The 56,901-nt window shown below is 65.1% G+C and carries 50 protein-coding genes (2 of these 50 cut by a window edge); 17 read left to right on the top strand and 33 right to left on the bottom strand.

All coding sequences use genetic code 11. The features are described 5' to 3' along the window. Positions 1–787, top strand: partial view of a metallophosphoesterase family protein gene (locus ACVIGB_RS51115; RefSeq protein WP_456723517.1) — the 3' portion only. 50 nt of this gene lie to the left of the window's left edge; only the last 787 of its 837 coding nucleotides appear in the window; its start codon lies off the left edge, out of view; its stop codon occupies positions 785–787. Positions 788–793: 6 nt separating this feature from the next. On the opposite strand, the gene ACVIGB_RS51110 is transcribed toward ACVIGB_RS51115, so the two are convergent. The 5 genes from ACVIGB_RS51110 to ACVIGB_RS51090 form a co-directional block, all read right to left on the bottom strand. Next, entirely contained in the window at positions 794–1,051 is a 258-nt protein-coding gene (locus ACVIGB_RS51110) for a hypothetical protein (protein WP_456725240.1), read from the bottom strand. 220 nt (positions 1,052–1,271) lie between these two features. After that, positions 1,272–2,306 (bottom strand): NADP-dependent oxidoreductase, encoded by a 1,035-nt coding sequence (locus tag ACVIGB_RS51105; RefSeq protein WP_456723518.1) that lies wholly within the window; start codon positions 2,304–2,306, stop codon positions 1,272–1,274. Between the two features lie 195 nt (positions 2,307–2,501). Further along, positions 2,502–2,927, bottom strand: a complete 426-nt coding sequence (locus ACVIGB_RS51100) for a GFA family protein (RefSeq protein ID WP_456723519.1) — start codon at positions 2,925–2,927, stop codon at positions 2,502–2,504. Between the two features lie 72 nt (positions 2,928–2,999). Then, complete coding sequence (gene guaB, locus ACVIGB_RS51095; protein WP_092125565.1) at positions 3,000–4,490, bottom strand: IMP dehydrogenase; 1,491 nt, start codon at positions 4,488–4,490, stop codon at positions 3,000–3,002. Between the two features lie 202 nt (positions 4,491–4,692). Further along, positions 4,693–4,938 carry a hypothetical protein gene (locus ACVIGB_RS51090; RefSeq protein ID WP_456725241.1) on the bottom strand — a complete coding sequence of 82 codons (246 nt, stop codon included), beginning with the start codon at positions 4,936–4,938 and terminating at the stop codon, positions 4,693–4,695. A 141-nt stretch (positions 4,939–5,079) separates the two neighbouring features. Between ACVIGB_RS51090 and ACVIGB_RS51085 the strand changes: the two genes are divergently transcribed. After that, entirely contained in the window at positions 5,080–6,567 is a 1,488-nt protein-coding gene (locus ACVIGB_RS51085) for a DHA2 family efflux MFS transporter permease subunit (RefSeq protein WP_171947538.1), read from the top strand. Positions 6,568–7,091: 524 nt separating this feature from the next. Here ACVIGB_RS51085 and ACVIGB_RS51080 read toward each other — a convergent pair. After that, complete coding sequence (locus ACVIGB_RS51080) at positions 7,092–7,784, bottom strand: RlmE family RNA methyltransferase (RefSeq protein ID WP_092113184.1); 693 nt, start codon at positions 7,782–7,784, stop codon at positions 7,092–7,094. Positions 7,785–7,960: 176 nt separating this feature from the next. Next, positions 7,961–9,004: a Ppx/GppA phosphatase family protein gene (locus ACVIGB_RS51075; protein WP_092113181.1), complete on the bottom strand. Its 1,044-nt coding sequence runs from the start codon at positions 9,002–9,004 to the stop codon at positions 7,961–7,963. A 223-nt stretch (positions 9,005–9,227) separates the two neighbouring features. Between ACVIGB_RS51075 and ACVIGB_RS51070 the strand changes: the two genes are divergently transcribed. Next, the gene (locus ACVIGB_RS51070; protein ID WP_456723520.1) at positions 9,228–11,600 is read left to right on the top strand and encodes a xanthine dehydrogenase family protein molybdopterin-binding subunit; all 2,373 of its coding nucleotides are present in this window, start codon (positions 9,228–9,230) and stop codon (positions 11,598–11,600) included. Positions 11,601–11,862: 262 nt separating this feature from the next. Here the strand turns inward: ACVIGB_RS51070 and ACVIGB_RS51065 are convergent, their stop codons facing one another. Continuing rightward, the gene (locus ACVIGB_RS51065) at positions 11,863–12,666 is read right to left on the bottom strand and encodes a hypothetical protein (protein WP_456723521.1); all 804 of its coding nucleotides are present in this window, start codon (positions 12,664–12,666) and stop codon (positions 11,863–11,865) included. A gap of 136 nt (positions 12,667–12,802) precedes the next feature. Here ACVIGB_RS51065 and ACVIGB_RS51060 point away from each other — a divergent pair, with 136 nt between their 5' ends. The 3 genes from ACVIGB_RS51060 (at position 12,803) to ACVIGB_RS51050 (ending at position 16,304) form a co-directional block, all read left to right on the top strand. Next, positions 12,803–13,300 carry a YaiI/YqxD family protein gene (locus ACVIGB_RS51060; protein WP_456723522.1) on the top strand — a complete coding sequence of 166 codons (498 nt, stop codon included), beginning with the start codon at positions 12,803–12,805 and terminating at the stop codon, positions 13,298–13,300. Positions 13,301–13,304: 4 nt separating this feature from the next. Continuing rightward, the gene (locus tag ACVIGB_RS51055) at positions 13,305–15,119 is read left to right on the top strand and encodes an ABC-F family ATP-binding cassette domain-containing protein (RefSeq protein ID WP_456723523.1); all 1,815 of its coding nucleotides are present in this window, start codon (positions 13,305–13,307) and stop codon (positions 15,117–15,119) included. 105 nt (positions 15,120–15,224) lie between these two features. Next, on the top strand, positions 15,225–16,304 hold the full coding sequence (locus ACVIGB_RS51050) for a D-TA family PLP-dependent enzyme (RefSeq protein ID WP_456723524.1): 1,080 nt from the start codon (positions 15,225–15,227) through the stop codon (positions 16,302–16,304). 98 nt (positions 16,305–16,402) lie between these two features. On the opposite strand, the gene ACVIGB_RS51045 is transcribed toward ACVIGB_RS51050, so the two are convergent. Then, a complete protein-coding gene (locus tag ACVIGB_RS51045) occupies positions 16,403–17,305 on the bottom strand; it encodes a LysR family transcriptional regulator (RefSeq protein ID WP_456723525.1) in 903 nt (300 codons plus the stop codon). Positions 17,306–17,397: 92 nt separating this feature from the next. Between ACVIGB_RS51045 and ACVIGB_RS51040 the strand changes: the two genes are divergently transcribed. Further along, the gene (locus ACVIGB_RS51040; protein ID WP_456723526.1) at positions 17,398–18,615 is read left to right on the top strand and encodes an MFS transporter; all 1,218 of its coding nucleotides are present in this window, start codon (positions 17,398–17,400) and stop codon (positions 18,613–18,615) included. A 6-nt stretch (positions 18,616–18,621) separates the two neighbouring features. Here the strand turns inward: ACVIGB_RS51040 and ACVIGB_RS51035 are convergent, their stop codons facing one another. The 9 genes from ACVIGB_RS51035 to ACVIGB_RS50995 form a co-directional block, all read right to left on the bottom strand. Then, positions 18,622–19,845: an NAD(P)/FAD-dependent oxidoreductase gene (locus ACVIGB_RS51035; protein ID WP_456723527.1), complete on the bottom strand. Its 1,224-nt coding sequence runs from the start codon at positions 19,843–19,845 to the stop codon at positions 18,622–18,624. A 2-nt stretch (positions 19,846–19,847) separates the two neighbouring features. Beyond that, entirely contained in the window at positions 19,848–20,765 is a 918-nt protein-coding gene (locus ACVIGB_RS51030) for an SDR family NAD(P)-dependent oxidoreductase (RefSeq protein ID WP_176531899.1), read from the bottom strand. A gap of 275 nt (positions 20,766–21,040) precedes the next feature. Then, positions 21,041–21,187: a hypothetical protein gene (locus ACVIGB_RS51025; RefSeq protein WP_171947537.1), complete on the bottom strand. Its 147-nt coding sequence runs from the start codon at positions 21,185–21,187 to the stop codon at positions 21,041–21,043. 175 nt (positions 21,188–21,362) lie between these two features. Beyond that, positions 21,363–21,842, bottom strand: a complete 480-nt coding sequence (locus ACVIGB_RS51020) for a MaoC family dehydratase (RefSeq protein WP_163162560.1) — start codon at positions 21,840–21,842, stop codon at positions 21,363–21,365. Between the two features lie 13 nt (positions 21,843–21,855). After that, a complete protein-coding gene (locus tag ACVIGB_RS51015) occupies positions 21,856–23,580 on the bottom strand; it encodes an AMP-binding protein (RefSeq protein WP_456723528.1) in 1,725 nt (574 codons plus the stop codon). Between the two features lie 127 nt (positions 23,581–23,707). Further along, positions 23,708–24,595 (bottom strand): 3-hydroxyisobutyrate dehydrogenase, encoded by an 888-nt coding sequence (mmsB, locus tag ACVIGB_RS51010; RefSeq protein ID WP_092113148.1) that lies wholly within the window; start codon positions 24,593–24,595, stop codon positions 23,708–23,710. A gap of 25 nt (positions 24,596–24,620) precedes the next feature. Next, positions 24,621–25,703: an enoyl-CoA hydratase/isomerase family protein gene (locus tag ACVIGB_RS51005; RefSeq protein WP_456723529.1), complete on the bottom strand. Its 1,083-nt coding sequence runs from the start codon at positions 25,701–25,703 to the stop codon at positions 24,621–24,623. Then, on the bottom strand, positions 25,700–26,845 hold the full coding sequence (locus ACVIGB_RS51000) for an isobutyryl-CoA dehydrogenase (protein ID WP_456723530.1): 1,146 nt from the start codon (positions 26,843–26,845) through the stop codon (positions 25,700–25,702). Before ACVIGB_RS51000 ends, ACVIGB_RS51005 begins: the two co-directional genes overlap by 4 nt. A 121-nt stretch (positions 26,846–26,966) precedes the next feature. Then, positions 26,967–28,463 (bottom strand): CoA-acylating methylmalonate-semialdehyde dehydrogenase, encoded by a 1,497-nt coding sequence (locus tag ACVIGB_RS50995; RefSeq protein ID WP_456723531.1) that lies wholly within the window; start codon positions 28,461–28,463, stop codon positions 26,967–26,969. Between the two features lie 120 nt (positions 28,464–28,583). Between ACVIGB_RS50995 and ACVIGB_RS50990 the strand changes: the two genes are divergently transcribed. Further along, positions 28,584–29,501, top strand: coding sequence for a LysR family transcriptional regulator (locus ACVIGB_RS50990; RefSeq protein WP_456723532.1), 918 nt, complete (start codon positions 28,584–28,586; stop codon positions 29,499–29,501). Between the two features lie 100 nt (positions 29,502–29,601). Next, on the top strand, positions 29,602–30,114 hold the full coding sequence (locus ACVIGB_RS50985) for a chromosome partitioning protein ParB (RefSeq protein WP_456723533.1): 513 nt from the start codon (positions 29,602–29,604) through the stop codon (positions 30,112–30,114). A 153-nt stretch (positions 30,115–30,267) separates the two neighbouring features. Here the strand turns inward: ACVIGB_RS50985 and ACVIGB_RS50980 are convergent, their stop codons facing one another. Together ACVIGB_RS50980 and ACVIGB_RS50975 are read right to left on the bottom strand one after the other, a co-directional pair. Further along, complete coding sequence (locus ACVIGB_RS50980) at positions 30,268–30,876, bottom strand: TetR/AcrR family transcriptional regulator (RefSeq protein ID WP_456723534.1); 609 nt, start codon at positions 30,874–30,876, stop codon at positions 30,268–30,270. Positions 30,877–30,936: 60 nt separating this feature from the next. Beyond that, on the bottom strand, positions 30,937–31,476 hold the full coding sequence (locus ACVIGB_RS50975; protein WP_456723535.1) for a PaaI family thioesterase: 540 nt from the start codon (positions 31,474–31,476) through the stop codon (positions 30,937–30,939). A gap of 133 nt (positions 31,477–31,609) precedes the next feature. On the opposite strand from ACVIGB_RS50975, the gene ACVIGB_RS50970 reads away from it, so the two are divergent. Both ACVIGB_RS50970 and ACVIGB_RS50965 read left to right on the top strand, forming a co-directional pair. Next, the gene (locus ACVIGB_RS50970) at positions 31,610–32,380 is read left to right on the top strand and encodes an enoyl-CoA hydratase (protein WP_456723536.1); all 771 of its coding nucleotides are present in this window, start codon (positions 31,610–31,612) and stop codon (positions 32,378–32,380) included. Between the two features lie 269 nt (positions 32,381–32,649). Continuing rightward, a complete protein-coding gene (locus ACVIGB_RS50965) occupies positions 32,650–34,929 on the top strand; it encodes an FdhF/YdeP family oxidoreductase (protein ID WP_456723537.1) in 2,280 nt (759 codons plus the stop codon). A gap of 504 nt (positions 34,930–35,433) precedes the next feature. Here ACVIGB_RS50965 and ACVIGB_RS50960 read toward each other — a convergent pair. Continuing rightward, positions 35,434–36,696 (bottom strand): MFS transporter, encoded by a 1,263-nt coding sequence (locus ACVIGB_RS50960; RefSeq protein ID WP_456723538.1) that lies wholly within the window; start codon positions 36,694–36,696, stop codon positions 35,434–35,436. Positions 36,697–36,989: 293 nt separating this feature from the next. Here ACVIGB_RS50960 and ACVIGB_RS50955 point away from each other — a divergent pair, with 293 nt between their 5' ends. The 3 genes from ACVIGB_RS50955 to ACVIGB_RS50945 all read left to right on the top strand — a co-directional run bounded on the left by ACVIGB_RS50955 (position 36,990) and on the right by ACVIGB_RS50945 (position 40,742). Next, complete coding sequence (locus ACVIGB_RS50955; RefSeq protein WP_456723539.1) at positions 36,990–37,157, top strand: hypothetical protein; 168 nt, start codon at positions 36,990–36,992, stop codon at positions 37,155–37,157. 963 nt (positions 37,158–38,120) lie between these two features. Continuing rightward, positions 38,121–39,317 (top strand): acetyl-CoA C-acyltransferase, encoded by a 1,197-nt coding sequence (locus ACVIGB_RS50950; protein ID WP_456723540.1) that lies wholly within the window; start codon positions 38,121–38,123, stop codon positions 39,315–39,317. A gap of 120 nt (positions 39,318–39,437) precedes the next feature. Then, positions 39,438–40,742 carry an MFS transporter gene (locus ACVIGB_RS50945; protein ID WP_456723541.1) on the top strand — a complete coding sequence of 435 codons (1,305 nt, stop codon included), beginning with the start codon at positions 39,438–39,440 and terminating at the stop codon, positions 40,740–40,742. A gap of 17 nt (positions 40,743–40,759) precedes the next feature. Here the strand turns inward: ACVIGB_RS50945 and ACVIGB_RS50940 are convergent, their stop codons facing one another. Beyond that, positions 40,760–41,545, bottom strand: coding sequence for an acetoacetate decarboxylase (locus ACVIGB_RS50940; RefSeq protein WP_456723542.1), 786 nt, complete (start codon positions 41,543–41,545; stop codon positions 40,760–40,762). A gap of 240 nt (positions 41,546–41,785) precedes the next feature. Here ACVIGB_RS50940 and ACVIGB_RS50935 point away from each other — a divergent pair, with 240 nt between their 5' ends. Beyond that, complete coding sequence (locus tag ACVIGB_RS50935; protein WP_456749365.1) at positions 41,786–42,949, top strand: patatin-like phospholipase family protein; 1,164 nt, start codon at positions 41,786–41,788, stop codon at positions 42,947–42,949. Positions 42,950–43,078: 129 nt separating this feature from the next. Here the strand turns inward: ACVIGB_RS50935 and ACVIGB_RS50930 are convergent, their stop codons facing one another. Both ACVIGB_RS50930 and ACVIGB_RS50925 read right to left on the bottom strand, forming a co-directional pair. Beyond that, positions 43,079–44,638 (bottom strand): acyl-CoA carboxylase subunit beta, encoded by a 1,560-nt coding sequence (locus ACVIGB_RS50930; RefSeq protein WP_456723543.1) that lies wholly within the window; start codon positions 44,636–44,638, stop codon positions 43,079–43,081. After that, a complete protein-coding gene (locus ACVIGB_RS50925; RefSeq protein ID WP_456656293.1) occupies positions 44,568–45,542 on the bottom strand; it encodes an IclR family transcriptional regulator in 975 nt (324 codons plus the stop codon). Before ACVIGB_RS50925 ends, ACVIGB_RS50930 begins: the two co-directional genes overlap by 71 nt. A gap of 130 nt (positions 45,543–45,672) precedes the next feature. On the opposite strand from ACVIGB_RS50925, the gene ACVIGB_RS50920 reads away from it, so the two are divergent. Both ACVIGB_RS50920 and glsA read left to right on the top strand, forming a co-directional pair. Then, positions 45,673–45,894, top strand: a complete 222-nt coding sequence (locus tag ACVIGB_RS50920; RefSeq protein ID WP_456723544.1) for an acetyl-CoA carboxylase biotin carboxyl carrier protein subunit — start codon at positions 45,673–45,675, stop codon at positions 45,892–45,894. A gap of 282 nt (positions 45,895–46,176) precedes the next feature. After that, positions 46,177–48,036, top strand: coding sequence for a glutaminase A (gene glsA / locus ACVIGB_RS50915; RefSeq protein WP_456723545.1), 1,860 nt, complete (start codon positions 46,177–46,179; stop codon positions 48,034–48,036). Positions 48,037–48,196: 160 nt separating this feature from the next. On the opposite strand, the gene ACVIGB_RS50910 is transcribed toward glsA, so the two are convergent. From ACVIGB_RS50910 to eda, 9 genes are all read right to left on the bottom strand, one after another. Next, positions 48,197–48,724, bottom strand: a complete 528-nt coding sequence (locus ACVIGB_RS50910; protein ID WP_456723546.1) for a carboxymuconolactone decarboxylase family protein — start codon at positions 48,722–48,724, stop codon at positions 48,197–48,199. A gap of 475 nt (positions 48,725–49,199) precedes the next feature. Then, complete coding sequence (locus ACVIGB_RS50905; protein WP_456723547.1) at positions 49,200–49,559, bottom strand: Zn-ribbon domain-containing OB-fold protein; 360 nt, start codon at positions 49,557–49,559, stop codon at positions 49,200–49,202. After that, positions 49,556–50,692 carry a thiolase family protein gene (locus tag ACVIGB_RS50900; protein WP_456723548.1) on the bottom strand — a complete coding sequence of 379 codons (1,137 nt, stop codon included), beginning with the start codon at positions 50,690–50,692 and terminating at the stop codon, positions 49,556–49,558. Before ACVIGB_RS50900 ends, ACVIGB_RS50905 begins: the two co-directional genes overlap by 4 nt. A gap of 142 nt (positions 50,693–50,834) precedes the next feature. Next, a complete protein-coding gene (locus ACVIGB_RS50895) occupies positions 50,835–52,001 on the bottom strand; it encodes an acyl-CoA dehydrogenase family protein (RefSeq protein WP_092113076.1) in 1,167 nt (388 codons plus the stop codon). Positions 52,002–52,012: 11 nt separating this feature from the next. After that, a complete protein-coding gene (locus ACVIGB_RS50890; RefSeq protein ID WP_456723549.1) occupies positions 52,013–53,212 on the bottom strand; it encodes a CaiB/BaiF CoA transferase family protein in 1,200 nt (399 codons plus the stop codon). Between the two features lie 263 nt (positions 53,213–53,475). After that, positions 53,476–53,676, bottom strand: coding sequence for a hypothetical protein (locus ACVIGB_RS50885; RefSeq protein ID WP_092113071.1), 201 nt, complete (start codon positions 53,674–53,676; stop codon positions 53,476–53,478). Positions 53,677–53,731: 55 nt separating this feature from the next. Further along, positions 53,732–55,276, bottom strand: a complete 1,545-nt coding sequence (locus tag ACVIGB_RS50880; protein ID WP_456723550.1) for a class I adenylate-forming enzyme family protein — start codon at positions 55,274–55,276, stop codon at positions 53,732–53,734. A gap of 1 nt (position 55,277) precedes the next feature. Then, positions 55,278–56,450: an acetyl-CoA acetyltransferase gene (locus ACVIGB_RS50875; RefSeq protein ID WP_456723551.1), complete on the bottom strand. Its 1,173-nt coding sequence runs from the start codon at positions 56,448–56,450 to the stop codon at positions 55,278–55,280. A gap of 136 nt (positions 56,451–56,586) precedes the next feature. Further along, positions 56,587–56,901: the 3' portion of a bifunctional 4-hydroxy-2-oxoglutarate aldolase/2-dehydro-3-deoxy-phosphogluconate aldolase gene (eda, locus tag ACVIGB_RS50870; protein WP_456723552.1), read on the bottom strand. It continues 336 nt past the right edge of the window; the window shows 315 of its 651 coding nt (coding positions 337–651); the start codon falls outside the window, past its right edge; its stop codon occupies positions 56,587–56,589.

Below are 56,901 nucleotides of genomic sequence, written 5' to 3'. Positions count from 1 at the left end.
CTTCAAGCCGCTCGTCGACAACTTTCATCGCGTCAGCGAGCACATCGACGCGACGCGTCCCGATCTCGTGCTCAACTCCGGCGACGTCGCGTTCGATGGGCCGACCAGCCGCGACGATCTGGTGTTCGCCAAGGAACTGCACAGCGCGCTGCCGGTCAATTGCCTCTATCTGCCGGGCAATCACGACATCGGCGACAATCCGACCGCGGTCGGCCCGGTCCCGACGCAACTGCCGACCGAAGAGACGCGCCGCGCCTTCACCTCGGTGCTCGGCGAGGATCGCTGGCATTTCGACGCCGCCGGCTGGTGCTTCATCGGCCTCAATTCGCTGATTATGAACACCGGCCTCGACAGCGAGGCCGCGCAGTTCGATTGGCTCGCCTCGGTGCTCGACAAGGCCGTCGGCAGACCGGTCGCGCTGTTCCTGCACAAGCCGCTCTACCTCGACGTGCCCTACGATGCCGAGCGCGTCGAGACCGCGATCCGCTTCGTGCCGCAGCCGGCGCGCCGCCGTCTGATCGAGATGTTCGGCAAGGTCGATTGGCGCCTGGTCGGCAGCGGCCACGTGCACCAGCGCCGCGATTACACGTTCGAGCATGTCAGACAGATCTGGGCGCCCTCGGCCGGCTTCATCATCTCAGATGCGAGGCAGGAAGTGATCGGCATCAAGGAAACCGGTCTCGTCGAGTACCGCTTCCAGCCGGACAGCTTTGAAGTGCGCCACATCAGGGCCAAGGGTCAGGTCGATGTCGACCTCGACATGCTGCTCGGCAAGCAGCCGGCGTGAGCCGTCTCAGCTCCGCGCCGCGTCGTGCAGATCTTGCTTGATGACCGTGAGCAGCGCCTGCAGCGAGTCCTTGTTCGGCTGTGCCGCCGCCGGCGTGGCCCGCATGCGCGGCACCTGCGGCATGAAGCGGACCGGCTCGGCGGCCGGCTCGTCCTCGACAAATTTTCCATGCAAGACGTCGTCGCGGCGGCCCATGACGAACATCGTCGCCCAATAGCCGAGGGCGAGGAGAATGACCCCGGAAACAATAGCTTCAAAAACCATGGCTACACCTGAAATATAGCCATATTGAATCAACTGCTCCGGGTCCCCGTCAAGCAAATGGGGGCCGAAAAGCCCCCAAAAGCCCGCCATTGTGGCGTTTTTGATACTCTGTTGCGGGGAACGGGAGCTGGAATGCCTCGTTTTGACGCGTTTTCTTCACGTGAACCGGTGCCCATCCCGGATCAAGTCCGGGACAGGCTTCGCTCGAAAACGCTATCGCTCAGGCCTTATCCGGCCCGATCCGGACCAGCTGCTTGCCGAAATTGGCGCCCTTGAGCAGGCCCATGAAGGCCTCCGGCGCGCTGTCCAGGCCCTCGGTCACGAACTCCTTGTACTTGACCTTGCCCTCGCGCACCCATTGCGACATGTCGCGCAGGAAGTCGCCATGCATGGCAGCGAAGTCGCTGACGATGAAGCCGCGGAAGGTCAGCCGCTTGGTCAGGATGTTGCGCATCATCGCGCCGGCCCATTTCGGGGCGTGCGCCTCGGTGTCGTTGTAATGCGCGATCAGGCCGCACACCGGAATCCGCGCGAACGCATTGAGCAGCGGAAACACCGCGTCGAACACCGCGCCGCCGACATTCTCGAAATAGACGTCGATGCCCTTCGGGCAGGCATCCTTGAGCTTCGCCGCAAGATTGGGATCGCGGTGATCGAGGCACTCGTCGAAGCCGAGCTCGTTCTTGACGTAGGCGCATTTGTCCTTGCCGCCGGCGATGCCGATCGCCCGCGCGCCCTTGATCTTCGCGATCTGCCCGACCGCCGAGCCGACGGCGCCGGACGCAGCCGCAACCACCACCGTCTCGCCCGCCTGCGGCTTGCCGATCTCGAGCAGTCCCGTATAGGCGGTCATGCCGGGCATACCGAGCACACCGACCGCGGTCGAGATCGGCGCGATCTTCGGATCGATCTTGGCGAGCCCCTTGCCGTCGGACAGCACATGCGTCTGCCAGCCCGCGCGCGACAGCACGATATCGCCCTTGGCAAAGGCGGGATTGTTGGACGCGATCACCTCGCTCACCGTGCCGCCTTCCATCACGCCGCCGACCGGCACCGGTGCGGCATACGACGGACCGTCGGCCATGCGGCCGCGCATATAGGGATCGAGCGACAGCCAGATGGTGCGGAGCAGCACTTCGCCCGCGCCTGGCGTCGGCGGCGTGTAGTCCTCAAGCCTGAAATTGGCCGGCGTGGGCTCGCCGTGCGGACGCGAGGCCAGAACGATGCGCTTTCCTTGGGCGTTTCCTTGGGACATTTGGATTTCCTCTTGAGGTGATTGGTTCGTGGCGCACACGTAGTCACGCAATCCAGCTCCCCGCAAGGGAGATGGATTTGCTGTTTCGCGCGCGCCTGTTTGAAATGTTGTTTGAAATGACGAGCGTCATGCCGGGAGCATGCCGCGCAGCGGACCCGTCATTGGGCGGCAGTCCGCCTGGTTTCCGCGCGATTGCTAGTCAGCCGGGATGAAACGGAGGGTGCCTGCGCGACGCGTTGGCTTACCGGTGTCGTTGGTATGATTGACGCCGTCCATGACAGGCACCTCAGGGAAATCGAATGGGCTTACGCCGTCGAGGCACGCCACGTTGACGGCATACAGGCTCTGGTTCGATCGTCGCTGATGATGCGTGTAGATTCCGCAGCGAGAACAGAAGAAGTGCTGTGCCGATCCGGTGTGGAAGCGGTAGCTTGTCAGCGCCTCCTCGCCCTGCAGGAACTTGATCCCACCCATCTCCGCCATGACGACGGCGGCACCGCGCATCCGGCAGTAAGAGCAGGTGCAGCGGCGGATCGAACTGAAACCGTCGCTGAGCGTCGCCTCGAAGCGCACCGCGCCGCAATGGCACTGGCCGGCCCGAACGTTCGTGTCGCTCACCATGTCACCTGGGTCCCCTGTCAAGAGATTCGGGGATCGGTCCCGTGGACCGACCCGGAATGACGAACGAGGTGCTTACACCCCGCCCGGATAGTTCGGGGCTTCGCGCGTGATGGTCACGTCGTGGACGTGGCTCTCGCGCAGGCCGGCGCCGGTGATGCGGACGAACTCGGCCTTGTCGTGGAAGTCCTTGATGTCCTTCGCGCCGACATAACCCATCGCCGCGCGCAGGCCGCCGGCGAGCTGGTGCATCACATTGCCGACCGGGCCCTTGTAGGGCACCTGGCCCTCGATGCCCTCTGGCACGAGCTTCAGCGTGTCCTTGATGTCCTGCTGGAAGTAGCGGTCGGCCGAGCCGCGCGCCATCGCGCCGACCGAGCCCATGCCGCGATAGGCCTTGTAGGAGCGGCCCTGCCACAGGAACACTTCACCCGGCGTCTCGTCGGTGCCGGCGAGCAGCGAGCCGACCATCGCGATGTCGGCGCCGGCGGCAAGCGCCTTGGCGAGGTCGCCGGAATATTTGATGCCGCCGTCGGCGATCACGGGCACGTCGGCCTTCTTCGCCGCCGCCACCGCATCCATGATCGCGGTGAGCTGCGGCACGCCGACGCCGGCGACGATACGCGTGGTGCAGATCGAGCCCGGGCCGATACCGACCTTGATGCAGTCGGCGCCCGCATCGATCAGCGCCTGCGCGCCGCCCTCGGTCGCGACGTTGCCGGCCACGACCTGCACGGCGTTGGAGAGCCGCTTGATCCGGTTGACGGCATTGAGCACATGCCGCGAGTGACCATGCGCGGTGTCGACCACGACGACGTCGACGCCGGCATCGATCAGCCGCTCGGTGCGCTCATAGCCGGTCTCGCCGACCGTGGTGGCGGCGGCGACACGCAGCCGGCCCTGCGCGTCCTTGCAGGCCAGCGGATGGGCGACCGCCTTTTCCATGTCCTTCACGGTGATCAGGCCGACGCAGCGATATTGGTCGTCGACGACGACCAGCTTTTCGATGCGATGCTGGTGCAGCATCCGCTTCGCCTCGTCCTGGCTGACGCCCTCGCGCACCGTGACGAGGTTCTCGTGCGTCATCAGCTCCGAAACCTTTTGCCGCGGGTCGGTTGCGAAGCGCACGTCGCGGTTGGTCAGAATGCCGACCAGCTTGCCCGGCACATTCTTGCCCGCACCGGTCACGACCGGGATGCCGGAGATGCCGTGATCCTTCATCAGCGTCAGCGCGTCCGACAGCGTAGCGTCGGGACCGATGGTGAGCGGATTGACCACCATGCCGGATTCGAATTTCTTGACCTGCCGCACCTGGGCAGCCTGGCCTTCGGGGTCGAAATTGCGGTGGATGACGCCGAGGCCGCCGGCCTGCGCCATCGCAATCGCCATCCGCGCCTCGGTGACGGTGTCCATCGCGGACGCCATGATCGGGATGTTGAGCTGGATCGCGCGGGTGACCCGCGAGCGAATATCGACTTCCGAGGGAAGAACGTCGGACAGACCGGGCTTCAGAAGCACATCGTCGAACGTGTAGGCTTCGCGGATAGCCTGAAATCCCGTGGCCATTGCCAACTCCTTATCTGCGGCCTCAGCCGCGAGGGTCTTACGGATGAGCGCTACCTGCGGCGACGCTCGCTGCGTCACCGTCGAATCGGCGCCCATCGGTGGGGTTGACGCTGGTCGATAGCATGGCGGCATGACGAATCAAAGTGTTTGCCAGCCATGCACAGGCTTTTTACGGGCCGGTTCAGCGGGCCCGGTAGCCGGCTTAGCGATATCCCTGCGGCGGCCCGTGCCGGCGGATCGCCTCGACCACCTCGCGGTGGCGCCGGTCCTCGCGCTTCATGTGGACCGCGATCACCGCATGAGCCGACGGCACCAGCAGCAAGATGTGGAAAAACAGCCCGAAAATCGCGCAAAACACGATCAGGACCAGATTGAAGATGGCCGAAAACGGCTGTCCGTTCAGGAGCAGCCCGATCGGCGGCAGCAGAGCGGCAAGGACGTAGATCACGGCGCACACCTCGAGCGCTGGCGGATGCATAGCAGCGTCACGCTGGATTTAGGGCGTTTGCCCGGTTCCGCAATAGCGTGGTCCGGGGCAGGATGATATGGCCCGCTCGCCCGCCTTTTTCAGCAAAGCTGTCCTATTTTGATGAACAAGCAACGCCTGATCCCGCTCATCGTCGCCACCGCGCTTTTCATGGAAAACATGGATTCCACGGTGATCGCGACCTCGCTGCCGGCGATCGCCGCCGATATCGGCACCAGCCCCCTGACGCTGAAGCTCGCGATCACGTCCTATCTACTGTCGCTCGCGGTGTTCATCCCGGCCAGCGGCTGGACCGCGGACCGCTTCGGCGCCCGCATCGTGTTTGCCGGCGCCGTCGCCGTGTTCATGCTGGGCTCGATCGGCTGCGCGCTGTCCTCCTCGGTGACCGATTTCGTGTTCGCCCGCATCCTGCAGGGCCTCGGCGGCGCGATGATGACCCCGGTGGGGCGGCTGGTGCTGCTGCGCTCGGTCGACAAGAGCGCGCTGGTCAACGCGATGGCCTGGGTGACGGTGCCGGCGCTAATCGGCCCGGTGATCGGGCCGCCGCTCGGTGGCTTCATCACCACCTATTTCTCCTGGCACTGGATCTTCCTGATCAACATCCCGATCGGGCTGCTCGGCATCTTCCTGGCGCTGAAATATATCGACCCGATCAAGAGCGAGGACCCCGAACGTTTCGATCTGGTGGGACTGGTGCTGGCCGGCATCGGCCTCGCCGGCATCGCCTTCGGGCTTTCGGTTGCAGGCCTCAATCTTTTGCCGTGGCCGATCGTCGCCGCGCTGGTCGGGGTCGGCACCGTGTCGATGACGCTGTACATCATCCACGCGCGGCGCACCGGTTCGCCGGTGCTCGATTTCGGCTTGCTGCGGCTGCCGACCATGCGGGCGTCGATCGTCGGCGGCTTCATGTTCCGGCTCGGCATCGGCGCGCTGCCGTTCCTGCTGCCGTTGCTGATGCAGGTCGGCTTCGGCCTGTCGCCGTTCCAATCCGGTCTCGTCACCTTTGCCTCCGCTGTCGGTGCCATGGGCATGAAGACCCTGGCGGCGCGCATCATCAAGGCCTTCGGATTCCGCAACATGATGACCGTCAACGCGGTGGTCAGTTCGGCCTTCCTCGCCGCCTGCGCCTTGTTCACGATCTCGACGCCGCTGATGCTGATCTTCACCATCCTGGTGGTCGGCGGTTTCTTCCGCTCGCTGCAATTCACCGCGATCAACACCGTGGCCTATGCCGAGGTCGAGGCGCCGCAGATGAGCCGCGCCACCACCCTCGTCAGCGTCAACCAGCAGCTCGCGGTGTCCGCGGGCGTCGCGGTCGGCGCGTTCTCGGTCGAAACCACGCTGGCGCTGCATCACCAGACCGAACTGTCAGCCGACGTATTTGGACCGGCGTTCATCGTGGTGTCGCTGATCTCGGCAGCGTCCGCCTGGTTCTTCTGGCAAATGCCGGTTGACGCCGGCAATGAAATCGCCGGCCGCAAGGCGATCGACATCTCGAGCCGCAAGGGCGCCGAAAAGCGCGCTGCCGCTGATGCCGTCAAGGCAGCGACCGAGGACACCCAGAACGCGCGCGATCAACGGCTCGGCTAGTTGATCGAACGAGCCGTTTCCGAAGCACGGACACTGCAAGCCGCCGTCCGGTCACGGCTAGGCCCTTAGGGGTGGCCAGTCATCCCGGCTGGCTGTCGCCGATCCGGACGTTCAATAAGTTCGTATGTGGGAACGTGGGTCGCTTCCAGCCACGATTCCAGCGCAGCTCCGCAGACCGTGCAGATCGCGTCACCCGTATGCGGCACCAAGAACTTCTCTTCAGTGCGTCTGTACTCAGCGCCGCAATTGCATTGAACAATGGTCGCCATATGAGAGATATGCGCCTGCGATATCAGATTTTCCAGCCCTGCCAGAAACGGCCCCAGTGCGCGAAACCCGACGCTGCACCAAGGCCGCCAACCCGGTGGGGTTTTCTCCCGGTGGGCTTGGGGGGGCATTGGCCGGGAGCAATAGAGTCGACTCCGGCCAGGCGCCAAGGTTCCAACCGGTCGCACTGAAATGTCGTGCCGCGCGCGAGATCAGCAGCTGGGGTGAGTCCGGTCTCCCTCCGTCAATGACAATCTCTACGATGACGGCTGCTGCTGTCCACGAAACCCCGTCGCCAGCACATAACGCTCGGAGGAATCTTGCCGGCTGGCGGACGGCTTGACGTGACGCACGCTGGCGAAATCGCGCTTCAACTGCCCCACCAGCTCGGCGTCGGCGCCGCTCTGGAACACTTTTGCCAGGAACGTCCCGCCGGGATTGAGCACCTCGCCGGCAAAATGCGCGGCGGTCTCGACCAAGCCGATGATGCGCAGCTGATCGGTCTTGCGATGGCCCGTGGTGTTGGCCGCCATGTCCGACATCACGAAATCGGCGCCGCCGCCCATCATCGCGATCAGTTTTTCAGGCGCGTCATGGTCGAGGAAGTCGAGCTGCGCGAACGTCACTCCGGGAATCTCGCCCATCTCGAGCAGATCGATCGCGACCACCTTGCCCTTGCCGTCGGCGGCACCGGTGCGCTTGGCCGCGATCTGGCTCCAGCCGCCGGGTGCTGCGCCGAGGTCGACGACGGTCATGCCCGGCTTGAGCAGGCGATATTTGTCGTCGATCTCGAGCAGCTTGAAGGCCGCGCGCGAGCGGTAGCCCAACGCCTTGGCCTTGGCGACGTAGGGATCGTTGAGCTGCCGCTCGAGCCAGAGTTTTGACGACAGTTTTCGCTTGCCGCCGCTCTTGACCGTGACGTGCAGCCGCCCGGTGGTGTCTTTCGCCATGATGGTTCTTGCGTCTCGGTGTGTGCTTCTCCCTCGCCCCGCGCTTGCGGGGAGAGGGTCGGGGTGAGGGGCTGCTTCCGCATACCGAATGTGTGGAAGCGGCCCCTCACCCGGATCTTACGCTTCGCGTAAGATCCGACCTCTCCCCGCAAGAGCGGGGCGAGGTGACTCAGGGTCTAGCACGCCCGCAGCGCGCCGTCCTCGCGCATCATCTCGACCAGCATGCCCTCGCGCAGGCCGCGATCGGCGACGCGGAGCCGCGGCATCGGGAACGCGTTGCGGATCGCGTCGAGGATCGCGCAGCCGGCCAGCACGAGGTCGGCCCGCTCGACGCTGATGCAGTTGTTGTTGACGCGCGCTTCGTAGCTCATGCCGAGCAGCTTCTGGATCGTCGCGGTGACGTCGCCATCGTTCATCCAGATGCCGTCGATGCGGCGGCGATCGTAGCGCGACAGATTGAGGAACACGCCGGCGAGCGTGGTCACGGTGCCCGAGGTGCCGAGCATGTGCATGTCGCGCAGGTCCTTGCCGTGCTCGGCCGCGAACGGCGCGACGTGGCGGGCAACCTCATCGATCATCCGCGCATACATGTCCCTGGTGACGTTCTTGCCGCCGAAATGTTCGGCCAGCGTGACGACGCCGAGCGGGATCGACATCCACGCCTTGATGCGCGGCGGCGCATCGGGCACGCCGGGATCGCGCTCGATCCGCACCAGCTCGGTCGAGCCGCCGCCGATGTCGAACAGGATGGCGCCCCGCCCCTTCGGGTCGAGCAGCGGCGAGCAGCCGATCACGGCGAGCGTTGCCTCGGTCTCGCGATCGATCACCTCGAGCTCGATGCCGGTCTCGGCTGCGACGCGTGCGCGAAAGCTTTCGGCATTGCCGGCGGCGCGGCAGGCCTCGGTGGCGATCAGCCGCAGGCGGCGGGCCTTGCGATAGCGGATCTTGTCGCTGCAAATGGCGAGCGCAGCGATCGCCCGCTCGATCGCGGCCTCGCTGATCGAGCCTGTCGCGGCGATGCCCTCGCCGAGCCGGATGATCCGCGAGAAGGAATCGACCACGCGGAACCCGTCGCCGGTGGGACAGGCGATCAACAGCCGGCAATTGTTGGTGCCGAGGTCGAGCGCGGCGTAGACGCCGCTTTCCGCGGCCGCCGCAATCAGCCCTGACGGGGCTTCGCCGGCCGGAGGGCCGTCACAAAGCCGCACATAGTCATTCATCAAAACACTGTCTTTCCGCAGGACCCCAAGGGCAATCCAGGGGGATTCTTGGGGCCCGCCGAATAATTGTCCGTTCACGGAAACTTTAGCAGCGTCAAAGCCCTACGCAAACTCCGTTCACATTGGGTCCATGCCCAATCGGGCGTTGTCGTTAAGGGAGGCGTGCGTTATCCCGTCTGCGCCCCCAAACTCCAGCAAATCCGGGCATTTCAGGTCATTTTCGATGCAAGATCATACGCCGCCCGCCTCCCTCGAAAACGCTATCGCACTGCAAAAATACGGTGTCGGACAGCCTGTTCGACGAAAGGAGGACGACACCCTGGTGCGCGGCAAGGGCAAATACACCGACGATTTCTCCCTTCCCGGCCAGGCCACCTGCTGGATGGTCCGCTCCTCCCATGCCCACGGGATCATCAAGGGGATCGACACGGCGGCCGCCAAGGCGATGCCGGGCGTGGTCGGCGTCTGGACCGGCGCCGACCTGGCGGCCGCGGGCTACAATCCCTTCACCTGCGGCCTGCCGCTGAAGAACCGCGACGGCTCGCCGCTCAAGCAGACCAACCGCCCGGCGCTCGTGACCGACAAGGTGCGCTTCGTCGGCGATCCCGTGGCTTTCGTGGTGGCGGAGACCGCGGCGCAGGCCCGCGATGCGGCTGAGGCCGTCGAGCTCGACATCGAGCCGCTGCCGGCGGTGACGGACGCGGCCGAAGCGACCAAGCCGGGCGCGCCGCAGCTCTATGACAACATCCCTGACAACGTCGCGCTCGATTATCACTATGGCGACACCGCCAACATCGAGGCGGCGTTCGCCGGCGCCGCCCATGTGACCAGGCTCGACATCGTCAACACCCGCGTCGCCGTGGTCTCGATGGAGCCGCGCGTCGCGCTGGCGCATTACGACAAGAAGACCGAGCGTTTCACGCTGCAGGTGCCGACCCAGGGCGTCTCCGGCAACAAGGCGATCCTGGCGCGCCTGCTCAACGTGCCCACCGACAAGGTCCGCATCCTCACCGGCAATGTCGGCGGCTCGTTCGGGATGAAGAACCTCAACTATCCCGAATACACCTGCATCGCGCATGCGGCGCGCGAGCTCGGCCGTCCCGTGAAGTGGCTCGACGAGCGCTCGACCAGCTTCCTGTCCGACAGCCAGGGCCGCGCGCAGCTGATCCATGCCGAGCTCGCGCTCGATGCCGACGGCAAGTTCCTCGCGGTGCGGCTCTCCGGCTACGGCAATCTCGGTGCCTACATCACCGGCGTCGCGCCGGGCCCGCTGTCGCTCAACACCGGCAAGAACCTCGCCAGTGTCTATCGCACGCCGCTGCTCGGCGTCGACATCAAGACGGTCGTGACCAACACCACGCTGATGGGCGCCTATCGCGGCGCCGGCCGGCCCGAGGCCAATTACTACATGGAGCGGCTGATCGACGCCGCCGCCGACGAGATGGGCATCAACCGCTTCACGCTGCGCAAGCGCAACTTCATCAAGCCGTCGCAGCTGCCGTTCCCGGCCGCCTCCGGCGTGACCTACGACAGCGGCGATTTCGCCGGCGTGTTCCAGAAGGCGCTGGAGATCTCCGACTACGAGAACTTCGCCAAGCGCAAGAAGGAGAGCAGGAAGAGCGGCAAGCTGCGCGGCATCGCCGTCGGCTCCTATCTCGAGGTCACCGCGCCGCCGAGCGGCGAGCTCGGCAAGATCACCTTCGAGCCCGACGGCTCGGTGAAGCTCACCACCGGCACGCTGGACTACGGCCAGGGCCACGCCACGCCGTTCGCGCAGGTGTTGTCCGACCAGCTCGGCGTGCCCTTCGAGAAGATCACGCTCGAACAGGGCGACAGCGATCTGGTGCGCTTCGGCAACGGCACCGGCGGCTCACGCTCGATCACAGCGACCGGACAGGCGATCGTCGAGGCGTCCGCGCTGGTGGTCGAAAAGGGCAAGAAGGCCGCCGCGCACATGCTGGAGGCCTCCGAGGCCGACATCGAATTCGGCCAGGGCCGCTTCACCATCGCCGGCACCGACCGCTCGATCGGCATCATGGAGCTCGCCGAGCGGATGCGCGACAGCAAGATGCCGGAGGGCACGCCGGAGACGCTCGACGTCGATCACGCCACCAAGGAGACGGCGTCGACCTTCCCGAACGGCTGTCACGTCGCCGAGGTCGAGATCGATCCCGACACCGGCGTGACGCGGATCGTGCGCTACTCGGCGGTGAACGATTTCGGCACCGTGGTCAATCCGATGATCGTCGCCGGCCAGCTGCATGGCGGCGTCGCGCAGGGCATCGGCCAGGCGCTGATGGAGGAAGTGAGCTACGACGGCTCGGGCCAGCCGATCACCGGCTCGTTCATGGATTACGCGCTGCCGCGCGCCGGCGACGTGCCGTCGATGCTGGTCGGCGATCATCCCTCGCCGGCGAAATCCAATCCGCTCGGCACCAAGGGCTGCGGCGAAGCCGGCTGCGCCGGCAGCCTCGTCTGCATCGTCAATGCCGTGGTGGATGCACTGTCGGAGTACGGCATCAAGCACATCAACATGCCGCTGACGCCCGAACGCGTCTGGCGCGCGATCCAGGACGCCAAGGCGAAGGCGGCGTAAGGCGCCGCTTCAGCATCACTCACCGCTGTCATCGCCCGCGCAAGCGGGTGATCCTGTATTCCAGAGACGTCTGCGATAGAACCGACAGGCTGCGGCGTACTGAATACCCCGCATGCGCGGGGTATGACAGTTGTGGGCGATGCGAGAGCTCAACCCACCTCACATTCGTCATGCCCGGGCTTGACCCGGGCATCCATCGACTTGAAACGACTCTTGCAAAGACGATGGATTGCCGGGTCAAGCCCGGCAATGACAGATCGCACTACGCCGCAGCCTGCTCGCGCGGCTGGGTGATGGCGATGTGGTGGCAATGCGCGAGCGGCGTGCCGTTGCCGAGCACCAGCGCGTCGAGCTCGACGAAGCGGTGGCCCTTCTTGTCGTAATTGCCGGTCACCTTGGCGCGCGCGGTCAGCTCCTCGCCGATCCTGCCGGCCGACAACAGCTGCATGCGGGTGCCGACATGGATCCACGGCCCGAGGATCGCATTGTCGACCAGCACCTTGTTCATCACCCGCGGCAGCAGGCCGGGATGGCCGAGACCTTCGCGCAAATAAATCGGGTCGGTCTCCCTGATATCGGCGAGATATTCCTTGGCGGCGTCGCCGGCCCAGTCGCGCGGGATGGTGCCGAGCCACTTGCCCTCTTGGTAGGACGACGCGCTGACCGGCTTGCGCTCGGCGACGGCCGCAACCTGCTTGTAATCGTCGAGCACAAACTTCGGCGCAGAGGCCGGCAGCGACGCGGTGCCGGTGGCGCAGAGCTCGCCGCGGCTGGTGAGCTCGATCATGAGCCCGTTGCCGGTCCCCCGGCCGGTCAATTCCGCGATCTCGCCGTCATAGACCGGCTTCACGAAGCGGGCCTCGATCAGGCCGCGTTCCAGGAAATCGCGGCCCCACTTCTCGACCGGCAGGTGCATCATGTAGGCCATCACATCGACGCCGGGCACCAGACCGCCGGAAAAGCCGAACTTCCGCGCCACCGTGTCGTCGTGGATCTTGTTCTCCGACAGCTTTGAGGTGTTGTAAGCCGAGACGCGGTAGGTCTGCGATCCGGTCTGCGAGTTCATGGGGTTTTCCCTTATTTCCGTTGTTTTTCTGGTGACAATGGTAGTCGAACAAAGAGGCATGGCAAGCCTCTCGTTTTGCTCGCAATCTTCCGCACCATGGAGTACACGCAGGCCGCGCCCGCCAACCACCAGATCGATGACTGAAACCCCTGCCCAAACCCGCATCTATGTCGACGCCGACGCCTGCCCGGTGAAGGACGAAATCTACCGCGTCGCGATCCGGCTCGGCGTGCCCGTCAGCGTGGTCGCGGGCAATTTCATCCGCGTGCCGCAGGATCCCCTGATTGAGCGCATCGCCGCCGGTTCCGGCATGGATGCGGCCGACGACTGGATCGCGGAACGCGCGCATGAGGGCGACGTCGTGATCACCGCGGACATTCCGCTGGCGAGCCGCTGCGTCAAGGCCGGCGCCGACGTGATCGCGCCGAACGGCAAGCCGTTCACCGAACAATCGATCGGCATGACGCTCGCGGTGCGCAATTTGATGACCGATCTGCGCTCATCGGGCGAGATCACCGGCGGGCCGAAATCCTACTCGCCGCGCGACCGCTCGAATTTCCTGTCGATGCTCGACCAGACCATCCGCCGCATCCAGCGCCGCCGCGCCGAGCAGGCGCCGGCAAACGGGAATTAGCGCGATGGCCCCACCGCTCATCCAGCTCAAGGACATCAGCCTGACCTTCGGCGGCACGCCGCTGCTCTCCGGCGTCGAGCTGTCGGTCTCCGCGGGCGAGCGCGTCTGCCTGATCGGCCGCAACGGCTCCGGCAAATCGACGCTGCTGCGGATCGCGGCCGGCCTGGTCGAGCCTGATGCGGGCAGCCGCTTCGTGCAGCCCGGCGCCACCATCCGCTATCTGCCGCAGGAGCCGGACTTCGGCGACCACAAGACGACGCTGGCCTATGTCGAAGCGGGCCTCGGCCCCGGCGACGACCACTACCAGGCGCGTTATCTGCTCGAACAGCTCGGCCTCACCGGCGAGGAAGATCCCGCGCACGTCTCCGGCGGCGAGGCGCGCCGCGCGGCGCTGGCACGGGTGCTGGCGCCTTCGCCCGACATCCTGCTGCTGGACGAGCCGACCAACCATCTCGATTTGCCGACCATCGAATGGCTCGAAGGCGAATTGGAGAGCCGGCGCTGCGCGCTGGTCCTGATCAGCCACGACCGCCGCTTCCTCACCAACCTGTCGCGCACCACCGCCTGGCTCGACCGCGGCCAGATCCGGCAGATCGAGCGCGGCTTCGGCGCCTTCGAGGCGTGGCGCGACGAGGTGCTGGCGGAGGAAGAACGCGAGCAGCACAAACTCGACCGCAAGATTGTCAACGAGGAGCACTGGCTGCGCTATGGCGTCTCCGGCCGCCGCAAGCGCAACGTCAAACGGCTCGGCAATCTGTTTGCGCTGCGCGATCAGCGCCGCGACTATCGCGGCGCCACCGGCAATGCCACGCTCGCCGCCGCCGAGGCCGAGAAATCCGGCCGGCTCGTGATCGAAGCCAAGACCATCACCAAGGCTTATGGCGAGCGCACGATCGTCGATACCTTCTCGACCCGGATCCAGCGCGGCGACCGCGTCGGCATCGTCGGCCCGAACGGCGCCGGCAAGACCACGCTGGTGCATCTTCTGATCGGCAACGATCCGCCCGACTCCGGTTCGGTGCGGCTCGGGGCCAATATCGAGATGGCAACCCTCGACCAGCATCGCGAGAGCCTCGATCCGAAGCTGACGCTGGCCGAGGCGCTGACCGGTGGCCGCGGCGATCACGTCATGGTCGGCGACAAGTCGAAGCACGTCATCGGCTACATGAAGGATTTTCTGTTCGCGCAGGAGCAGCGCGGCACGCCGCTGGAAGCCCTCTCCGGCGGCGAGCGCGGCCGGCTGATGCTTGCGCGCGCGCTCGCCAAGCCGTCGAACCTGTTGATCCTGGACGAGCCGACCAACGACCTCGATCTGGAAACCCTCGACGTGCTCGAGGACATGCTCGGCGACTACGACGGCACCGTGATCCTGATCAGCCACGATCGCGACTTCCTCGACCGCGTGGTGACGTCGGTGATCGTGCCCGAAGGCCAGGGACGCTGGATCGAATATGCCGGCGGCTATTCCGACATGCTCGCGCAGCGCGGCGCCGACGTGAAGCGCGAGACGGTGAAGGCGGACGCTCCGGCCGAGGAGAAAAAGGAAGCCAGGGCCGCGGCACCCGAAGCGGCCCCCAGGCGCCGGCTTAGCTTCAACGAGAAGCACGCGCTGGAAACTTTGCCGAAGACGATCGACAGACTGCACGCCGAAATCGCCAAGCAGCAGAAGCTACTCGATGATCCCGACCTCTATGCGAAGGATCGCAAGAAATTCGATGCTGCTTCAGCGGCGATCGCCAAGGCGCAGGACGAACTCGCCGCCGCCGAGGACCGCTGGCTCGAACTCGAAGTGCTGCGCGAAGAGATCGAACAAGCATGATGCGTAGGATGGGTAGAGCGCAGCGAAACCCATCATGACGCAACGAAGGAATTCGATGGGTTTCGCTTCGCTCTACCCATCCTACGAGGCCGGAGAAGAGACATCATGACCACGCCCCTCGCCGCCAAGATCGCCAAGGAATACGGCACGCCCTGCGCCGTGATCGACATGGACCGTGTCGAGCGCAACATCGCGCGCATCCAGAAGGCCTGCGACGAGGCCGGCGTCGCCAACCGGCCGCACATCAAGACCCACAAGAATCCGATGCTGGCGCAGCTGCAGATCAAGGCCGGCGCCAAGGGCATCACCTGCCAGAAGCTCGGCGAGGCCGAGATCATGGCCGATAGCGGCATCGACGACATCCTGATCAGCTACAATCTGCTCGGCGACGAGAAGATGGCGCGGCTCGGTGCCTTGCAGGGCAAGGCCAACGTCACTGTTGCCGCGGACAATTCGGTCGTGATCGGCGACCTGCCTAAGGCGGCAGCCGCGTCCGGCCGCCCGCTCTCGGTCGTCGTCGAATGCGACACCGGGCGCAAGCGCGCCGGCGTCGAGGCCCCGGCTGAGGCAATCGCGCTGGCGCGCGAGATCGCCGGCTCGAAGGGCCTGAGCTTCGCGGGCTTCATGCTGTACCCGACCGAGACCGGTTGGGCGGATGCGCAGAAATTCTACGACGAGGCGCTGGCCGGCGTGCGCGCCCACGGCCTCGATGCGACAATCGTCTCCACCGGCGGCACGCCGAACCTCGTCAATCTCGGCAAGCTGAAGGGCGGCACCGAGCACCGCTTCGGCACCTATATCTACAACGACCGCATGCAGGTCGCGGCCGGCGTCGCCACCTGGGACGATTGCGCGCTGCATATCTATTCCACCGTGGTCAGCCGCGCCGGCCCGGAGCGCGGCATCCTCGATGCCGGCTCCAAGACGCTGACCTCGGACACCGGCGGCCTCGAAGGCCACGGCCTGATCCTCGAACATCCCGAGGCCAAGATCGCACGCTTTGCCGAGGAGCACGGCTTCCTTGATCTGTCCCGCAGCAACACGCGGCCCAATGTCGGCGACGTCGTGCGGATCGTGCCCAACCACGTCTGCGTCGTCGTCAACATGATGGACGAGGTGGTGATGGTGCGCGGCGACGAGATCATCGGTGCATTGCCGGTCGCGGCAAGAGGGAAGCTGCGCTAGCGACAATCTGTAGGATCGGTAGAGCGCAGCGAAACCCACCATGCTTCCGCGCGGATCGAAGTCGATGGGTTTCGCTTCGCTCTACCCATCCTACGAATCTACCCGCGGATCAGCGCCTGCAGCTCGCGGTCCAGCGCATCGCGAAACACTTCGATCGGCCGCGCCAACCGTCCCGCGGGCGGGCGATGCACGATCCAGGCGCGCACCGCCGGATTGAAATCTGCGATCTTCACCGTCTTGAGCCGGCTGCGGATCGGGCTTCGCTTCAACGCCACCGGCGTGACGAGGCCAATGCCGAGCCCGCGCGCCACCAGCGACAGGCGTAATTCGCTGTCGAGCGCCTCGACCGCGATGTTGAACGGCAGATGCGCCGCATCGAAATGGCGCTTCAGCGTCTGGCGGAAGCCGCAACCGTCCTGGTTGATCACCCACCCGGTCCGCGACAGCCATTCGAGGTCGACGAATTTCGGCGTCTTCATCTCGCGCGCGACGACGAAGACTACCGGCTGCGCGCCGAGATCGGAGGCCGCGAGATCATCGGGCGGTGCGGTGCCGTCGGGCAAGCAGATCGCCGCGGCGTCGAGCTCGTTGCGGCTGACCCGCTCCATGTGGTTGGGCGACCAGCCCGAGACGACGCGCACCGCAAGCGCAGGGAATTCGCCGCGCACCGCATCGAGCGGACCGGTCAGCCCCGCCTCCGACAGGAACGGCGTCAGGCCGAGCCTGAACTCGCCGCGCACCACCCCGTCATTGGCGACGCCTGACTTGAGGTCGTCGAGCATGCGCAGCACACGGCGGCCCTGCTCATAGGCCTCGATCCCCGCAGCCGTCGGCTTCAGCGGCTTCGACAGCCGGTCGAGCAGCTGCGCACCCAGCATCTCCTCGAGATTCTGGATCCGCCGCGTCACGCCGGGCTGGGTCAGATTCAGCCGCACTGAGGCCGCGACGATCGATCCGGTCTCCACCACGGCGACGAATGCCACAAGGTCATGGGTATTCATAACAAACTCGCATATTCTTCATCAACTTATTTGAATTGTAGCATATTACGCCGATCCCCTAAAGGGGTCTCGCCACTCCATCGCGAGGTCCCATGACGATTTCCGAAGCCACCAAGCTCTCCCCGGCGCGCGCCGTCTCCGTGCGTCCCCTGATCTGGATCGGCGCCATCACGACCGGCACCGTCGTAACGAACCTATTCGCGCCGCAGATCCTGGTCGGCCTGATGAGCCGATCGCTCGACATGACCGCGCTGCAGGCCGGCCTGATCTCGACGCTGACCCTGCTCGGCTACGCGCTCGGGCTGTTGCTGCTGGTGCCGCTGGTCGACCTCGTCGAGAACAAGCGGCTAATCCTGCGCACGCTCGCCTGCGCCATCGTGGCCGCGATCGGCACCGCGCTGGCGCCGACGCCGCTGATTTTGTTGGCCGCCACCTTCATCCTCGGCGCGTCCTGCGCCGCGATCCAGATGGTGGTGCCGCTGGTCGCCTCGATGGTGCCGCCGGAGCGCCGCGGACAAGCGATCGGCGATGTCATGAGCGGGTTGATGATCGGCATCCTGCTGTCGCGCCCGATGGCGAGCCTGATCGCGGACAGTTGGAACTGGCGCGGCTACTACCTCACCTCGGCCGTGCTGATGACCGTGCTCGGTTGCGCGCTGGCGCGCTACCTGCCGACGCTGCAGCCTGCGACGAAGGTGAGCTACGGCGGGCTGTTGCGTTCGTTCCCGAGATTGCTGCGCGAGGAGCCGGTGCTGCGCGTTCGGTCCTGGACCGCCGCGCTCGTGATGGCATCGTTCACCGCGTTCTGGGCCGCCGTCGCGCTGCGGCTGCCGGATGCGCCGTTCAAGCTCGACGCCAAGGGGATCGCGCTGTTCGCGCTGATCGGCGTCGCCGGCGCGGCGGCGACCCCGATCGCCGGACGCTGGGGTGACAGAGGTTTCGCGCGGCCGTTACTGATCGTCTCGCACCTTCTCATCGTCGGTGCGCTCACGCTGTGCGCCTGGGCAGGTATGACCGAATCGCGGATCACGGCCCTGTTGCTGCTTGGCGTCGGCGCCGTGCTGCTCGATTTCGGCATCACCACCGACCAGACACTCGGCCGCCGCGCCGTCAATCTGTTGCAGCCCGAGGCGCGCGGCCGGATCAACGGCCTGTTCGTGGCGCTGTTCTTTATCGGCGGCGCGGTCGGCGCGGCCGCGGCATCCGCGGCATGGAGTTATGGTGGCTGGACGGCGGTCTGCGCGGTGGCCGCCACGTTCGGTGTGCTGGGGTTCATTACCGACATCGCGACGAAGACGGGGTCGGAATGACCTGGTTTACGAGGCGCGTTGCGCGAGCCAGTTCAACGCGCCCTTCCCCGCAGCGCCCCCCGTCGCAAACGATGCCTGCAACAGATAGCCGCCGGTCGGCGCCTCCCAGTCGAGCATCTCGCCGGCGGCGAAAACACCGGGCAGCCGACGCAGCATGAAGTGCGCGTCGAGCTCGTCGAACCTGATCCCGCCGGCGCTCGAGATCGCGCGCGCGATCGGCGCCACGCCCGATATCTCGATCGGCACCGTATTGATCAGCCCGGCCAGTTCAGCCGGCGGCAGCGCGGCCAGCGATCGACCGGAGGCGGCGGCCGCTTCCTGCAACAGCCCGATGCCGACAGGCGAGAGCTGCGCCGCCTTGCGCAGGAAGTTGGAGAAGGACTGCTTGCCCTTCGGCGCCGACAGCCGCGCGATCAGTTCGTCGCGCGCAGCATCTAGCCGCAGCGCCACGCTCAGCGTCGCCGTTCCCCTGGCGAGCACCGCCTCGCGCAATTCCGCCGACAGTGCGTAGATCGCGCCGCCCTCGATGCCGGTGCGGGTGACGATCGCCTCACCGCGCACGGTGTGCGGCCCGATCGTGAGGGCAACGCCCTTGAGCGGCTGGCCCTCAAACCGGTCACGAAAGATATTTGACCAGGCGACCGTGAAGCCGGAATTGGCCGGTTTCATCGGCGCCACGGCAATGCCCTTCGTCGCAAGGATCTCCACCCAGGCGCCATCCGAGCCGAGCCTCGGCCAGCTCGCGCCGCCGAGCGCGAGCACGACTGCGTCAGCGTTGACCGTGCGCGGGCCGTCCGGCGTCTCGAACAGCAATCCGCCGCGCGCGTCCCAACCAATCCAGCGATGCCGGAATGCGAACCGCACGCCCGCGGCATCGAGCCGCCGCAGCCAGGCACGCAAGAGAGGCGATGCCTTGAACGCTTCGGGAAACACCCGGCCGCTGCTGCCGACGAAGGTCGGCTGCCCCAGCGCCTCGCTCCAGGCGCGCAAGCTGTCGGGCGGAAACGCCTCGACCGCGGCCTTCAGGTGCGGCATCGCCTCGCGATAGCGCTTGAGGAAATCGGCCAGCGGCTCGCTGTGGGTGAGATTGAGACCGCCGCGCCCGGCCATCAGGAATTTGCGGCCCGCCGACGGCATCGCGTCATGGACGGTGACCTGTGCGCCACCCGCCGCAAGCGTTTCCGCCGCCATCAGGCCGGCGGGACCGGCTCCGATGACGGCGACGCTCATGCTCAGAGCTTGATCCCGGCCCGCGCGGCGGCCTGGGCGACATACTTTTGCGTCTGCTCGAACGCGCCCTGCAGCGCCTTCGCGGTCGACATGTCGCTGATGTCCTTGAAGTGCGCGGCAACCCCGTCAGGCGTCCATTCGGATTGCGGCAGGTTGACGCCTTCGGTCTCCAGCACGCGGATCACCGCGAACGAGCCGGCACCTGCGCCCATGATGGTGCGGGTCGGCGCATCCTCCGAGAGCAGGAATTCGACCGCTGGCGTGATCGCTTCCGGCTTCATCAGCGCCAGCGCCTGCGGCGGCAGCAACTCCTCGGTCATGCGGGTCGCCGCGGTCGGCGAGATGGTGTTGACCTTGATATTGTTCTTGCGTCCCTCTTCGGCGAGCACGTTCATCAGGCCGACCATGCCGGCCTTCGCTGCGCCGTAATTGGCCTGGCCGAAATTGCCGAACAGGCCCGACGACGAGGTCGTCAGCACGATGCGGCCGTAGTTGCGCTCGCGCATGCCGGCCCACACCGCCTTGCAGCAATAGAAGGTGCCGGTGAGATGCACGTCGAGCACCTTGGCCCAGTCGGCGACCTCGAGCTTGGTGAACGACTTGTCACGCAGGATGCCGGCATTGGCGCAGAGCAGATCGACGCTGCCCCACTCCTTGGTGGCGCGCTCGACCATCGCGGTGACCTGCTCGAAGTTCGAGACGTCGGCGCCGTCGGCCATCGCGGTGCCGCCGGCCTTGCGGATCTCCTCGACCACGGTCTCGGCCGGCGACAGCGAACCGCCGGTGCCGTCGCGCGCGCCGCCGAAATCGTTGACCACGACCTTGGCGCCACGGCTGGCGAGCCCCAGCGCGTGCGCCCGCCCAAGACCATTGCCCGCGCCGGTGACGATAGCGACGCGTCCGTCGAACCTGATTGCCATGCCGTTATTCCTGCTCTGACTTCCCTTCTCCCCTTGTGGGAGAAGGTGGCGCGAAGCGCCGGATGAGGGGTTCTCTCCACGGATGAGCACGCGGAGAGAAACCCCTCACCCGGCTCCATCTCGCTCCGCTCGATTGCGCCACCCTCTCCCACAAGGGGAGAGGGTGAGTGCCCGAGCGGCATGAAAAGGTTGGAGACTTTTGAGCAGCGATGGATGGCCGGGTCAAGCCCGGCCAAGACCCAAGAAGGCCAGACCCAAGTCGACCACCGGGCGCGTTAGACGGAAGGGGTCATCGACCCGCAGGGTTTCAAGCTTTTGAGCAGGTGCCCGCTCCAGCACTCATGATGCTCCTGGGCGTAGCTCAGCGAGCCAATCACAATCAAACCGACTACGACAAGTCCGGCGACGATGTTCTGCACCATGGCTGCCACTCCCGGGACCGCACCGCCTCAACGGGGGCATGATGGACACCAGGGATCAAAGCCGTCAATGCGCTATGTGGATCAGCGGTGCAACGCACCACCTGTGAAGGCGGGTCGAGGCGGGCTCGCTCCACCTCTCCCGCTTGCGGGAAAAGTGGAGCTACTCAACCATCGCCTAGCTGAAATAGATCAGGCCGAGCCAGTCTGCGACCAGCGCGGGCTTCTCTTCGCCCTCGATCTCGACCGTGACGTTGGTGCGCGACAGCAGTTCCTTCGGCTTGCGCAGCGTCGCTTCCGCCAACACGAAGCGGCCGCGAACGCGCTTGCCCGAGCGCACCGGCGAGATGAAGCGCAGCTTGTCGAAGCCGTAATTGACGCCCATCGCGGTGCCCTCGAGCACCGGCATCACCTCGTAGGACATGATCGACAACAGCGACATCGTCAGGAAGCCATGGGCGATCGTGGTGCCGAACGCGGTCTCCTTCTTCGCGCGCTCGGGATCGACGTGGATGAACTGATGATCCTCGATCACGTCGGCGTAGGTGTCGATGCGGCCCTGATCCAGCAGGTGCCACGAGGACACGCCGATCTCCTTGCCGACCATGCCCTGGTAGGTTTCCAGCGACACCGGCGGCTTCTTCCAGACTTCGTTCATTGGCTAACCTCTGCTAACCGGAGGTCCGCACCTTCTGCAGCTCCGGGAATTCTTCCTCGCGGAACTCGGCTCCGCGCAACGCATCGCTTCTGACATCGTCATGTTCGAGCCGGCGCAACTGCACGCGACGGATCTTTCCAGAAATCGTCTTTGGCAGTTCGGTGACCAGTTCGATCTTGCGGATGCGTTTAAACGGTGCGAGCCGCGTGTGCAAATGTTTGAAGATCGACAGCGCCGTCTCCGGGGTGCGCTCGACGCCTGATACCAGCAATATATAGGCCTTCGGGACCGCCAGCCGGATCGGATCCGGGCTCGGCACCACGGCAGCTTCCGCCACCGCATCATGCTCGAGCAGCACGCTCTCCAGTTCGAACGGCGAGATACGATAGTCGGAGGACTTGAACACGTCGTCGGTACGTCCGACGAAGGTGAGATAGCCCTCGTCATCGTTGAACACGACGTCGCCGCTGCGATAAATTGCGCCGTCGGTGCCGATCAGCTTGCCGTCGTCGCCCTGATAACCCTGCATCAGGCCCGCCGGCCGCTCAGTGCCGAGCAACAGCGTCACCTCGCCTTCCTTCGCTGCATGGCCGTCATTGTCGGTGACCTGCACGCGATAGCCGGGCAGCGGCCGGCCCATCGAGCCGACCTTCACCTTCTGCCCCGGCGAGTTGCCGGCCAGCGCCGTGGTCTCGGTCTGACCGTAGCCGTCGCGGATGGTCAGGCCCCAGGCCGATTTGACCTGGTCGATGATCTCAGGGTTGAGCGGTTCGCCGGCGCCGCACACTTCACGCAGGCTCACTTTGAAGTCCGACAACTGCTCCTGGATGAACATCCGCCACACGGTCGGCGGCGCGCAGAGCGTGGTGACGCCGCAGCGGCCGATGACCGAGAGCAGCCCTTTCGCCTCGAAGCGTGGCTGGTTGGCGATGAAGATCGTTGCACCAGCATTCCACGGCGCGAAGAAGCAGCTCCAGGCATGCTTGGCCCAGCCGGGCGAGGAAATGTTGAGATGGATATCGCCGGGCTGCAGGCCGATCCAGTACATGGTCGAGAGATGGCCGACCGGATAGCTGCGCTGGCTGTGCCGCACGAGCTTCGGCTTTGCCGTGGTGCCCGAGGTGAAATACAGCAGCATCGGGTCGTCGGCCTTGGTCGGGCCATCAGGCGTGAACGCCTCGGGTGCCTTCGCCGCATCCTCGAACGGCAGCCAGCCCTCGTGGGCCTGCGTCGCGCCGACCACGATGCGCACCAGTCTGTCGCCGCCGAGGCCCGCGAACTTCGCGACCTGATCCTGCGTGGCAACCACCGCCTTCGCCTTGCCGCGATCGAGCCGGTCGCGCAATTCATCCGCGGTCAACAACGTGGTCGCGGGGATCACCACCACGCCGAGCTTCATCGCCGCCAGCATGGTCTCCCACAGCGGCACCACATTGCCGAGCAGCAGCAACAGATGATCGCCGCGCTTCAGCCCCTGCGCGCGCAGGAAGTTCGCGACCCTGTCGGAACGGCGCGACAGCTCGGCGAAGCTGAGCCTGGTTTCGTTGCCGCTGGCGGCATCGACGATCCACAGCGCCGGCCGGTCGCGGCTCTCGGCATTGTGCGCCAGTTCGGCGTCGAACCAGTCGAGCGCCCAGTTGAACGGCACGGGATCCGGCCAGCGAAATCCCTTCACCGCCGTGTCGTAGTCGGTGCGGTGCTTGAGCAGAAAGGCACGTGCGTCCTGAAATGTGGTCATGGGGTCTCACCGCGTTCACCGCCGTCATCCTGAGGAGCCGCGAAGCGGCGTCTCGAAGGATGGGCCACGGGCACCGCATCCTTCGAGGCTCGCTGGCGCTCGCACCTCAGGATCACGGACCCAGCATCTATTTCCCAGCGAGGCTCCGAACGTGCTGGATAATTCCGGAAAAGTCGACCCCGCCGTGCCCCGACGCGTCGAAGGTCTTATAGAGCTCCTGCGCATGCTTGCCGAGCGGCGTCACCGCGCCGGCGGCATTGGCGGCGTCCTGTGCCAGCGTCAGGTCCTTCACCATCAGGTTGGAGGCGAAACCCGGCTTGTAATCGTTGTTGGCCGGCGAGGTCGGCACCGGACCGGGAACCGGGCAATAGGTCGTCAGCGACCAGCACTGCCCCGACGAGGTCGAGGCGACGTCGAACAACGCCTGGTGCGACAGGCCGAGCTTTTCAGCCAGCACGAAGGCCTCGCCGACCGCGATCATCGAAATGCCGAGGATCATGTTGTTGCAGATCTTGGCCGCCTGCCCTGCACCGCCGCCACCGCAATGCACGATCTTCTTGCCCATGTTGGCCAGCATCGGTTGCGCCGCCGCGAACGCCTTCGCCTCACCGCCGCACATGAAGGTCAGCGTCGCGCCCTTGGCGCCGCCGGTGCCGCCGGAAACCGGCGCATCGACTGAGGCGATGCCGTGCTTGGCGGCGAGCGCATGCGCCTGCTTGGCGCTCTCGACGTCGATGGTCGAGCAATCGATGATCAGCGTGCCCTTCGCCATCGCCGGAAGCACCTCGTTCCAGACGCCGAGCACATGCTTGCCGGCCGGCAGCATTGTGATGACGACATCGGCGCCCTTCACTGCGCCGACGCCGCTCTCGGCGATCGCGGCGCCGTCGTGCCTGGCCTGATCGCGCGAGGCCGCGACCAGATCGAACGCGGTCACCTTGTGGCCGGCCTTGACCAGATTGGCCGCCATCGGCCCGCCCATATTGCCGAGCCCGATGAATGCGACGTTTGCCATGGGAAGTCCTCCGCTTGCGACGTTTCTATTTGCTATCAGGAAATTTCAATTCGTCGGCGCCGATCTCGGCGAAGTAAGGCGCCAGCATCTCGGGGGTCACGTCCTCGATCCGGGTGGGCTGCCATTTCGGATTGCGGTCCTTGTCGATCACGGCCGCGCGCACGCCCTCGCGGAAATCGTCGCTGGCAAACACTTCGAGCGCCGCGCGATATTCGCGCACCAGGCATTGTTCGAGCGTCTCGGTGGCGCGCGCCAATCGCAACAGTTTCAGTGTCACCACCATGCCGCGTGGTGACTTCTCGCCGAGCGTCTTCAGCGTGGCCTGCGCCAGTTCGGAGCCATCGGCTTTCAGCGCACCAACGATGTCTTCCATCCGTCCGCGTGCGAACCAGCCGTCGATCCTGGCCAGCATCGCGGCGACAGGGCCGGATTTCTCGCCGGTGGCGAAGCCTGCAATCAGCCGGTCGATTTCGGTGGACGTCGTGCCCGGCGTAACCTTGGTCAGCGCCTCGCGCAGCGCCGGAAGCTTGGCGCTCGGCACCATGGCATCGGCGAACTTCGCGTAGATCGCGTCGGGTCCGTTCATCGTAGTGCCGGTGAGACCAAAATAGGTGCCGATCTCGCCCGGCGAGCGCGACAGCAGATAGGTGCCGCCGACGTCGGGGAAGAAGCCGAGCCCGACTTCGGGCATCGCAAGCTTGGTTCGCTCGGTCACCACGCGGTGCCGGCTGTGCGCCGACAGGCCGACGCCGCCGCCCATCACGATGCCGTCCATGAAGGCGACATAAGGCTTCGGGAATTGCTTGATCCGCGCGTTGAGGATGTACTCGTCGCGCCACAGGATCCTGCCGAGGTCGCCCTTGACCTTCGAGCTTTCCCAGAGCGCGCGGATATCGCCGCCGGCACACAGGCCGCGCTCGCCGGCCCCTTCCAGCACGATGACCGCGACATCAGGATCGGCCTCGAACGCGTCGAGCGCCCTGTCGATGTCGTGGAACATCTCCAATGTCACGGCATTGATCGCCTTCGGCCGGTTGAGCCGGATGATGCCGGCCGCCCCTTCCTTGCGCGCAACCAGGTCGCCTTCGGCAGCGGCCGCATCATTCATCGCGCGCCCTCGATCAATTTGCGCGACACGATCAGCCGCATGATTTCATTGGTGCCTTCGAGGATCTGGTGGACGCGCAGATCGCGCACGATCTTCTCGACGCCGTATTCGCTGAGGTAGCCGTAGCCGCCGTGCAGCTGCAGCGCCTGGTTGGCGACCTCGAAGCCGACATCGGTGCCGAACCGCTTGGCCATCGCGCAGAGCATCGACGCGTCGGGATCCTTGCGGTCGAGCGCCGCCGCCGCGCGCCACAGGAAGGTGCGTGCGGCTTCCAGTTCGGTCGCCATGTCGGCGATCTTGAACTGCAGCGCCTGGAATTCGTCGAGCCGCTTTCCAAAGGCCTTGCGGTCCTTCATGTAGGCGAGCGCCTTGTCGAGCGCCGTCTGTGCGCCGCCGAGCGAGCATGCCGCGATGTTGAGACGGCCGCCGTCGAGGCCGGCCATCGCGATCTTGAAGCCGATGCCCTCCTCGCCGAGCCGGTTTTCGACCGGCACGCGCGCGTTCTCGAATACGACCGCGCGGGTCGGTTGCGCATTCCAGCCCATCTTGCGCTCATTGGCGCCGAACGACACGCCCAGCGTCTTGCCGTCGACGACGATCGTCGAGACGCCGCCGGGGCCATCGCCGCCGGTGCGCACCATCGCCACCAGGAGGTCGGTGCTGCCGGCACCCGAGATGAACTGCTTCTGGCCGTTGAGCACATAATGATCGCCGTCGCGCACCGCGCGGGTGCGCAGCGCGGCGGCATCGGAGCCGGCGCCCGGCTCGGTCAGGCAGTAGCTCGCGAGCAGCTCCATGGTGCAGAGCTTCGGCAGCCATCTGTGGCGCTGGGTGTCGTTGCCATAGGCATCGATCATCCAGGACGCCATGTTGTGGATCGAGATGAAGGCCGAGGTGGTCGGACAACCCGTCGCCAAGGCCTCGAAGATCAGCGCGGCGTCGAAGCGCGTCATCGCCGAGCCGCCGACATCGTCCTTAATGTAGATGCCGCCGATGCCGAGGCTTGCGACCTCGCGCATCACGTCGACTGGAAAGTGCTTCTTCTCGTCCCATTCGAGCGCGTGCGGCGCGATCTTTTCCGCCGCAAACGCCCGCGCCATGTCGCGAACCGCGATCTGGTCCTCGTTGAGAGCGAACTGCATCTCGCCGCCTACCTTTGTTACCCCGTCGTCATTGCGAGCGAAGCGAAGCAATCCACGTCTCCGCACAGGGAAAGAATGGATTGCTTCGTCGCTGCGCTCCTCGCAATGACGGTAGAGGAAATCACTTCATCGTCGGGATCGAGAACTCCGCGCCGTCCTTGACACCGGACGGCCAACGCGAGGTCACCGTCTTGGTCTTGGTGTAGAAGCGAACCGAGTCCGGACCGTGCTGGTTGAGATCGCCGAAGCCGGACTTCTTCCAGCCGCCGAAGGTGTAGTAGGCGATCGGCACCGGGATCGGCACGTTGACGCCGACCATGCCGACATTGACCTTGGCCGCGAAATCGCGCGCCGCGTCGCCGTCGCGGGTGAAGATCGCAACGCCGTTGCCGTAGTCGTGGTCGGACGGCAGCGCCAGCGCCTCGTGATAGTCCTTGGCGCGCACCACTGAGAGCACCGGGCCGAAAATCTCTTCCTTGTAGATCCGCATGTCCTTGGTGACGTTGTCGAACAGCGAACCGCCGAGATAGAAGCCGTTCTCGTAGCCCTGCATCTTGAAGCCACGGCCGTCCACGGCAAGCGTGGCGCCTTCCTTGACGCCGATGTCGATGTAGCTCTTCACCTTCTCGACTGCCTCGCGGGTCACCAGCGGACCGTAGTCGGCCGACGGATCGACCGAGGTGCCGATCTTGAGCGACTCGACGCGCGGGATCAGCTTTTCCATCAGCCGGTCGGCGGTGGTCTTGCCGACGGGCACCGCAACCGAGACCGCCATGCAGCGCTCACCGGCCGAGCCGTAGCCGGCGCCGATCAGCGCGTCGACCGCCTGGTCCATGTCGGCGTCGGGCATAATGATGGCGTGGTTCTTGGCGCCGCCGAAGCACTGGCAGCGCTTGCCGGTCTGCGCGGCGCGCTCGTAGATGTACTGCGCGATCGGGGTCGAGCCGACGAAGCCGATCGCCTTGATATCGGGATCGTCGAGGATGGCGTCGACCGCTTCCTTGTCGCCGTTGACGACGTTGAGGATGCCGGCCGGCAGGCCCGCTTCGATCATCAGTTCGGCAAGCATCATCGGCACGCCCGGATCGCGCTCCGACGGCTTGAGGATGAAGGCGTTGCCGCAGGCGATCGCGGGCGCGAACTTCCACATCGGGATCATCGCCGGGAAGTTGAACGGCGTGATGCCGGCGACCACGCCGAGCGGCTGGCGCATCGAATAGATGTCGATGCCGGGGCCGGCGCCTTCGGTGTACTCGCCCTTCATCAGATGCGGGATGCCGCAGGCGAACTCGGCGACCTCGAGGCCGCGCTGGATGTCGCCCTTGGCGTCGGGGACGGTCTTGCCGTGCTCGCGCGCCAGCAGCTCGGCGAGCTTGTCGTAGTCGCGCTGCACCAGCTCGACGAATTTCATCATCACGCGGGCGCGGCGCTGCGGGTTGGTGGCGGCCCATTCGCCCTGCGCGGCGCGGGCGTTCTCCACCGCGGCGCGAACTTCGGCCTTGGAAGCCAGCGCCACCTTGGCCTGGACGTCGCCGGTCATCGGCTCGAAGACGTCGGCCGTACGGCCCGAGGTGCCCTTGACCTCCTTGCCACCGATGAAATGTCCGATCGAGCGCATGAATATCCTCCCTTGAAGGCCTGAATCGCCGCTCCTCGCGGCGAGATCGCTTTACAAACCCTAATGACCCTGCATTTTATAGGATTCAAGTCCGATAAATTGCACCATAGATGTGCGGAAATGCAGGATCAAGGCGGCGACACGATCGACTGGGACGACTTCCGTTTCGTGCTTGCCATCGTGCGCGGCGGGTCGGTGTCGGCTGCCGCCAAGCAGCTCGGTGTCGATCATGCCACAGTGATCCGGCGTGTCGACCGGCTGGAGCGCCACCTCTCCGCAAAACTGTTTGATCGCCGCAAGACAGGTTACCTGCTTACCGAGGCCGGCCAGCGCGTCGCCGACAGCGCCGAGGCGATGGAATCCACCATCGTCGCCAACCAGGAAGCGGTCGGCGGCTCGCGCGCGCATCTCACCGGCACGGTACGGATCGGCGCGCCCGACGGCTTCGGCAGCCACTTTTTGGCCTCGCGGCTGGTCAAGTTCACCGAACGGTATCCCGATCTCGATCTGCAGCTGGTCGCCACTGCGCGGCTGTTCTCGCTCTCCAAGCGCGAGGCCGACATCGCGATCAGTCTGACCATGCCGAAGGAGGGCCGCATCGTCGGCCGCAAACTGCTCGACTACACGCTCGGGCTTTATGCCGCACCCGGCTATCTGGCGCAGGCGCCAGAGATCGCCGCGCGCGCCGACCTGCCGAAGCACCGCTTCGTCGGCTACATCGAGGAACTACTGTTCACGCCGGAACTGGACTATCTGCCGCTGGTCTCGCCGAAGATCTCGGCCAAATTCCGCAGCGCCAACCTGATCGCACAGCTCAACGCCACCATCGCCGGCTTCGGCATCGCGGTGCTGCCGCACTTCATGGCGTCCGCCCACCCCGAGTTGCAGCCGGTGCTGCGCGACGAGGTGCGGATCTCGCGCACCTTCTGGCTCCTGATGCACGCCGACAGCAAGGACCTCGCCCGCATCCGCGCGGTGGCAGACTATATCTACGAGACGGTGGAAGCCGAGCGCGCGCTGTTTGCCGGGCCGACCTGACTAGCGCTGTCCCTCGAGCTCAGTTTGAGAAATGCCTTGGCAGTGTGGCGCTTCATCCTTAAACCGCATTTTGGACGGATCCTGAGTAGGGAGTAACACTGTGCCCGACCCGGAAAGTCTTCCAATCGATCAGATTTACGTGCCCGTTAAGAAACGGAAAACCCTCAGGCCTGAGCTCGTTCAAGAAATCGCGGCGAGTATTCTGGAAGTTGGGCAACAAGTCCCCATTCTCGTTCGGCCTGATGAGGGCCGCCTCGTTTTGCTCGAGGGGTTACATCGGCTCGAGGCCTGCAAGGCGCTTGGCGAGACAACCATTATCGGAGTCTGGGGTTCAGCAGAGACTGCTCACCACAAGACGCTGTTGTCCGACGGAGCCGAGACAGAGGCAGAGCGGGACAAAATGGCGCGATTGAAGAAGCTGCGCCTCGAGAGAGAAGCTGCCGAGAGATCGTCGGCTTCCGCAGACGCGATCGTGGAAACTGAATCAGCCAAGCTTCGGGCGGCTCGCTCCGGAACGAGTATCAGACGAGGGCCGTCGGGCGATCCACGATCAAAAACGAGGACGCTGTCGGAATGGCTCACACAGCAAAAGCGCGATGGTGGTCGTTATTGATTACCGCCTCGGCCATCAAGGTCGGAGGGAGCATGCGAAGGGCCATCACTCCGGAAGCCTCGCAGGGCTGAGGCCTTCCAAAGGGTGCCTCATGCCTTCGTTGCCGACGAAAACTAAACCGGGCAGATCCGGCGCCTCGTCGCAGGAACTCCCTTAATTCGCTCTGGCACGCGGCTTCTTCGCCGCCGCCGCCCGGCCGAGCACCGCCTCGCGGCCCGCGCTCAGGATCTCGTCGGACATTTCGCCATTGCCCGCGATCCGCGACATCACGATGGTGCCCAGCATGGTCGCGAGCGTGGCCATCGCCTGCTTGCGCGCGGTCTTGCGCGGCACGTCCTGGATCTGGTCGGTGATCATGTCGATCATCTGGTCGAGCTTGAGCGCAAAGGCCTTGCGGGTCTTCAGGCTTTCGCGGGCGATCTCGGCGCCGAGCGCCGGGACCGCGCAGCCCTGGCCGGGATCGTCGCGATGCACCGCAGACAGGTAGCCGTCGACGATGGTCGCAAGCCGCTTCTCCGGCGGCACCTCCGCCGTGACCTTGCGCCAGCGCTCGTTGGCGCGGTCCATGGCGTAGTTGAAGGCCTCGATCACCAGCGCCTCGCGCGAGTCGAAATGCGCGTAGAATCCACCATGGGTCAGGCCGGCGTCCTTCATCAGGTCGGCGACGCCGATGCCATGGGCGCCCTTCTCGCGCAGCCGCGTCGCGGCCTTCTTCACGATCCGCGCGTGGGTCTCCTGCTTGTGTTCTTTCGAATAGCGCATGCCGCTCTCATGGAATGTTTCTAATCATACAATAACAGATTTGCGCCGGGAATGCTGCAGTTATTTCGCTTTTGGTTGCCCGCCGAGCATGGAAAACGTCGCGGTCGCGTGCACCGCAAGATTGCCCTTACCGTCGCGGACAAAGCCCTCGGTATAGCTGGTCTGGCGGCCGAGCTTGATCACCTTGCCCTCGGCGGAGATGGTTCCCGAGCGCGCCGAGAGCGGGCGCAGATAGGTCAGCTTGAGGTCGAGTGTCACCGAGGTCTGCCCCGCCGGCAGCAAGGTCGAGATCGCACAGCCCATCGCGGTATCGAGCAGCGCCGCGGCTGTCGCACCGTGCAAGAGGCCGATGGTATTCTCGAGGCTCTCATGCGGCTCGAGTTCCATCACGATCCGCCCCTCCTCGACCACGGCCATGCGGAAGCCGATCAGTCTTGCCATCGGCGGGGGCGGCAAGGAGCCGTCGCGGATAGCGCGCATCGCGGCGATCCCGGACATTGGCATCGCCGCCCTGGCGACCGGCCCGGGCGCCTGCCATTCCACCACGCGCGTGCGCGTCAGTTCGGGCGAATGCAGGTCTGGTGTCTCGGCGGCGGTCATGACGGCTCCATTTATATGATAAGTATAATTCTATATATCCGCGTCCCCCGGCGCAACTGCCGGCCAGTGTCTTGACAGAGACAGGCTTTGTCCGGGACATGGCGCGATCAATTCCTGCGCCGGGACTTTTTCCATGGACATGCTCAATCCCCACTGCGGCATCGACCGCGACAGCAGAGGCGTCGTCCGCCTCACGATCTGCAACGCCGGCAAGCTGAACATCGTCAGCTCGGCCGTGACCAACGGCGTGCGCGAAGGCTTTGAGCACCTCGCGGCCGATCAAAGCATCCGCGCCGTGATTCTGGCCGGCGAAAGCGAGCGCAGCATGATCGGGGGCGCCGACATCAAGGAGATGGCGAAGCTCGACCAGGCGTCAGCCGAAGCATTCATCAGCCGCCTGCGCGATCTCTGCGAGGCCGTGCGCAAATTCCCGGCGCCTGTCATCGCCCGCCTGCCCGGCTGGTGCCTCGGCGGCGGCCTCGAGGTCGCGGCCGCCTGCGATGTCCGGATCGCGGCGCATGACGCGATGTTCGGCATGCCTGAGGTGCGCGTCGGCATCCCCTCGGTGATTCATGCGGCGCTGCTGCCGCGCCTGATCGGCTGGGGCCGCGCCCGCTGGCTGATGATGACAGCGGAGAACATCGACGCCCCCACCGCGCTCGCCTGGGGCCTGGTCGACACGGTGGCGAAACCCGGCGGCCTCGATGAGGCCGTCGAGCACACCGTGAAGGCGCTGCTGGAATGCGGCCCCGAGGCGCTGCGCATCCAAAAGGACCTGCTGCGGCAGTGGGAAGAGCTGCCGCTGACCGAGTCGGTGAACCTCAGCGTCGGCGTGTTCGGAAAATCCTTCCAGACCGGCGAGCCGCAGCGGCTGCTGCAGGGATTTTTAGATCGGAAGCGGTAGACGCTTTTGTAGCCCGCATGAGCGCAGCGACATGCGGGATCGGCCGCCCCGGATATCGCTTCGCTCATCCGGGCTACGAGACCAACCTGACAGACTGTTGACCACGAGCCTCAGCGGATTAGTCTAACCTCCATCGCGAGCTTGGTGTTTCGGATCGAGAACGTCGATCGGAACGCCGTCTCTCGCGGATCGCCGCGCGCGCGGCCAACAAGACAACCAATTTCGGGACAGACGCACCAGGTCACACTTCAAAAGCTGCAGGAGGACATATGGTCCAAAAGCGCGACGTTCCCGGTATCCGCCCCTATGATGCTCCGGCTGGCGGCTGGGGCGCCCTCAAGGCCACCGCAATCGCGGTGCGCGACCAGATGGATCTGGTCGAGGCGCCGATCACGCTGCTCCGCACCAACAAGCCCGACGGATTCGATTGTCCGGGCTGCGCCTGGCCGGACAAGGAACACACCTCCACCTTCCAGTTCTGCGAGAACGGCGCCAAAGCCGTGACCTGGGAGGCGACCAGCAAGCGCGTCACGCCCCAATTCTTTGCCGACCACACCGTCACCGAACTGCTGACCTGGAGTGACTTCCATCTGGAGAACGAGGGCCGGCTGACCGAGCCGCTCGCCTATGACGTCACGAGCGACACCTACCAGCCGATCAGCTGGGATAACGCCTTCACGCGGATCGGCGAGACGCTGCGCAGCCTGCCCGATCCTGACATGGCCGAGTTCTACACCTCCGGCCGCGCCTCGAACGAGGCCGCGTTCCTGTTCCAGATCTTCGCGCGCGAGTATGGCAGCAACAATTTCCCCGACTGCTCGAACATGTGTCACGAGGCGACCAGTGTCGGGCTGCCGCAGTCGATCGGCATCGGCAAGGGCACGGTGTCGCTGGACGATTTCGACCATTGCGAGCTGATCATCGCGATGGGCCACAACCCCGGCACCAACCATCCGCGCATGATGGGCACGTTGTGGGAGGTCTCGCGCCGCGGCGTGCCGATCATCGTGTTCAATCCGCTGCGCGAACGTGCGCTGGAGCGCTTTGCCGATCCGCAAGACCCGATCGAGATGGCGACCCTTGGCTCGACGCGGATCGCCTCGACCTATTATCAGCCCAAGGTCGGCGCGGACGCGGCGGTGCTGAAAGGCGTCATGAAGGCGCTGACCGAGAAGGACGACGCGAGCCACGACGTGCTCGACCACGCCTTCATCACCGAGCACACCAACGGCTTTGCGGCCTTCGCCGCCGATCTGCGCGCCACGCCGTGGGAATCGATCGAGACCGTTTCCGGCTTCAGCCGCGCCCAGCTCGGCGAGGTCGCCGCCGCCTATGCAAAATCCAATGCCACCATCGTCACCTACGGCATGGGCATCACCCAGCACAGCCGCGGCACCGACAATGTCCAGCAGATCGCAAACCTGCTGCTGCTGAAGGGCAATTACGGTAAGCCGGGCGCCGGCATCTGCCCGCTGCGCGGCCACTCCAACGTGCAGGGCAACCGCACCGTCGGCATCACCGAGAAGCCGAACATCCCGATGTTCGAGGGCATCGAGCGCACCTTCGGCTTCAAGCCGCCGCGCCATCACGGCCATGACGCGGTCGCCGCGATGGAGGCGATCGATGACGGCCGGTCGAAAGTGCTGATCTGTCTCGGCGGCAATTTTGCCATCGCGCTGCCCGATCCCGAGCGTTGCGCCGCCGGCATGCGCAAGCTCGAGCTTGCGGTGCATCTCGGCACCAAGCTGAACCGCTCGCATCTCTTGGTCGGCAAGCAGTCGATCATCCTGCCGGTGCTGGGGCGCACCGAGCGCGACATTCAGGCCTCGGGCCCACAGGTCGTCACCGTCGAGGACTCGATGTCGATGGTACACGCCTCGCGCGGCAAGCTGACTCCGGCCTCCGAAAACCTGCTTTCGGAATCGGCGATCATTGCGGGCATGGCGATGGCGACCTTACCTTCGAGCAAGGTGCCGTGGACCGATCTGATCGCCGACTACGACCGCATTCGCGACGCCATCGAGGGCGTGTTTCCCGATTTCAAGGATTACAACGCGCGGATCCGGATTCCCGGCGGCTTCCGCCTGCCGCTGCCGCCGACCGAGCGCAAATGGACGACGCCATCGGGCAAGGCCGAATTCCTGATCTTTGACGGCCTCGAAGAGGACCCCGTGCTATCGGACGAGACCATCCTCAAGCTCGCCACCATCCGCAGCCACGATCAGTACAACACGACGATCTATGGATTGAACGACCGCTATCGCGGCGTGTTCGGGCGGCGCGACGTGCTGTTCGCGAACGAAGCGGACCTCACCGCGCGCGGCCTCGCCCACGGCGATCTCGTCGAGATCGAGACCGCGCTGCCCTCGGGCGCGCCGCGCCGCCTCACCCTGACCGCGATCGTCTACGACATCGCCCGCGGCTCGGTCGCCGCCTATTATCCGGAAGCCAACGGCCTCGTGCCGCTGGATTACCAGGACAAGGAAAGCGGCACGCCGTCATACAAATCGGTGCCGGTGCATATCCGCCGCGCGGCTCAGGCGACGTAATTTGGCGCGGCAGCGGCTTCTACCGCTACCGAAGGGCTTGTGACCTGGCAGCGGACGTTCGGCATGTCTACGCTGCACAGGATGTGGCATGATAACCTAATGCCAACAGAGGGACTGTGCTGTGCAAGAGGAAACATGGTGGGAAGGGCCACTATGCGTCACGCACCCGATCAACGGACGGCGCATCTTCGGAATTTGCCATGATGATCAGTGGCGCTGGTCCGTGCTTATCAATGGACCGGCTTGGCAAGACACGTATCTTCATGTCTTCACTTCCGCCGGAGCAACTGTCCAAGGCGCAAGGGAGCTCGCGAGCAAGCTTGGCCCGATACGCGAGCAGGATGAATCCGAAATCGCTTCCGAGCTGTGCAGCCAACTTGAGGCTGCCCGCAAGTCTTCCTAACGACGTCGCTTGTAGCCCGCATGAGCGCGGCGACATGCGAGACCAGTCGCCCCGGATATCGCTACGCTCATCCGGGCTACGCGTGCTCGCCACGCCCTCACTCACCTCGCATTGGCCGGCGCGTGCACCGGCCACAGATCGGCGCGCCAGTGCAGCGCGATCGCGAGCATCGCGATGAAGCCAGCCGCCGCAAGCAACGTGCCGGTCGCGGTGTAACCGATCAGGTCGATCAGGCTGCCGGCCGCGAGCAGGCCGAGCGGCAGGCCGTAGATCACCATCATGCGCACGCCCATCACGCGGCCGCGCAGATGCGCGCTGGCATTGCGCATCAGCATCACGGCGGCGGAGATCATCGACATGCTCTGCGCGATCCCGGCCAGCACCAGGCAGGCCATCGCCACCGGCATGGTCCTGAGCTCGACGAACACCAAAAGCATCGCATACCAAGCGAGCGTCGCGCCGATCAAAAGCCGTGCGATGCGCACGCCGCCGGCCATGCTGAGCGTGATCGAGCCGATCAGCGAGCCGAACGCGAAGCTCGCGGAGAGATAGCCGAGCCCGGTCTGGTCGGTATGGAAGATGTCGCGCGCGACATAGGGCAATAGACCGTTGGTGAGCGGAAACGCGGTGAGGTTGGCGAGGAACGCGACACAGAGCGCCGCGCGCATGCCGGGACCGCTCCAGGCGTAGACGATGCCTTCCTTGAGGTCGCGCAGCAGCGCCGAACCGGGCAAGTCGCTTGCCGATTGATCGGCCGCGCCGTGCACTTGTGCCGGCCGGCTCATGCAGAGCATCAGCACCGCGGCAACGAAATAGAAGCTCGCGATCCCGACATAGACATAGCCGATGCCGAGCGCGGCGAACAATCCCGCTCCGCTCAGTGCGCCGGCGATTCGCGCCGAGTCCTGCGTCGTGCGCGCCAGGCTGATGGCGCCGACCAGCTGCGCCGGCGGCATGATGTCGGCGAGCAGCGCGCCGCGCACGCCGAGGTCCGACGGACGGATCACTCCCATCAGCGCGACGATGATCATGACATTCAGCGGCGCCAGATGGCCGGATAGCGCCAGAATCATGATGGTGCCGGCGAGCGCGGTATAGGCAAAGCGCATCACGGCGAGCAGATCGCGATGCCCCATGCGGTCGCCGATCATGCCGACGACCGGCGCGACCAGCGTTCCTACATATTGCAACGAGGCCATCGCGGTCAGCAGCAGCACCGAGCCGGTCTCGACCATGATGTACCAGCCGAGCACCAGCGTCTCGACCTCGAACGCCCAGGAGGTGAGCAGATCGGACGGCCATTGAAAGCGATAGCTGCGGATGCGAAATGGCGCGAGCGCGGAAGTCCGCGTGGTCCCGCTCAAGACGCGATGACGCGTGTCACGGCGTGTCCTGCCCTTTTCTTGGTTCTTCTGGGTCTTGATACTGGGTCTTGCTTCGGCCGTTGAGTCTCTTGAGAAAACGTCCTGTTCCGAGAGCGTAGCGCCGAGCCCGCCGCTGTCAATCGAAGCCGCCGCATGCGGCCATGCGCGGCGGCATCAGCGGCAACGTGTTGCACGGCCCGCCCGATTTCGTCCGGCGCGCACCCCGGATCGGCCATCCCCCCCCCGCCCGACGATTGTGCTAGCATGCCTGCTCCGAAACCGCGGAGGACGACATGAACGCCTTCGAAGTTTTCGCAATCTACGTGACGCCCTTTGTGATCATCGGGATCGCAATCAAGCTGCTGATGAAGCGTTACGCCGTCGACCTGCCCGATGTGCAGAAGCAGGCAGGCACCGCACCGAAGCGGCGGTTCTTGCTCGGCGCGTGGCGGTCGGACTAGGTCACGTCGTGGGCAAGCCCGGACGCGCCGGCTCCCGCGGAGAAATTCTCAATCACTGAGTTGCCCACCGGCGCAAGCCCCCGCCGCAAAAATATTTCGCTTTATCCGAAAATCAACTCGGTGTATGGTTTGCCCGTCTCACCCGATCGAGGGGCGCTTCGCGGTCGTCACGAACGCGGCGTGGGATGCGGTGGACGCTGAGCGTGCGACTGACGAAGGCACGCGAAGCGGACGGTGAAGTCGTGTGGTCCTGACGCCCTAGCGGCCGGTGTCTCCTCGCAAGATGCAAAACGCGTGTTGCGAAGACGGTGACAAGCAAGCCCAGTCTCGCCGGGGAGAGCACGAAGTGAGCCGTAACCCATCGCGCAGGGAAAGCCGGAGTCTCCGGTTACACCAGTGGTCCTACCCCCGAGCTTTCTACCTTTTGCTCGGGGCCCATGGGTGCGATCGGCACCCGGCTTTCCCTGCGCCCTCTGCAAGACAGAGGGCGGAACGACAAGCAAAGCTCGGACAAATCATGTCGCGAGAATGCGAAGTTGCGTCCTCATCTTCAACTGTCATCGCCCGGCTCGACCGGGCGATCCAGTACGCCGCGGCCTCTCGGCTCACGCACAGGCGCCTCTGGAATACGGGATCACCGGCATGCGCGGGTGATGACACCGCGCTGCTTGATATCTTGACTTGCGCCTCATCCTCATCGTCGTCCTGGCGAAAGCCAGGACCCATTACCCCAAATGGGATTTGCTGCGCGACGCTGGGGCCACAATCCCGTTCGTCATCAAGTGCGGTGGCTATGGGTCCCGGCTTTCGCCGGGACGACGGTGGTGATTGCGGAACTATCCCGGCCCCTCCAACTCATGCGAACACGACATTTTGTCATAGGACGTGGAGTTGCATTTTTTGCATCGCATCATATGATGAGAATAATTCAATCAAATCCCCGGCATTGAAGGGAATCCTGCCATGGCAACCAGCGCCGATCCCGTCGTCATCCTCTCCGCCGCCCGCACCCCGCTCGGCCGCTTCATGGGCGAACTCACGCCGCTCGCAGCCCACAAGCTCGGCGCGCATGTGATCGGCGCGGCGCTCGAGCGCGCCAAGCTCGCGCCCGAGCGCATCGATGAGGTGTTCATGGGCAACGTGCTGCCCGCCGGCCAGGGCCAGGCCCCGGCCCGCCAGGCCGCGCGCGGCGCCGGGCTGCCGGACGCCACCGGCGCCACCACCGTCAACAAGGTCTGCGGTTCCGGCATGAAGGCGACCATGCTGGCCCACGACATCATCAAGGCCGGCTCGGCCGAGATCGTGCTGTCCGGCGGCATGGAGAGCATGAGCAACGCGCCCTATCTGCTGCAAAAGGCCCGCGGCGGCTATCGTGCCGGCCATGACCGCATCATCGACCACATGATGATGGACGGGCTCGAGGACGCCTACGAGACCGGCCGCTCGATGGGCGATTTCGGCGAGGCGACCGCGGAGGCCTATCAGTTCACCCGCGCCGACCAGGACACCTATGCGATGGAGACGCTGAGCCGCGCCCGCAAGGCGGTCGAGGGCGGCGCCTTCAAAGCCGAGATCGCGCCGATCACGCTCACCGAGAAGGCCGGTCCGCGCGTCATCGCCAATGACGAGCACCCGCTGAAGGTCGATCCGGCAAAGATCCCCGGCCTGAAGCCGGCGTTCCGCGCCAATGGCACGATCACGCCGGCCGCCTCCTCGGCCAATGCCGACGGCGCCGCGGCGCTGATCCTGGCGCGACGTTCGCTCGCCGACCGCGACGGCCTGCCGGTGCTGGCCGAGATCAAGGGCCACGCCACCCACAGCCAGGAGCCGCAATGGTTCACCACCGCGCCGATCCCGGCGATCAGAAAGCTGCTCGACAAGGTCGGCTGGAGCGTCGGCGATGTCGACCTGTTCGAGATCAACGAGGCGTTCGCGGTGGTCGCGATGGCGGCGCAGCGCGATCTCGGCATTCCGCGTGACAGGCTGAACATCAATGGCGGCGCCTGTGCGCTCGGCCATCCGATCGGCGCCACCGGCGCGCGGCTGATCGTGACCTTGCTGCACGCGCTGGAGGCGCAGAACCTGAAGCGCGGCGTCGCCGCTTTGTGCATCGGCGGCGGCGAAGCCACCGCGATCGCGGTCGAGCGGGTCACGCACTAGTTTAAAACGGCCCCACGGCCGAGTCCGAAAACGAGGGAACTTTGGCATTTTAGCCATAGCTCCCTCGTGGCATATTGTGCATCACGAATAAAACCCTCATCGCTTTTCATCCAGGGCCCAATGATCTCGAACTGGCTTGCTTCCACCCTCGCCCGCCGCAACATCCATTACGGCTGGGTGATGGTTGCCGTGACCTTCCTGGCCGCGCTGATCTCGGCCGGCACCGTCGGCGCGCCCGGCGTCTTCATCGTGCCGCTGCAGAAGGAATTCGGCTGGTCCACCGCCGAGATCTCCTCCGCCCTGTCGATCCGCTTCATCCTGTTCGGGCTGATGGCGCCGTTCGCCGCGGCGCTGATGAACCGCTACGGCCTGCGCAACGTGACGCTGGCGGCGCAATTGATCGTGGTGTCGGGACTGTTGGCCTCGCTCGCCATGACGCAGGTCTGGCAGCTCATCCTGTTGTGGGGCGTCGTGATCGGGATCGGCACCGGCATGACCGCGCTGGTGCTCGGCGCGACGATCGCGACGCGCTGGTTCGTGGCACGACGCGGCCTCGTGATCGGCATGCTCACTGCGAGCGTCGCCACCGGGCAGCTCGCCTTCCTGCCGCTGCTCGCGACCATCACCGAGCGTTACGGCTGGCGTGTCGCGCTTGGCCTCGTCTGCGTCATGCTCGGCGTCGCTGCCTTTGCCGTGCTGATGGTGATGTGCGACCGGCCGAGCGATGTCGGCCTGCGCCCGTTCGGCGACGAGGGCACCGCGCCGCTCCCCGCGCCGCCGCCGGCCAATGCACCGATCATGGCGGCCGCGCTCGGCACGCTGCGCGACTCCTCGAAGTCGTCGGTGTTCTGGATCCTGTTCGCGACCTTCTTCGTCTGCGGCGCCTCGACCAACGGCCTCGTCCAGGTCCACCTGATCCCGATGTGCCTCGACTACGGCATTCCGCAGGTGCAGGCTGCGAGCCTGCTCGCCGCGATGGGCATCTTCGATTTCTTCGGCACCATCATCTCGGGCTGGCTGTCGGACCGCTTCGACAATCGCCGGCTGCTGTTCTGGTACTACGGCCTGCGCGGGCTGTCGCTGCTGTATCTGCCGTACTCCGACTTCACCTTCTACGGCCTGTCGCTGTTTGCGATGTTCTACGGGCTCGACTGGATCGCGACCGTGCCGCCGACGGTGCGCCTGACCGCGCAGCGCTTCGGCGCCGAGCGCGCCAATCTGGTGTTCGGCTGGATCTTCGCCGGGCATCAGCTCGGCGCCGGCGCCGCCGCGTTCGGCGCCGGGCTGTCGCGCACGCTCTATGCGAGCTATCTGCCGGCATTCTTCATCGCCGGGGCGCTTTGCGTGATCGCCGCGCTGAGCGTGCTGGCGATCTCGCGGCCGCAGCCCAAGGTCGCGCCGGAGGCGAAACCGGTCGCGGCCTGATCGAGCTTCGCTGCGTGCTACTCTGCGGCGAGTCCGGTCGGTGCCGCCGCCTCTGCGACTTCCTTGTTGTAGTCGTGCGCGACGCGACCAAACGGCAGCGTCAGGTCGGCGATATAGTGATGTGCGCCGACCACGCGCTTGACCGGGAAATCCGCGACTGGTGCGTTGACGTGCGGCACGAGATGCAGGCGGCCTGGCCCGATCCACGATCCCTTGACGACGATGTCGGTCAGGTTGATCGCAACGAGCTGGCAGATATCGAGATGACCGTCGACGCCGGGGATCATCTTCAGATTGACTTGCGTCTTCGACAGCGTGGCGCGAGTGATGTCGCCATTGCCCGCCATGCTCTCGTGCTTGTAGCCCATCGTGCCCATCGCGACGAGCTGGCCGGCATATTCCAGCGTACCGGTCAGCGTGTCCTTAACGATCTCGAGCTTGGGATGGGCGTATTTCTTCGGAACCCCCCAGATCTCGCGGCCGGCCGCGATCGGCGGATCATCGTCGAGATACATCTGGCAGACGAAATTGACCTCCTCGCCGTGTAGTCGCGCGGGGATCACGAGGCCGGACTCGGTGTAGCTGCCGAAGCCGGAGCTGTCGGGCATCTTGATCCATTCGTAATGCACGATCGCCTGCTCGACCGGCTCCAGCGGCTCAGGCAGGCCGGCGCGGATCAATTCCGGATCGGTCTCGTAAGTGATGACGAGGAATTCGCGATCGATGAAGCGGTAGGGTCCGGCAGGATAGCTCGGACCGGCAGCCGGCATGGACGGAAGCTTGAGCAGATCTTCCCTGCGCATCGCGATAACCCCCTGTTCGGAAATATTGCGCGGAGGCTAGCGGCCGAGATTGACAGCGATATGAGGGATTTCCGTCACGGGCATGACCGCGGTTACGCTTGCGTGACCCGCGTTTCGCTGATGAGGCGAATGCTAACCATGCAGGCAGGCATGGCGGATGCGCCGTGCGCCAGCGCGGCACTTGTCATCACGGCGTCATCGGCACCCTGAATTCTCGCCGCAATTTTTGGAGTGTCTGATATGGACGCGCGTACCCCTCATGTCGACGAAATCGATCACGCGACGCCCGGCTGGCGTCCCGAAGGATGCGATCGCGTGGCCCTGGTTCTGCAGGGCGGCGGTGCGCTCGGCGCCTATCAGGCCGGCGTCTATCAGGCGCTGCATGAATCCAACATCGAACCCGACTGGGTCTGCGGCGTCTCGATCGGCGCGATCAACTCGGCGATCATCGCCGGCAATCCCCCTGACAAGCGGCTGGAGCGGCTGCACACATTCTGGGATCGCATCACCGGCCGCAAAATCTGGCAGTACACCCCGGACGGCGACATCTTCCGTAAAGCGCGCAACTTCACCAGCTCATGGCTGACGACGACGCTGGGACAACCGGGCTTCTTCATCCCGCATCAGACCAATCCGTGGCTCAGCCCGGCCGGCGCGCGCACCGCCACCAGCTATTACGATACCACGCCCTTGCGGGACTCGCTGCTTGAGCTGGTCGATTTCGACCGCATCAATTCCAAGAAGATGCGCTTTGCGGTCGGCGCGGTGAACGTGCTCTCCGGCAACTTCATCTACTTCGACAATGCCCATGACGAGATCATCCCCGAGCACATCATGGCGAGCGGCGCACTGCCGCCGGCGCTGCCGATGGTAAAGGTCGGGACCGATCATTTCTGGGATGGCGGCATCGTGTCCAACACGCCGCTGCAGCACCTGCTCGACCAGGAGGACAATGCCAACTCGCTGGTGTTCCAGGTCGACCTGTTCTCGGCGCGCGGTGCGCTGCCGCGCGACATCCAGGACGTGATGGCCCGGCACAAGGACATCATGTATTCGTCGCGCACCCGCTATAACACCGACGTCTACCGCAAGACCTACAATCTGCGCACCGCCCTGCACAACGCGCTGTCAAAGATTCCCGATGACCATCTGTCGGAAGACGAACACCAGCTCAAGAAGGCGAACAGCCGGCTGCCCGGGATCACGCTGCTGCAGCTGATCTATCAGCAGAAGGCCTATGAGGGCGACGCCAAGGACCACGAATTCTCCGGCACCTCGATGCGCGAGCACTGGGCGAGCGGACACGAGGACACCAAGCGCTCGCTGAAGCGGCGCGAATGGATCAAGATGCCCGAGAACGGCATGGGCATCGTGATCCACGACGTGCATCGCGAAGCCGAGTAGATGAGGTCGTCATTGCCGGGCTCGACCCGGCAATCCATCTCGCTTCGAATGACTCACTCGTCCGCTGCTGCGGACGATGGATGTGCGGGTCAGGCCCGCGCATGACACGTTGGGGTCGCGGCGACAGCCCTACGGCCGCGTCGACATGTTGCTCGGCGGCCCGGCCTTGCGGATCGGCTCGGCCAGACGCGCGAACTCGCAGAGCAGCGAGCGCGTCTTGCGCGGATCGATCACTTCCTCGACCCAGAACTTCTCGGCCGAGCGGAACGGCGAGCGCAGCTTGTTGAGGCGGTCCTCGATCTCGCGCAGCTTGGCGGCGGGATCGCTGGCCGCATCGATCTCGGCGCGATAGGCAGCCTCGATGCCGCCCTCGAGCGGCAGCGAGCCCCAATAGGCCGACGGCCAGGCGTAGCGCATCGAGAAGCGGTTGGCCGGCTGATGCACCACGCCGGCGACGCCGAACGCGTTGCGGATGATGATGGTGCACCAGGGCACCGTGCTCTGGTTGACCGCCGCCATCGCCCGCACGCCGTGGCGGATGGTCGCCGACTTCTCCGCCTCGAGCCCGATCATGAAGCCGGGGCAGTCCATCAGGTAAACCACCGGCAAATGGAAGGTCTCGGCGAAATCGACCCAGCGGATCACCTTCTGGCAGGCGTCCGCGGTCCACGAGCCGCCATAGTGGAAGGGATCGCTGGCGAGCAGCAGCACCGCCCGGCCCTCGATCCGCGCCAGTCCGGTGATCACAGGTCGGCCGAAATTGGCGGCGACCTCGAAGAACGAGCCCTTGTCGACGACCGCATCGATGATCGGCCGCATCTTGTAGACCTGCTTGCGATTGCGCGGCACGGCCTTCAGCAGCGACTCCTCGGCACGTTCCGGGTCGTCGGTGCAGGGAATGGTCGGCGGCAGATCGTAGACCGACGCCGGCAGATAGGACAGGAAGCGCCGCGCGTAGTCGAACGCCTCCTCCTCCGTCTCGACGGCCTGGTCGATCGCGCCGGCGCGGGTCTGGATGTCGGCGCCGCCGAGCTCCTGCTTGGTCAGATCCTGACCCAGGCGCTTCACCACCGGCGGGCCGGCGACGAACATCGCGGAGCTCTTGGTCATCACCGAGTAATGCGTGGCCGCCAGCCGCGCCGCACCTAAGCCTGCGACTGAGCCGAGCCCGAGGCCGACCACCGGCACGCGCGCCAGATTGGCGGTCGTGTACCAGTACCAGCGCGTGCCGCCGACACCACCGGGTAGATTGGCCGCGCCCCTGGTCTCGATCGTCTTCACCGAGCCGCCGCCGCCGGAGCCCTCGATCACCCGAATGATCGGCAGGCGGAAGTCGTGCGCCATCTCCTCCGCCATCAGCGGCTTGGCGGAAATCGATGCATCGGCCGAGCCGCCGCGCACGGTGAAATCGTCGCCGACCACGACCACGGTGCGTCTGTCGACCCGGGCGCGGCCGAACACGCAGTTCGCCGGCGTCAGATGCTTGAGTTCGTTGCTCTCGTCATATTCGGCGATGCCGGAGATGGCACCGACCTCGTGAAAGCTGTTCTGGTCGACGAGCTTGTCGATGCGCTCACGAACCGTGAGCCGGCCCTGGTCGCGTTGCCGCTTGACCTTGTCAACGCCTCCCATCTCCCGCGCGAACGCTTCGCGCCGGGCGAGGTCGTCGAGTTCCGGCTTCCAGTTCATTCATTGCCTCCGTCTTGATGATTTTGTTGTTGTTATGGGTGGTCACCGGAAGTGACTTGCGTTCGATCCGATTGCTGAAGATATCGCCGTCGGCGCCTTCGAGTAGGCTGCCGACCGCGGCGGCGAGGTCGACCATCAGCGGCGCGACCTCGCGATGCAGCCGCTGCTCGTCATACATCGCCGAGAGCAGGCCGATCGTGGTGACCACATAGGTCTGGTATTGCGGTGACCACAGCGGCACCGCGACGCCGTTGATGTGCGGGCTCCACAGGCCGCAGGCGACGACGTAGCCGTGCTCCTGCAAATGACGGCGATTGGCTGCGATGCGCGGCGTCAGCATCTTGGCGCTGTCCGGCAATTCGCCTTCCATTTCTGATATCAGCGCATCACCGATCGCAGGATCGAGCGCTGCGGTATAGGCGTGGCCGGCAGCGGTGGTCGCCATCGAGATGCGGCTGCCGGTGGCTTCATGCAGGCCGAGCGCGTTCGCGGCGCGTGCGAACTCCAGATAGACCAGATGAAAGCGGTCGGGGATCACGAAGCCCACGGTGCCGGGCAACTGGTCGGCGACATCCTGCAAGCGCAGCCGGATCAGGTTGCGCAGCTGCAGCCCCTTCATCATCGACGTGCTCATCGCGACCGCGCTCGGGCCGATGCGATATTTCTGATCGCGTGGCAGATAGACGAGCTGTCCCATCCGCGTCAGCGTGTGCGTCAAGCGCGACACCGTCGAACGCGGCAGGCCGCAGCGGTTCGAGATTTCGAGATTGCCAAGTCGCGCTTCGTGCCCCTCGAAGCACCGCAACACATCAAACGCGCGCGACACCACCTGGATGACATCGCCATCGCCAGTCTCGCTGGCGAGCATTCCCTGCCGGCTAAGCCGTTCCGAGCGCCGTCCCATCTTGTTTGGCTCCATTCCGTCTTGCGGAATAAAATTCCACTTGCAGAAGAAGCTACCTCAGGCAATCTGCCGCCACAACAAAAAGCCGTTCGCCGGATGAAATTTCCGCAAGACGGTATCGGAGAGTGGAATGCCAGAGATCAAGGTTGTGACCGAAGTTGCCGGGCGCGTTTGCGCGCTTCCTGTTGCGGCCGGCAGCAATATCGGCGACGGCGACGAGATCGCATTCGTCGAAGCGATGAAGATGGAAATACCGGTCACGTCGACGACGGCAGGCAAAATCAAGTCGATTCTGGTCAGGATTGATGACGTCATCGCCGAGGGCCAGGCCGTCGCGATCGTTGAGACCTGAGCGCGGCCGTCAAGCCGCTCGGCTCGGACCAAATTCCCAGATGTCATGTGATCGGCGGTGGTTCCTCTGGGAGTCGCACGGCGTCGCATGCTGTTTCGCTTTCGGAACATTCCCGGCCCGAAAGTTTCGTATGGCGACACAATTGCCGAGCAACCGCTCGTTTTGTGAACATCTGTTCGAAAACCGACAGCCATCGGTTTGCGCCTGCTCGGCTCATCACCCGACTGATGGAGATGTGCGCTCGGTTGCGCGCGCCCTGATTGCGTTGCACAACAGGAGGCGATGAAACGATCGCCTCCCCCCGTCACCGCCACCACCACGGCCTGGTCCAGCTCGAAGCCGCCGCTGCTGCGGTTTCTGCACACGTGTTACGCAGACTTCCTACCAGAGGTGGCCGGCGCGGTGGCGGACTACATCCCGGAGCTCGGCAAGGCCGACCCTGCCCATTTTGGCATCAGCCTCGCGACGCTCGACGGCCATGTCTACGAGGTCGGCGACACCCGGGTGCCCTTCACCATCCAGTCGATGTCGAAGCCGTTCGTGTTCGCGCTGGCGCTGGACACGCTGGGCGCCGAGCTGGTGGAGAGCGTGATCGGCGTCGAACCGTCAGGCGACCCCTTCAACTCGATCCGGCTCAATGCCGATAACCACCCGTTCAATGCGATGGTGAATGCCGGCGCAATCGCCTGCTCCGGCCTGCTCCATGCCGACAAGGGCGACGGCGCATTCGACTACATCCGCCAGGCGCTCGGCCGCTTCGCCGGCCGCGAGCTCGATGTCGACGAGGCGGTCTACGCCTCCGAGAGCGCCACCGGCGATCGCAACCGGGCGATCGGCTATCTGCTGCGCACCAACAGCGTGATCACCGAAAACGTGCCCGCGGTGCTCGACGTCTATTTCCGGCAATGCGCCATCCTCGTCACCGCGCGCGACACCGCGGTGATGGCGGCGACACTGGCCAACCGCGGCATCAATCCGCTGACCGGCGAGCAGGTGGTGACGCCCTACGCGATCGCACGCACGTTGTCGGTGATGACCTCGTCGGGCATGTACGACTACGCCGGCGAATGGATCTACCGCGTCGGCATCCCCGCCAAGAGCGGCGTCGGCGGCGGCATTTTGGCGGCGCTGCCGGCGCGGCTCGGGCTCGGCAGCTACTCGCCAAAGCTCGACAAGCATGGCAACAGCGTGCGCGGCATCAAGGTCTGCGAGGCGTTGTCGGCGCATTACGACCTGCACATGCTGAACCGCAGCGACGACGCCCGCCACAGCATCATCGCCGACTACAATATCGGCAAGAACCCGTCCCGCCGGGTGCGGCGGCCGCAGGAGCAAGAGATCCTGGCAAAGCACTTCCAGGAGGTGCGGGTGATCGAACTGGTCGGCACGCTGTCGCTCTCCAATGTCGACTACGTCTCCCGCCGCCTCGCTGGCAGCCCGCGGCCGGAATTCGTGATCTTCGACCTGCGCCGCGTCACCGCGACGACCCGCGCCGGCGCGCGGCTGGTGGCGGAATCCTTCCAGGAACTCGCCGAGCTTGGCGTCACCGTGATCCTCTCCGGCATCAAGCGGACCTCGCGTGAATGGACCACGATCAGCGAGTGGACCAACCGGCTCGGCAACATCAGGGATTTCTATCTGCTCGACACCGCGATCGAATGGGCCGAGGACCAGATCGTCTACCGCTATGGCGGCTCGATCGATTTCCTCGAGACGACGGAGCTGTCCGAGCAGCCGCTGCTCGCGGGCTTGAGTGAGGCTGAGATCGCCGACCTCACCACGCTCTGCGCGGTCAGGACCTACCAGCCCAACGAGAAGATCGTTGCCGCGGGCAGTGAGGCGAACTCGCTGTTCTTCTTGCGCAGCGGCGTGGTCCACGTCACCCTGCCCGACGGCATCCGGCTCGCGACGCTGACCGCCGGCATGGCGTTCGGCGAGATGGCGCTATTGGAGCCCAAGCGCTCGGCGGACGTGCTCGCCGACATGTCGGCCACCACCTACGAGGTGGAGATCAGGGATTTCGAGCGCTTCCGCGAGCAGCACCCACGCGCCGGCGAACGGATCATGCGCAACCTCGCGCAAATCCTCGCCGACCGGCTGATCGTGGCGAATGCGAAGGTCGATCTGCTGACGTCGGGGTAGTTGCTTAATTCTCCCTCTCCCCGTTCTTACGGGGAGAGGGCCGGGGTGAGGGGCTGCCTCCGCAAAATGACTTCGAGTTTAGACTCGCGGAGGCCCCCCTCACCCGGATCGCATTTCATGCGATCCGGCCTCTCCCCGCACGCGGGGAGAGGCAAAGACCTCAGCTCACCACTTCCGTCACCGGCTGCATGTCGATCTCGAACGTCTCGAGGAACTTCGACGTCATGATGTAGAAGCCGACCGAGAGCTGCAGCTCGATCAGCGCCGCCGGGGTCAACAGCGCCGCGATCGCCTTGAAGGTCGCATCCGTCGGCTTCTTCAGCTTGACGATCTCGTCGGTGAAGGTCAGCGCCGCGCGCTGCACCTCGTCGAAGCAGGTCGCCGACTGCCAGTTCTCCAGCGCGGCGTTCTGCTCGTCGGTGACGCCGACATTCTTCCCGATGCGCTTGTGTGCGACGATCTCGTAAGGCGCCTCGCAGAGAATGCCGGTGCGTGTGATCGCGATCTCGCGCACGATCGGATCGAGCTCGCCCTTGTGGCGGATCGCGCCGCCGAGCCGGCAGTACTGCTCAAAGTAGCTCGGCGAATGCGCCATCATGCGAAAGATGTTGGCGTTGCGGTTCTTGTCGAGGATCTCGCGGGTGCGCGGGCTTGCCTTCGCGGGATCGGAGTAGTCGATACGGGCCATTTCCTAACCTTGATCTCTGTCGTTTCTGTCGGGTTCCGAAACAGTATCCGCCGGCCGTCGCAGGAGCAACACGCGCGAGTCAAATTGCCGCCGCATTCCCATACAACCCTGACACAGTCGATATTCGCTGAGTGGGGACTCGTCAAAAGCGAATGCTCGACGCGGGGTGTTCCGAGTACAAAATCTGGCCGTCGTTCGCGCAATTTGCGCAACGATGAGTCACGCCCAAGTCTAGGGGAAACGCATGAAGGAAGCCACCAAGAGGGCGGCCTCGGAAGCGCTTGCGCAAATGCTGGCGGTGACGGCGATGCTCGTCATCGCCAGCTTTGTCTTTTATTGGCACTGAGGCATGATCCGGAAAAGTGTGTAGCGGTTTTCCGAAAGATCATGCCCAAACAAGCTATCCGTAAACCATGAGGGGCAAGAGCGAACCAATTCAGCCTGGTCCTGCGTTCTGACCGGTTCGTTCAGCCCCTCATTTTGCCTTTGCGAAATACGGAACCAGCCGTCCCGCAAATTGCGTGAAGCGCGCCAAAACCTTGTCGCCGATGGCAAGGTCGTTGTCGCCGTGGGCCATCATGCGAAAGCCCTCGTCGGCATCCACGAGCACGATGTTGTAGGGTACATGCGCCCGGGTCTCCGGTGTCGCGGCGCGACAGACCAGCGACGTCGCATACACGGTCCCTGCTCCGCTCGCGCGGTGCTCGGCGAGATCGAATGAGCCGCAGGCGGCGCAGAAGCTGCGGCGGAAATATTGCAGCGCGCCGCAGGCGTTACAGGTCTGATAGACGATGGCTTCCGCGCCCCTGGTCCAGTCAATGATCGGTCCGCTCATCGCACGCGCTCCAGGAACATGCTGACATGGGAGGACAGCACGCCGCCGTCGCCATGCAGCAGCGCGACCGAGGCATCGCGCACCTGGCGATTATCGGCGCGGCCGGTCATCTGCAGTTGGGTTTCGACCAGATGCGCCATCGCGCCGCCGACGCCGCAATGGCCGTAGCTGAGCAGGCCTCCATGGGTGTTGAGCGGCATCTCGCCATCTTGATTGAAATAGCCGGCGCGCACCCGCGCGGCCGCCTCGCCGCGCTTGGCAAGGCCGAGATCTTCCAGCAGCATCGCGAGCGTGATCGTGAAGCTGTCGTAGACCGCAGCGTAACGCACGTCTGATATGGCGATGCCCGACGCCGCCTTCGCCTTAGCGATCGAGATCTCCGCACCTAGCTCGCTCAGCGCGGGCGCGGCCGTGACGTGCTGATGGGTGTGCGCCTGGGCGCAGCCGCGGATGCGAACCCGCCGCTCGCCGGTCGGCTCGCGGCTGATCACGCACGCCGCGCCGCCGTCGGACACCGGGCAGCAGTCGAGCAGTTTGAGCGGCATCGCCACCGGCTTCGAGGCCATCACATCGGCAACCGTGATCGGCTCGTGGAACTGGGCGCCGGGATGCATCAGCGCGTGCTTGCGCATCAGCACCGCGAACTCGGCAAGATCTTCCTGCGTGAGCCCGTACTCATGCATGTAACGCGTCGCGACCAGGCCGTAATAGGCCGGGATCGTCGGCCCCAGCGTCACCTCGTAATCGGGATGACCGACCTGGGCCAGCGCCTGGATCGATGCGTCGCGGCTCTGCCCGGTCAGGCGATTCTCGCCGCCGACCACCAGCACGTGTTTTGCGACACCCGCGTCGACGAGGTGATGCGCCAGCATGGTCATCGCGAGGCCCGTGGCGCCGCCGACCTGCACGGCGTGGGCATAGGACGGACGAATACCAAAATGCTCGGCGAATACCGTCGCCAGCATGATGTGCGGCGAGACCGTGGAGTAACCGCACAGGATGCCGTCGATGTCGGCACGCTTCAGTCCGGCATCGGAGATCGCAAGCTCGGCCGCATTGCTCATCAGGTCGAGCGAGGACAGGCCCTCATGCTTGCCGTAGGATGTGAGGCCGACGCCGGTGACGAAGCTCATGTCAGCGTACCTCTTAGTGCGTCATTCCGGGGTGCGCGTAGCGCGAGCCCGGAATCCATATTCACGATCGTGGTTATGGATTCCGGGCCTGCGCCTGACGGCGCATCCCGGAATGACGCTGATGGGAAGCGCATGGCCACCCTCAATACGACTTCGGAAGGCCGAGCACCTTCTCGCCGATGAAGCTGAGGATGAGCTGCGGGCTGATCGGCGCGATGCGCGGGATCAGCGATTCCCTGAAATAGCGCTCGACGTGATATTCCTTGGCATAGCCGAAGCCGCCATGGGTCATCACCGCCTGCTCGCAGGCGTGAAAGCCGGCTTCCGCAGCGAGATACTTTGCCGCGTTCGCGGCCGGGCCGCAGGGCAGATTTTGGTCATATTGCCAGCCGGCGCGCAGCACCATCAGCCAGGCGGCCTCCAGCTCCATCCAACACTTCGCCAGCGGATGCTGGATCCCCTGGTTCATGCCGATCGGACGGTTGAACACGATGCGGCCCTTGGCGTATTCCGACGCCCGCTTCAGCGCGATCTGGCCGAGGCCGACCGCTTCAGCTGCGATCAGGATGCGCTCCGGGTTCATGCCGTGCAGGATGTATTCGAAGCCGCGGCCCTCCTCGCCGATGCGGTCCTCGACTGGAATCTCGAAATTCTCGAAGAACAGCTCGTTGGAATCGACCGGCTTGCGGCCCATCTTCTCGATCTCGTGCACGGTGACGCGCTTGCGGTCGAAATCGGTGTAGAACAGGCTGAGGCCGTGGGTCGGGCTGCGCACCTCCTCCAGCGGCGTGGTGCGCGCGAGCAGCAGGATCTTGTTGGCGACCTGCGCGGTCGAGATCCACACCTTCTGGCCGTTGACGATGTATTTGTCGCCCTGGCGCACCGCGCGGGTCTTGAGCTGCGTGGTGTTGAGGCCGGTGTTGGGCTCGGTCACTGCAAAGCAGGACTTGTCGCGGCCGTCGATGATCGGCGGCAGCATGCGCTGGCACTGCTCCTTGGTGCCGAACACCACCACCGGATTGAGCCCGAACACATTCATGTGCACCGCCGATGCGCCGGACATGCCGGCGCCGGATTCGGAGATCGTGCGCATCATGATCGCGGCATCGGTGATGCCGAGGCCTGAGCCGCCATACTCCTCGGGGATGCAGATGCCGAGCCAGCCGGCATCGGCCAGCGCGCGATGGAAGTCGGCCGGGTAGCCGCCCTCCTTGTCCTTCTTCAGCCAGTAGGCCTCGTCAAAGCGGGTGCAGATTTTGGCGACGGCGTCGCGGATCGATTCCTGGTTGGCGGAGAGTGCGAAATCCATCTGTCGTGCTCCTATGCCTTCACCACTTTGGCCGCGCCGTCGCGCACCATCGCCGCGATCTCGTCAGCGGAGAAACCTGCCTCGTGCAAAATCTCCGCGCTGTGCTCGCCGAGTCTGGGCGCCAGCCGGCTCGGCTCGACCTTGGTCTCCGACCAGCGCGCCGACGGCGTCATGCTGCGGATACGCCCCTCCGTCGGATGATCGATCACGGGGAACACGCCGGTCGCGACCATATGCGGGTCCTGCAACAGGCTCTCGAGATCGTGCATCGGCATCACGGGCACGTCGGCCTTCTCGAGGATCTCGTTCCACTCGGCCGTGGTCTTGGTCTGCAGGATGCGCGCGAGTTCGGCGTAGACGACATCGATGTTGGTGGCGCGGCCGGCGAAGGTCGCGAATTTCGGATTGCTGCGCAGATCGTCGCGGCCGGTCGCCTTGAAGAAATTCTCCCACTGCTTGTCGTTGTAGACGATGACGCAGATATAGCCGTCCTGTGTCTTGTAGGGCCGCCGGTCCGGCGACAGATGCCGCGCATAGCCGCCCTTGTCGAGCGGCGGATCGTAGGTCAGCCCGCCCATGTGGTCGCCCATCACGAACCCGGCCATGGTCTCGAACATCGGAATGTCAACGCGCTGGCCCTGCCCGGTTCGGTCGCGATGCACGAGGCTCGCGCAGATCGCGCCGACCGCGGTGAGCCCGACGATGCGATCGACCAGCGCATTCGGCACGTAGCGCGGCACGCCGTCCGAGGTCTGCGCCATCAGCGCCGGCAGCGCGGTGGCGCCCTGGATCAGATCGTCATAGGCGGGCTTTGCGGCATAGGGCCCTTCCTGGCCAAAGCCGAACACGCCGGCATAGATCAGCCCCGGATTGACCTTGGCGACCACATCGTAGCCGAGCTGCAGCCGCGCCATCGCCTGCGGGCGCACATTGTAGACCAGCACATCGGCCTGCGCGATCAGCCGCAGCACGGCTTCGCGCCCCGCCGGCTTTTTGAGGTCGAGGCAGACCGAGCGCTTGCTTCTGTTAGTGTTGAGAAACACCGGCCCCATGCCGGGATGCCGGGTCGGACCGATCTGCCGCGTCACGTCGCCGTCGGGCGATTCCACCTTGATGACGTCGGCGCCGTAGTCGCCGAGCATCTGGGTGGCATAGGGCCCCATCAGCACGGTCGTCATGTCGACGACCTTGATACCCTGCAATGGTCCCATCGTCCTGTTCGCTCCCGGATGTTCTGGTTACGCAGCTAGAGCGTGATGAGATCAGGCGAGCGTCATCGCGCTTGGCGTCTTTTGAGCATGATCTTTTCCGGAAAGCCGCTTCGCACTTTCCGGATCATGCCTACTAACGGGAGCTGTTCGCCGAGATCAAGCTGCGCCGGGCGTATGGGCGTATGCGCGGCGGCGGCCGGATCGTTTCCGCGCGGCGGAACGCAGGGCGGGCAAGACGAAGCCCACCGCCGGCCCGATGCCGGCTACTGCCCGGTCATCGTCTCGCGCGCCTTGAGGAGCTTTTCCAGTTCCGCATTCTGCTGCTCGAGCCGCTCGGCGATGCGCTCCTCGACTTCCGCGCCCGCAGCGCCTGCGGCCTGCTCGATCAGCTGCCTGATATTGTCCCGGAGGATTGCGATGCGATCGTTCACTTCCGACAGCGACAGAGACGTCTCGATTCCCATGGTCCGTTCTCCCGGTGACAGGCGCGAGCAGCTTAGCGCGACGGGAGGCCGCGGCCTATCCCTTACCCGATCCTTTGGCCATCATCTCCCGCAGCGCGGTCTTCAGCACCTTGCCATAATTGTTCTTCGGCAGGGCATCGAGATAGACATAGCGCTTCGGCCGCTTGAAGCGGGCGATCGAGGCAAGGCAATGCGCGTCGAGCCTGCCGTCGTCGGCGGTGGCGCCGTCCGCGAGCACGACGCAGGCGACGACGATCTCGCCCCATTCCGGATCTGGCACACCAATCGCAGAGACCTCGCGGACATCAGGATGCGTCAGCAGCGCTTCCTCGACCTCGCGCGGATAGATATTGGTGCCGCCGGAGATGATCACGTCCTTGGAACGGTCGGACAGCGTCAGGAAGCCGTCGGCATCGAGGCGGCCGACATCGCCGGTGCGCAGCCAGCCGTCCTTCAGCGTCTCGGCATTGGCCTTCGGATTGTTCCAGTAGCCGAGCATCACGGTTAGGCCCTTGACCTCGATCTCGCCGGTCTCGCCCGCGGGCAGCGGCTTGCCGTCCTTGCCGGTGATGCGCACGGTGACGACGCTCTGCGCGGTGCCGACCGAAGCCAGCCGTTCGAGATAGCGGGGATGATCGCTCGCCCGGTGCCAGTCGCGCGACAGCGCCGTGATCGTCATCGGCGACTCGCCCTGGCCGTAGATCTGCACGAAGCGCTGGCCCATCGTCGCGATCGCATCCAGGATGTCGGCGGTGTACATCGGCCCGCCGCCATAGATGATGGTGCGCAGTCCCTCGCCGTTCTCGCAACGCTTCTTGGCGGCATCGACCAGGCGGCGCACCATGGTGGGTGCCGCGAACATCACGACATTGTCGAGCTGGCGGCCGAGGTTGAGCACCTCGTCCGGCTCGAAGCCGCCGGACTCCGGAACGACGTGGCGGCCGCCCATCCAGACATGCGGGAAGTTGTAGAGGCCCGCACCATGCGAGATCGGCGCCGCATAGAGCGAGGCATCGTTCGGCGTCGCAGGATCGACGTCGGCGAGATAGCACAGCGACATCGCAACCAGATTGCCGTGGCTGAGCATCACGCCTTTGGGTCGACCTGTCGTGCCTGAGGTGTAGAACAGCCAGGCGAGATCGTTGCTTTCGCGCGGCAATGGCGCAGCTGGCCCCTCGCCGCTTCGCATCGTCCTGTACGCGTCGCTGTCGACCGACAGCATGGTCATGCCGGCGGGGCAGTCGTCCTTTGCTTCGGTCAGCGCGCCGATCGTGTCGTCGGACACGAAAGCCAGTTTGGCGCCGCCATTGCCGCAGATCCAGGCCACCTCGCGGCCGTGCAGCTTGGCGTTGATCGGGATTGCCGCGGCGCCGGTCCACCAGATGCCATAGAGGCACTCGAGATATTGCGTGCAATTGCCGGCAAACAGCGCGATGCGGTCGCCGGCGGCAATGCCGTGATCGCGTGCCAGCGCCGCCCCGATCGAGGCGGCGCGGCGGGCAAAGGTTGCATAGTCGGCGTCGAGGTCGAACCCGGTCAGCAGCGCCGGTGCATCGGGACGCGCCCGCGCCGTCGCCGCCAGCCATTCGGCAATGTTCAAGCTACTTCGCCGGCTCGAGGATCGAGACGTAGTTGGCGACCGCAGCGCCGCCCATGTTGAAGATACCGCCGATCTGCGGGTTCTTGAGCTGCATGCCCTCGGGCGCCTGTCCCGTGAGCTGCATCGCGCTCATCACGTGCATGGAGACGCCGGTGGCGCCGATCGGATGGCCCTTGGCCTTGAGGCCGCCGGACGGGTTGACCGGCAGCTTGCCATCCTTCTGGGTCCAGCCTTCCATGATCGCGCGCGCCCCCTGGCCCTTCGGCGTCAGGCCCATCGCTTCATATTCGATCAGTTCGGCGACCGTGAAGCAGTCGTGGGTCTCGACGAAGGAGAGATCGGAGAGCTGCAGGCCGGCCTTCTGCAGCGCGCGCTGCCAGGCAATAGTGCAGCCTTCGAACTGCAGGATGTCGCGCTTGGACATCGGCAGGAAATCCTGCGCATGGGCGGTGGCGCGGATGTTCACCGCCTTGCCCATGGTCTTGGCGGTCTCGGCATCGGTCAGCACCAGCGCGGCGGCGCCGTCGGAGACCAGCGAGCAATCGGTGCGCTTCAAGGGACCGGCGACGAACGGGTTCTTGTCACTCTCGGCGCGGCAGAACTCGAACCCGAAATCCTTGCGCATCTGCGCATAGGGGTTGGCGACGCCGTTCTTGTGGTTCTTGGCGGCGATCATTGCCAGCGCATCCGACTGGTCGCCGTATTTCTGGAAATAGGCCTGCGCGATCTTGCCAAACACGCCGGCGAAGCCGCCGACCGTGTCGCCGTCTTCAGGCAGATAGGACGCCTTCAGGAGGTTCTTGCCGATCTCCGGACCTGGCGTCTTCGTCATCTGTTCGACGCCGACGACCAGCACGATCTTCGCAGCGCCCGCCTCGATGGCGCGGATGCCCTGGTGCACGGCGGCCGATCCGGTGGCGCAGGCGTTCTCGACGCGGGTGGTCGGCTTGAAGCGCAGCGCCGGATTGGCCTGCAGCACCAGTGACGCCGTAAAGTCCTGCGGCGAGAAGCCGGCGTTGAAATGGCCGAGCGTGATCTCGTCGACGTCGGATGCGGCAATGCCGGCATCGGCGAGCGCCTCGTTGGCGACCTTGACGACGAGGCCTTCGACGGTCTCCGCGTCAAACTTTCCGAATGGCGTGTGCGCCCAACCCACAATGCTGGCTGCTGTCATGGCCGTATCTCCCTGTTCCTGTTCGGGAGTTATGTAGCGCATCTCGAGAGCGTTTTCGAGCGAAGTGGACACCGGTTCGCGTGAAGAAAACGCGTCAAAACCACAATCTAGAACCCGTTCCTATCGGAACGGCGTTCTAGCCGGCTTTCAGCGTTTTCATCGCCTTCGCGCACATGGCGGTTATGCCCGCCCAGTTGCCGGCGCGGATATCGGCCGCCGGGCACAGCCAGGAACCACCAACCGCGAGCACATTGGGCTCGGCGAGCCAGGTCGCCGCATTCGCCTCACCGATCCCGCCGGTCGGGCAGACCCTGACATTCGGGAATGGACCAGCCAAGGCCCGCAGTGCCTTGATACCGCCGGCCTGCTCGGCGGGGAAGAATTTGACGACGTCGAAACCGTGCGCCAGTGCCTGCATCAGCTCCGAGGCGGTCGCGATCCCCGGCGCGAA

Source organism: Bradyrhizobium sp. USDA 4341, assembly GCF_054063755.1.
The sequence above is the reverse complement of the archived record's forward strand: the minus strand, read 5'-3'. Positions and strand labels throughout refer to the sequence as shown.

What these genes read in the sequence shown, in the direction of transcription:
- ACVIGB_RS51110 (WP_456725240.1), bottom strand. Translation starts at nt 1,051, where the DNA reads ATGGTTTTTGAAGCTATTGTTTCCGGGGTCATTCTCCTCGCCCTCGGC.
- ACVIGB_RS51105 (WP_456723518.1), bottom strand. Translation starts at nt 2,306, where the DNA reads ATGTCCCAAGGAAACGCCCAAGGAAAGCGCATCGTTCTGGCCTCGCGT.
- ACVIGB_RS51100 (WP_456723519.1), bottom strand. Translation starts at nt 2,927, where the DNA reads ATGGTGAGCGACACGAACGTTCGGGCCGGCCAGTGCCATTGCGGCGCG.
- guaB (WP_092125565.1), bottom strand. Translation starts at nt 4,490, where the DNA reads ATGGCCACGGGATTTCAGGCTATCCGCGAAGCCTACACGTTCGACGAT.
- ACVIGB_RS51085 (WP_171947538.1), top strand. Translation starts at nt 5,080, where the DNA reads ATGAACAAGCAACGCCTGATCCCGCTCATCGTCGCCACCGCGCTTTTC.
- ACVIGB_RS51080 (WP_092113184.1), bottom strand. Translation starts at nt 7,784, where the DNA reads ATGGCGAAAGACACCACCGGGCGGCTGCACGTCACGGTCAAGAGCGGC.
- ACVIGB_RS51075 (WP_092113181.1), bottom strand. Translation starts at nt 9,004, where the DNA reads ATGAATGACTATGTGCGGCTTTGTGACGGCCCTCCGGCCGGCGAAGCC.
- ACVIGB_RS51070 (WP_456723520.1), top strand. Translation starts at nt 9,228, where the DNA reads ATGCAAGATCATACGCCGCCCGCCTCCCTCGAAAACGCTATCGCACTG.
- ACVIGB_RS51065 (WP_456723521.1), bottom strand. Translation starts at nt 12,666, where the DNA reads ATGAACTCGCAGACCGGATCGCAGACCTACCGCGTCTCGGCTTACAAC.
- ACVIGB_RS51060 (WP_456723522.1), top strand. Translation starts at nt 12,803, where the DNA reads ATGACTGAAACCCCTGCCCAAACCCGCATCTATGTCGACGCCGACGCC.
- ACVIGB_RS51055 (WP_456723523.1), top strand. Translation starts at nt 13,305, where the DNA reads ATGGCCCCACCGCTCATCCAGCTCAAGGACATCAGCCTGACCTTCGGC.
- ACVIGB_RS51050 (WP_456723524.1), top strand. Translation starts at nt 15,225, where the DNA reads ATGACCACGCCCCTCGCCGCCAAGATCGCCAAGGAATACGGCACGCCC.
- ACVIGB_RS51045 (WP_456723525.1), bottom strand. Translation starts at nt 17,305, where the DNA reads ATGAATACCCATGACCTTGTGGCATTCGTCGCCGTGGTGGAGACCGGA.
- ACVIGB_RS51040 (WP_456723526.1), top strand. Translation starts at nt 17,398, where the DNA reads ATGACGATTTCCGAAGCCACCAAGCTCTCCCCGGCGCGCGCCGTCTCC.
- ACVIGB_RS51035 (WP_456723527.1), bottom strand. Translation starts at nt 19,845, where the DNA reads ATGAGCGTCGCCGTCATCGGAGCCGGTCCCGCCGGCCTGATGGCGGCG.
- ACVIGB_RS51030 (WP_176531899.1), bottom strand. Translation starts at nt 20,765, where the DNA reads ATGGCAATCAGGTTCGACGGACGCGTCGCTATCGTCACCGGCGCGGGC.
- ACVIGB_RS51025 (WP_171947537.1), bottom strand. Translation starts at nt 21,187, where the DNA reads ATGGTGCAGAACATCGTCGCCGGACTTGTCGTAGTCGGTTTGATTGTG.
- ACVIGB_RS51020 (WP_163162560.1), bottom strand. Translation starts at nt 21,842, where the DNA reads ATGAACGAAGTCTGGAAGAAGCCGCCGGTGTCGCTGGAAACCTACCAG.
- ACVIGB_RS51015 (WP_456723528.1), bottom strand. Translation starts at nt 23,580, where the DNA reads ATGACCACATTTCAGGACGCACGTGCCTTTCTGCTCAAGCACCGCACC.
- mmsB (WP_092113148.1), bottom strand. Translation starts at nt 24,595, where the DNA reads ATGGCAAACGTCGCATTCATCGGGCTCGGCAATATGGGCGGGCCGATG.
- ACVIGB_RS51005 (WP_456723529.1), bottom strand. Translation starts at nt 25,703, where the DNA reads ATGAATGATGCGGCCGCTGCCGAAGGCGACCTGGTTGCGCGCAAGGAA.
- ACVIGB_RS51000 (WP_456723530.1), bottom strand. Translation starts at nt 26,845, where the DNA reads ATGCAGTTCGCTCTCAACGAGGACCAGATCGCGGTTCGCGACATGGCG.
- ACVIGB_RS50995 (WP_456723531.1), bottom strand. Translation starts at nt 28,463, where the DNA reads ATGCGCTCGATCGGACATTTCATCGGTGGCAAGGAGGTCAAGGGCACC.
- ACVIGB_RS50990 (WP_456723532.1), top strand. Translation starts at nt 28,584, where the DNA reads ATGCAGGATCAAGGCGGCGACACGATCGACTGGGACGACTTCCGTTTC.
- ACVIGB_RS50980 (WP_456723534.1), bottom strand. Translation starts at nt 30,876, where the DNA reads ATGCGCTATTCGAAAGAACACAAGCAGGAGACCCACGCGCGGATCGTG.
- ACVIGB_RS50975 (WP_456723535.1), bottom strand. Translation starts at nt 31,476, where the DNA reads ATGACCGCCGCCGAGACACCAGACCTGCATTCGCCCGAACTGACGCGC.
- ACVIGB_RS50970 (WP_456723536.1), top strand. Translation starts at nt 31,610, where the DNA reads ATGGACATGCTCAATCCCCACTGCGGCATCGACCGCGACAGCAGAGGC.
- ACVIGB_RS50965 (WP_456723537.1), top strand. Translation starts at nt 32,650, where the DNA reads ATGGTCCAAAAGCGCGACGTTCCCGGTATCCGCCCCTATGATGCTCCG.
- ACVIGB_RS50955 (WP_456723539.1), top strand. Translation starts at nt 36,990, where the DNA reads ATGAACGCCTTCGAAGTTTTCGCAATCTACGTGACGCCCTTTGTGATC.
- ACVIGB_RS50950 (WP_456723540.1), top strand. Translation starts at nt 38,121, where the DNA reads ATGGCAACCAGCGCCGATCCCGTCGTCATCCTCTCCGCCGCCCGCACC.
- ACVIGB_RS50945 (WP_456723541.1), top strand. Translation starts at nt 39,438, where the DNA reads ATGATCTCGAACTGGCTTGCTTCCACCCTCGCCCGCCGCAACATCCAT.
- ACVIGB_RS50940 (WP_456723542.1), bottom strand. Translation starts at nt 41,545, where the DNA reads ATGCGCAGGGAAGATCTGCTCAAGCTTCCGTCCATGCCGGCTGCCGGT.
- ACVIGB_RS50935 (WP_456749365.1), top strand. Translation starts at nt 41,786, where the DNA reads ATGGACGCGCGTACCCCTCATGTCGACGAAATCGATCACGCGACGCCC.
- ACVIGB_RS50930 (WP_456723543.1), bottom strand. Translation starts at nt 44,638, where the DNA reads ATGAACTGGAAGCCGGAACTCGACGACCTCGCCCGGCGCGAAGCGTTC.
- ACVIGB_RS50925 (WP_456656293.1), bottom strand. Translation starts at nt 45,542, where the DNA reads ATGGGACGGCGCTCGGAACGGCTTAGCCGGCAGGGAATGCTCGCCAGC.
- ACVIGB_RS50920 (WP_456723544.1), top strand. Translation starts at nt 45,673, where the DNA reads ATGCCAGAGATCAAGGTTGTGACCGAAGTTGCCGGGCGCGTTTGCGCG.
- glsA (WP_456723545.1), top strand. Translation starts at nt 46,177, where the DNA reads ATGAAACGATCGCCTCCCCCCGTCACCGCCACCACCACGGCCTGGTCC.
- ACVIGB_RS50910 (WP_456723546.1), bottom strand. Translation starts at nt 48,724, where the DNA reads ATGGCCCGTATCGACTACTCCGATCCCGCGAAGGCAAGCCCGCGCACC.
- ACVIGB_RS50905 (WP_456723547.1), bottom strand. Translation starts at nt 49,559, where the DNA reads ATGAGCGGACCGATCATTGACTGGACCAGGGGCGCGGAAGCCATCGTC.
- ACVIGB_RS50900 (WP_456723548.1), bottom strand. Translation starts at nt 50,692, where the DNA reads ATGAGCTTCGTCACCGGCGTCGGCCTCACATCCTACGGCAAGCATGAG.
- ACVIGB_RS50895 (WP_092113076.1), bottom strand. Translation starts at nt 52,001, where the DNA reads ATGGATTTCGCACTCTCCGCCAACCAGGAATCGATCCGCGACGCCGTC.
- ACVIGB_RS50890 (WP_456723549.1), bottom strand. Translation starts at nt 53,212, where the DNA reads ATGGGACCATTGCAGGGTATCAAGGTCGTCGACATGACGACCGTGCTG.
- ACVIGB_RS50885 (WP_092113071.1), bottom strand. Translation starts at nt 53,676, where the DNA reads ATGGGAATCGAGACGTCTCTGTCGCTGTCGGAAGTGAACGATCGCATC.
- ACVIGB_RS50875 (WP_456723551.1), bottom strand. Translation starts at nt 56,450, where the DNA reads ATGACAGCAGCCAGCATTGTGGGTTGGGCGCACACGCCATTCGGAAAG.